This is a genomic window from Bradyrhizobium sp. KZN70725, from assembly GCF_055264925.1.
Map to the genome: position 1 here is coordinate 57,672 of NZ_JBUYWT010000021.1, position 57,671 is coordinate 115,342.

The window sequence follows — 57,671 nt, forward strand, 5'->3', positions numbered from 1 at the left end:
TCCTGGTGGCACTTCGATTTCCTCAGCCATCTGACCGGCTGCGAGCTGTTTCATCCCGACATCGGCATCCAGTTCGCGGGCGTGCAGACCCGGCACGACGCCATCAGGGTGACCGGCAAGCTGGATTTCTCCGATCACCACCCGATGCTCGATCACTTCCGCTTCCTGAAGAAGTACGCCGACCAAGCGCATGTCACGCCGAAGATGACGATCCCCTCGCCGGCGGTGCTGCATTTCCGCGGCGGCCGCAAGCTGATCTCGAAGGCGGTCTATCCGGACCTCGAGGAATTCTATCAGGACCTCGGCAAGACCTATCGCAAGGCGGTCAGGGCGTTCTACGATGCCGGTTGCCGCTATTTGCAATTCGACGACACGGTGTGGGCCTATCTGTGCTCGCAGGAGGAATTGCAGAAGTCGCGCGACCGCGGCGACAATCCCGAGGGCCTGCAGGAGATCTACGCCCGGGTCATCAACTACGCGATCGCCGACCGTCCGTCCGACATGGTGATCACGACCCATGTCTGCCGCGGCAATTTCCGTTCGACCTGGATCTCCTCCGGCGGCTACGAGCCGGTCGCCGAGACGCTGCTCGCCGGCACCAATTACGACGGCTATTTCCTCGAATATGATTCCGACCGCGCCGGCGGCTTCGAGCCGCTGCGCTTCCTGCCCAAGGGCAACAAGGTCGTGGTGGTCGGCGTCATCACCTCGAAGTTCGGCGAGCTCGAGAAGAAGGACGCCATCAAGCGGCGGCTGGAGGAAGCATCCAGATTCGCCCCGATCGAGCAGCTCGCGGTGTCGCCGCAGTGCGGCTTTGCCTCGACCGAGGAAGGCAACATCCTCTCCGAGGAAGAGCAGTGGGCCAAGCTGCGGCTCGCCGTCGAGGTCGCGAGCGAGGTCTGGGGCAAGTGACGCGTAAGCGCTGTCAGTGCTCGGCGAGATAGACCTCGCCGAGCAGCGAGGAGTTCGACCACGGCACCTGCTTGCCCTTGGTCGCAGCGACGACCTCGGCGCGGACCCGCGTCAGCATCTGTTGCACCTCGAGGCCGGGCGTGCCGACATGGCGGGACAGCGCCGCCGAGAACGGGCTATTGGCGCCTTCGCCATCGAGCGCCACCTGGCCCGGCGCGGTCGCGAACGCGATCAGCGTGCCGGCGCCGAGCGTCGAGCCTGATCCGAGCGAGGCGGGAGCGGCAAGACCGGATCCGGCCTCGATGCCGCGGCTTGGGCCCGCGGATGCCACCTGCGGCGCCATCGGATTGTTGCGGCAGGCATCGAGGATCAGGATGTTGGTGCGGATCTGATCGTCGAGACCGGCCATGATCACATCCATATCGACCATCGCGTCGGTCACGCGTCCGCCGGCCCTGAACGCGATATCGACCGGCACGAGATAGTTGCGGCCATCGACCTGCACGCCGTGGCCGGCATAGTAGACCACGGCGATCTGCGACCGCGCCGCATCGCGCAGAAAATCGTTGATCGTCTTCTGCATGGTGTTGCGATCGAGATCGAGACCCTCCGAGACGGTGAAGCCGATGTCGCGCAGGCTCTTGGCGATGGCGCGCGCATCGTTGGGCGGATTGGGCAGCGCCTTCACATGCGCATAGGCGCCGTTCCCGATCACCAGCGCGACGCGCCGGCCGGTCGCCGCCGCCTGCGCCCGTGTGGCTGGCGGGGCCGGTGCCGTGACGGAAGCCGCAGGCGGCGCGGCTGGGCTGCTCTCGGCGACAGGCGCAGCCGCAGCCTTACGCGGCGCTGCGTCGGCCTGCCTCAGCAGCGCGAGCCGCACCTTGGCGGTGGCCTGGTTAGCCTTGCTGCCGGCGTCGGAGGCCACGCCCTCGAGCACCGAGGCGTAGTCGTCCTTGGCGTGGGCGGCGTCGCCCTTGGCCTCGTAGGCGAGGCCGCGCTGAGTATAGGCCGAGATCAGTACGCTGCCCGGCGGCGTCATGATGTTGACGGGCGCTTTCGCCTTGGCGAGCCGGATCGCCTCCGACGTGTCCGCAATCGCACGCGCGATATCGCCCTGGGCGCGCCAGACTACGGCCCGGCTGATCAGCGGCTGCGGCAGCGACGGATCGATGCTGACGGCCTCGTTGATGTCGGCAAGCGCGCCGTCGAGATCGCCGAGCGCCTGCTTCGAGGAGCCGCGGTTTTGGTAGGAGAAGGCCGATTTCGGAAGGGCCTTGATCGCGGCGTCGTAGTTGGCGATCGCCTTCGCATAGTCGCCCTTGCTGCGATAGGCGTTGCCGCGATTGTGGAAGATGATGCCGCTCGGCGGCCCCATGCGCAGCGCATCGTTGAAGTCGGCGATCGCGAGGTCGTACTCGCCCTTGTCGAAATAGGCCGAGCCGCGCAGATTGTAGACGGCGGTGCTGGGTTTGAGCCGCAGCGCCTCGGTGGCGTCCGATATGACCTGTGCGTAATTGCCCTTCTTGTTCCAGCCGACCGCGCGCCAGAAATAGATGGTCGCGAGCTTCTCGCCGGGAAATACCTTCAGCGCGATGATCTTGGTGCAGGCGTCGATCATCTGGTCGGCCGGCGTGGTCTCGGTCGTGCAGAGCGGGCCGAGCTGGGAGCGCGCCTGGGCGAAGCAGGGCGCCGACCACAGCATGGCGGCAAGCACGCAGGGGATCAGGAGCACGCGGCGCATCGGTCATCCAGGGGATAGAGCCGTCACGGCGATCGGCGACGGCGCGGCGGTCCAGGCAGCGGTCATGACTGTTTGGTGATCGGGCAGCGAAGCGGGTTCAATGGGTGGGAACACGGACGTGGCAATCGATATCCGCGCCGCGCGGAAGCCTTCCGTTCCCAATGATGGGACGTTTGCGGCGGGTAAGCGCTGGAGCTACCTTACGCTGCGAACCGGCAAAATATTACCGCCTGGCTGCCGGCCACGGCTCCGCCTTCGTGACGTAGAGCCAATACGGCATCCCAAAGCCGGCATGTAGCTGGCCCCATTGTTTCACGTCGAGATGCCATACCTCAATGTCGCGACGTTCAACGACCTCCGCTGGCACGATATACAAGGGCTCGCCAATTACGTCCTTCTCCAGGCGCGGAGCAAACACGAAGCCAAAGGGTAAGGGGGGCATGATGGGGTGGATTAGATCCTGAAAGTGCTCGACCCCGCTTTGGGCGATGATGGCCGCGAAGTCCGAAAGATGAATGGACGGAATCTCGTTGCGAAGAGGTTGGCCGTCATCGACGACGAGGAAGCCAGACATCCGACGGCCGCCGAAGACAAAGGTCTCGTTCGGCAGTTGCGATAGGTTTGCGCCTTCCTGTTCGCCGGGAGCGAGGCGATAGGCTGCCCAAGGGACGCAAACGAAAAGCATTGCCGCCGCAGCCAACCCGACCAATCCGTTCCGGGGCAATCGAGAGTGCGCCGCAGGCTCGGTCAATGACCCGACCCGGCTACTCATTCCCAGCGCAAAGAACAGCGCTATCATCGGCTGACTGGCAGCGAGAGCTCGTGCACCGTCATCGAAGTAAATGAATGCGGACGATGCCACGATGCTCGCCCAGAGAAGGGCCCAGAATGTGAGTTCGACAGCTTTCGTTCGTCGTATGGCGCCGTACAATAGGCCGGCGATACATATCGCCGTCAGCACGTTCTGAGCGAGCCAATCAGGCTGGACGACCCATCCGTAGCCTCTCCAGAGCAGGCCAGGAAACGTCGTGGCGAATTCCACGACGCTCTCGCCCAGTCGTCGGAAGAGAACACCAGGGTTCGCGCGGAAATGCGTCCAGGCGGCGGAGTAAAGTTGCCGGACCATGGCTTCTTCGGTGCCCACAATAGGCTTACCTTCCGCGGCGAGCTCCTTGAGGCAACCGTCCCAGGTCGTCCCCATCGAAAGGCCACAGAGTACGTAGGCAAAATTGCCAGTCGTCATTGAACCGGGGCCGGCCGCATAGACCCGTGGTAGCACCGAATTCAATCCGAGAACGCCGAGTAGAATGCAGAATGCTGCCAGGCCAATCCTGAGCTTTGCTTTGGCGTCCCGTCCGAATTGCCAGACCAGCCAGACCACCAGAGCAGGAAGCGTGAACATGCTCCCCATTCGCGTCATCAATGCTATGGCTGTCATCGCAAATGCGACCAGCGCGGCGCTGACAGAGCGATCGTGGAAGGCCTTGAGGAAGAACGGGATCGACAGCAGCGCCCAGAACAATCCGAGCGGCTCGGTGAGCGTCGTCGGCACGAAGTACCGGCTGTAGATATAGGCCAGCGCAAAGAAGGCTATTCCAGCCCAGACGCCGCGCCACTTCATGATCGCATGGGTCGCGAAACAAATCGCACCTGCCAGCAGGCAAGCTTGCAGGATCAGCATTTGCTGCAATGAAAGGTTGCCAAAAATCAGCAGAACCGACCTGAAAGCCGCAGCCAAGGGCCGCCGAAGGGCGAACCAACTCCACGTCCCATTGGTCACCTGACCGAAGGCGGACGCCAAGTAACCGTTTGCGTCTGAAAACGGAAGCAGGCCGCCAAGGCTCGTGGTGTTGGGATCGTTTGGCCTGACGATTCCCGCCCACATGGAGCTAATACAATAAATGTAGGCACATGCCACGATCGGAAGCCCGCACCAGGTGAGTAGCCGTCGCGAGAATTGTTCGTATGACCTGATGAGCGACTGTTGCAATGCGTTCGAGCCCATCGACCATGTCGTGGCGGCTCCGAGCCCAGCCAGCATCAAGAGCGGGTACGCGAGATATGGCTCGTTGTTGGCCGCCCACCCGGCGATTGGCGACCAACGAATGAGCGCGGTCGTTGGCAGCGCGTAGCCCATCATCAAGGCATAGAGACTGGTAAGCGCGAACACCGCCGAGGCAGCCAATGCGGTGCCGCACAGCCCAGCCAAGATCCAGTAAGGGGCTCTTAAGGCAACGGCCATCGACTGTTTTCCAAACCGCTTCGCGAACGATCCGAGCGGACCGGAGTACGCGTAACAGCCTAGCAGGGCTGTCAAAATCGCAAGGGCGGCGGTCAACCAGCTTCTCGGTCGAACACTGTACCGGAGTGTCACTGTCGCGGTCGCATCGTTCTTCACGTCAGGGGGAAGCGCGAAGATCACGCGATCCCCCCAATGGCTGAAGCCGGTCGTCGTGCCCGATCGAATGATTTCGTGAAGGGTGTGCGGGGGACCCATCCTGCGGCCGTCGATGCGCAGCTCGAGGAAGGACTGAAGGGGTTTCTCGCCGCTGTCGCCGAGCAGTGGTTGGCGCCACCATGGAGCGGGCGGTTCCTGCGGAACGCCCAGGATGAGGGAGGCCTGCGGCGGATTCGTCTCCGGTCCGAATGGGCCGGAAAATTCGAACTCCTTCTGCCTAATGCCGAGCTGGAGCGCGAGCGCTGCCAGCGTCAAGAGGGCGAGTAGCCAGAATACCGATCTCGCAGCGATCGACTTCCAGCCGCTGACATGGCGGGTAGAACCTGGCTCCACCGCAGCTCCGGTCCTCCCCAGAAGGTGCTGCATCCTATACGCGCTCCACCACGACGATCATTCGGAACGCGAGGTGCCTTCGAACAGGCGCTGGCACCATCCTTTCGAACCGTAGCGTCGGGCTGACCAGAGCCGCTGGAATCAATGACCACCTCTGAAATCCGCCGCTCATGGGATAGGCAAACAGGCTGTGCCAGTCCACGCTGCGCACACGCAGCGAGGGAACGGTCTGTTCCACGCGCCGACGCGCCGGCTCCGTGGCAAACAGCAGCGTTGGAATGGCCTGATTTGCGTCGAACGGGTCGCGATTGGGATCGATCGGCACCGGAGCGAATGGATCGGCCTTCATATCCACCGGCTCTTCGTGAAAGTGGTCGTAGAACCGGCGCGCCAGCGTCGTCATCGCGGGCTCGATCATCACCAGCCGTCCGCCTGGTTTCAGCACGCGTGACGCTTCGTTGAGGAATTCGATCGGGCGCTCCAGATGATGCAAGACGTCGAGCATCACCACGCCGCCAAATACGCTGTTCTGGAATGGCAGTCGGTGAGCGTCGGCCACGACATCGATGCCGGGAAAGCGCAGGATGTCGACGGAGACGACGTCCGGGCGAGTTTGCTTGATATGAGCGGTGCCTCCGCCGATATCGAGAATTGCACCCTCCGGACAGTTCTCAAAGAGCTGCCGATGGTAGTCCTGGTACAGAAGGCGTATCGCCTCCTTTGTTTCCCACACTTCGCGGTGGACGATCTGGCGCTGGTTCAAGCCGGCTGGATTGTCTGTCACGGCTCACCGATCATACAGCTTTGAGCTTGCGATAGGCGAATACGACCATCTTCAGTAGCAGCCAGCCGTCGCGAAAGCGCGAAATCTGAGTCTGGCCGAACGTGCGGGCCTTGTAGTGAATGGGCGTTTCGATCAGCTTCAGATTTTGCTTCACCGCACCGAAGATCAGGTCGAAGTCACCGAACGGATCGAAATTGCCAAAATAGGATCGCTCGCGCGCCAGCACCTCGTAGTCCTTTCGCAGCAGGACCTTGGTACCGCACAAGGTGTCGGTCAATCGCGTGTTGGTCAGATAGCTGAAGATGTAGGCGAAGCATCGATTGGCAATCAGGTTGAGCGGCCGCATCGCTTCGTTTTCCATCGGATAGATGAGGCGGCTGCCATTGACGAATTCAGCTTTGCCGCTTTCGATCACAGCATGGTACTTTGGTAACGCCTCGGGCGGCATGGTCAGGTCCGCATCGAGAATCATCAGGACGTCCTGCTTGGCTGCCGCAAAGCCTTTTCGTACGGCGTCACCTTTGCCCTTGCCGTCCTGCTTCAGCACCGTGATGTCCCAAACGCCCCGATAGGCGTCGCGAACCCGCTCGCACTCCTCGAAGGTGCCGTCACTTGAGTTGCCCTCGACGAAGATGATCTCTTGCGCGCTGCCGAACCTGGGCATGCGCTTGATGGCGCTCTCGATGTTGCCACGTTCGTTGCGGCAAGGAATGAGGATGCTCGCCGAGAGCTTCCGGTCGGCAAACTGCCGTATGGGGCGCCCAACAAAATATGTCCGCAAGCAAAGATTGCGGATGCCCGGCAGCGGCGCGATGAACCGGTTGATGAAAGGCCCCAGCCCGAGCCACCGCCGCGGCAGCAATTGCCTTTGCTCGTGCCTGATGACCTCAAGGTCGGCAAGATCCATCAGATTAAGGAAGTCCGAGGTGGCGATATAATTGATCTTCGGCTGCCGGCTCTTCAGTCTGAGCATTTCTCCGATCTTGAGGATCGGTTCCCAGAGGGGGGAATAATAGGAAATCACCAGTCGCGTCGATGGTGAGCAGATCCTCTGGATCAGCCCTAGCGTTCCATCGATGTCGTCGAACATCCCGATCGTGTCCGCGATGACAATGTAGTCGAACGGACCTTCGATCGCGTCGAACGTTTGCGGATCTTCCACGTCGCCTTCATGAAATTGCAGATTGGGGAATCGTTCGCGCGCCCGCGTGATCGCCGCCTGGCTGAAGTCGACGCCCACTCCATAAGAAGGCTCAAGCGCGGCGAGCAGCTCGCCGCGGCCGCAACCCAGTTCAAGCACACGCTTCCCAGGAGGAATTAGAAAGCGCATGTACTGAAGGTCTTCGGCATAGTAGGCCGAATTGATCTTCCGCCAGCGCTCCTGTTCCTCAAGCGTGGCCTCGATGCGCTCCAGGAATTCGCGCTTACGGTTGCTGAGCGGCCGCGGCTCGCTGGACAAAGTCGCCGCTGTGTTCGCCTGGGATGAATAAGAAGCCAATGCAATCTCCGACAGTCACGCTATTGCACACGGGCAATTGCATTGATGCAGGCACCGTCCGAAACCATTCGGCCTAGTTCGGCGGCCGAGGAAGGCAGCGCGTTGCCGTGCTTTTCATCGAAAAAACGGTACCCGTTTGGAATGAAATACGAAAAGAGTTCTTCTAGGGAGGTCCCTCGTTCCTCGAGCACGTAGGGCGCCAGTTCCATGACGAAAATCGGCTTCACGTCCTTCATGAGCTTTGGGGCTCCGCGGAGAACGTCGCACTCGTAGCCATCCACATCCAGCTTGACGAGCTGCACCCGCAGATCCGGGAACTGGGCCAGAACATCGTCGAGTCTGCGGGCTTGCGCGGCTTCCGTGCGCATCTCACGCCCAAGGTGCTTTGCGTGCAAGCCGCTTTCATTGGTGAGCGGCCAGCTCGAATAGATGGCTGACGGAACGGGTTCGGCGTCCTTGCCGGTCAGGAAGCAGTGCAGAGGGATCACGCGCTTCTGCAGCTCGGGATTCAGTTCGAGATTGCGATTGAGCTTGCGAAAGGCGAAGTCGGTCGGTTCGAAGGCGAGAACGCGTCCTTCCGGACCAACGAGGTGAGCCAGATGGAGCGTGTGGGCTCCTACATTGGCCCCAATATCGAGGACCAGTGATCCGGGCTTCACAAGCCCGCGCAGCGTGGCCCTCGTTTGGCGCTCGTAGATATTGCCGAGATAGATCGCGAAATCGATGCCTTGCGCCAGGTCCAGATCGTAGTTGATGCCGTTTCTGACGGCGATCTGACGATCGGATCTTCCCAGCAGCGACCGTCCGGCGCGAACGGCGCGGTACATCAAGCGAGCGGCACCGATCTTGTGAGTGGTTTTCATTGGCGAATTTGGTGTCCCTAAAGCCGGCACTCTTAACGAACGTCGGCGCGGTTGTAAAACGTGCGGATTGGGTCGCTCGTCGAGCTCGCTCCTCGATGCGAAGGGCTGTGGAACTTTTGTTTGAAAATCGGTGGTTGTGACAATTCGCGCCGCAAAAGAGCGGCGAGAGAGCGCATCCGATCGTGTGGACCGGGCAATAGCGGTCAAACAGGGGGCGGTCGTGCCTCGCGGTATGGTCCTCCGATAGCGCGTAGGCCTTCCCTTGGTGGGAAGATGGTGATATCAATTCACCACGTATAGCCTCTGCCCACTCTTATCCCACTCGCCGCTGCCCACTCAAGGCGCCATGAAGAACGACGAAATCCTCAGCCAGATCACGGATTTCTGCCGTCGCTCCGACATGGCGGAGACGACGTTCGGCCGCCGCGCCGTCAATGACGGCAAGCTGGTGTACCGGCTGCGGGAGGGCAAGCGCATCACGATCGATACGCTCGACCGTATCAACGCCTTCATCGCGACCTCGACGCCGGGCGGCGTGGCGCCGCCGCGCGGCCTCGTGGTGCCGCCGGAAAAGCGCGATCCGCGGGGCAATTTCCGGTTCTTCGAGAACCGCCAGCGCTATTTGCTGTTCGTCCACACCTGCAGCGAGAAGCGGGTGATCGCCGACCGGGTTGCGCTGGAATTGGCGGCCATCCACCCGCGGCCGCCGGCGCTGCGGGTGTTCGATGCCGGGATGGGCGACGGCACGGTGCTGGCCCGGGTCCTGCGCGCCATGCATGGCCGCTTCCCACATATGCCGTTCTATGTCGCCGGCAAGGAACTGAGCCTCGAGGACGTCCGCCTCACCCTCGACAAGGTCCCCGACCGCCTGTTCGAGCATCCGGCCAGCGTCTTCGTGTTCACCAACATGTATTACGCCGAGGCGCCGTGGCTGACGCCCAAGAACTCCGCGGCGGCCGCCAGCATGATCTGGCACGAGGTAGCTCTGCGGGGAGCGTCGTCGGGTGAGTTCGAGGCCCAGATCGCCGAACTCGGTCCGTTTCTGGAGCAGAACTGGCGCGCCAATCTCAGCCCCGGCAATGCGATGCCGATCTATGAGCGGCCGGTGGCGCTGGTCCTGTACCGGGACGATCACCGGTTCCTGCTCGATTCCATCATTCCGCGGGCCGGCCGCACCGAAGCCAATTTCGATCTTGTGATCGCCTCGCAACCTTACCGTGCCAAATCCTCGGTGAACTTCCGCGCCAAGCGGATTATCGCGCCGCTGGCCCGCGCGCTGCGCGGCGGCGGGCGGCTGATAGGAATCCACTCCCACGGCGGCGATCCCGGGCTTGAAATGATTCAAGCGGTCTGGCCCGGAGAAAATCCTTTCGCCGTCAGCCGCCATGAGATACTGCGCGCGGTGAAATACGAACTGGGCTCCGCCGGCCGCGAGCTGAACTTCAACGCCTACGCCGATAACCGTTCGATCTTCCGATATGATATGGAAGCGCTGCCCAATGAGGTAACCGGCTCGATCGGAACCTCGACGGCCTTTGCTGCGTGGAATGCGGCGGTGTATGTCGCGCAGATCGAAGATGAGCGGTTGACCGAAACGACCGAAAACGGACGAGCTCTCGAGGCCACGCGCGAAGTTCTCCGCAAACACAACGGGCTGTGGTTCTACGACGAATCCTACGTCATCTCGCGGCGACGAGACTGACATGCCGGGGACATATTCACCAACCAACGTCGGACTTCGACTTAACAAGGGGTTTGCTTGATGCGCGCGTCTTACCTGTTCACCAGCGAGTCGGTCTCGGAAGGCCATCCGGACAAGGTCTGTGATCGTATTTCGGATGAGATCGTCGATCTGTTCTATCGCGAGGGACCGAAAGCGGGCATCGACCCGTGGCAGATCCGCGCGGCGTGCGAGACGCTCGCGACCACCAACAAGGTGGTGATCGCCGGCGAAACGCGCGGCCCGAGCTCGGTCACCAACGACCACATCGAGAGCGTGGTTCGCTCTGCAATCAAGGACATCGGCTACGAGCAGGACGGCTTCCACTGGAAGAACTGCGACATCGAGATCCTGCTGCATCCGCAGTCGGCCGACATCGCGCAGGGCGTCGACGCGCTGCAACCGGGCGAGGTCAAGGAAGAGGGGGCCGGCGACCAGGGCATCATGTTCGGTTACGCCACCAACGAGACGCCGGACCTGATGCCGGCGCCGATCTTCTACGCCCACAAGATCCTGCGGCTGATCTCCGAAGCGCGCCACTCCGGCCGCGAGAAGGTGCTGGGTCCGGACTCCAAGAGCCAGGTCACGGTGCAGTACGAGAACGGCAAGCCGGTCGGCGTCCGCGAGATCGTGGTCTCGCACCAGCATCTGGTCGAGGACCTGTCGTCCAAGCAGATCCGCGACATCGTCGAGCCCTACGTCCGCGAGGCGCTGCCGAAGGAGTGGATCACCGACAAGACGATCTGGCACATCAATCCGACCGGCAAGTTCTTCATCGGCGGTCCCGACGGCGACTCCGGCCTGACCGGCCGCAAGATCATCGTCGACACCTATGGCGGCGCGGCTCCGCATGGCGGCGGCGCGTTCTCCGGCAAGGATCCGACCAAGGTCGACCGCTCGGCCGCCTATGCCGCGCGCTATGTCGCCAAGAACATCGTCGCGGCCGGTCTTGCCGACCGCTGCACGCTGCAGCTCGCCTATGCCATCGGCGTGGCGCGTCCGCTGTCGATCTACATCGACACCCACGGCACCGGTAAGGTGTCGGAGGATCAGCTCGAGAAGGCGGCGGCCAAGGCGATGGATCTGACGCCGCGCGGCATCCGCAGCCATCTCGATCTCAACCGCCCGATCTACGCGCGCACCTCGGCCTACGGTCATTTCGGCCGCACGCCCGACAATGAGGGCGGCTTCTCCTGGGAGAAGACCGATCTCGTCGAGCAGCTGAAGCGCGCGCTCTGATACTTGCGTCATTCCGGGGCGCTCGCGAGAGCGAGCGAACCCGGAATCCCTAATCATCACCTCGAGATTCCGGGTTCGCCTCTTCGAGGCGCCCCGGAACGACCCGTTCAACAACAGGACGCTCAAATGAACGCCCCCACGAAGCCCGGCTTCACCGACTACATCGTCAAGGACATTGCGCTCGCCGATTTCGGCCGCAAGGAGATCTCGCTGGCCGAGACCGAGATGCCCGGCCTGATGGCCACCCGCGAGGAGTTCGGCCCCAAGCAGCCGCTGAAGGGCGCGCGCATCGCGGGCTCGCTGCACATGACGATCCAGACCGCAGTGCTGATCGAGACGTTGGCCGCGCTCGGCGCCGACATCCGCTGGGTCTCCTGCAACATCTATTCGACCCAGGATCACGCCGCAGCCGCGATCGCCGCCGCCGGCATTCCGGTGTTCGCCGTCAAGGGCGAGACGCTGACCGAGTACTGGGACTACACCGCGAAGCTGTTCGACTGGCACGGCGGCGGCACGCCGAACATGATCCTCGATGACGGCGGCGACGCCACCATGCTGGTGCATGCCGGCTACCGCGCCGAGCAGGGCGACACCGCCTTCCTCGACAAGCCGGGCTCCGAGGAAGAGGAGATCTTCTACGCGCTGGTCAAGCGCCTCTTGAAGGAGAAGCCGAAGGGCTGGTTCGCCGAGATCGCCAAGAACATCAAGGGCGTCTCGGAAGAGACCACCACGGGCGTGCATCGCCTCTACGAGATGGCCAACAAGGGCACGCTCCTGTTCCCGGCGATCAACGTCAACGACAGCGTCACCAAGTCGAAGTTCGACAATCTCTATGGCTGCCGCGAGTCGCTGGTCGACGGCATCCGCCGCGGCACCGACGTGATGCTGTCGGGCAAGGTCGCGATGGTCGCCGGCTTCGGCGACGTCGGCAAGGGCTCGGCCGCCTCGCTGCGCCAGGCCGGCTGCCGCGTCATGGTCTCCGAGGTCGATCCGATCTGCGCGCTGCAGGCGGCGATGGAAGGCTATGAGGTCGTGACCATGGAAGACGCGGCGCCGCGCGCCGACATCTTCGTCACCGCCACCGGCAACAAGGACATCATCACCATCGAGCACATGCGCGCGATGAAGGATCGCGCCATCGTCTGCAACATCGGTCACTTCGACAACGAGATTCAGATCGCGAGCCTTCGCAATCTGAAGTGGACCAACATCAAGCCGCAGGTCGACGAGATCGAATTCCCCGACAAGCACCGCATCATCATGCTGTCGGAAGGCCGCCTCGTGAACCTCGGCAATGCGATGGGCCACCCGTCCTTCGTGATGTCGGCCTCCTTCACCAACCAGACGCTGGCGCAGATCGAGCTGTTCGCCAATAACAAGGACAGCAAGTATGCCAAGAAGGTCTACGTGCTGCCCAAGACGCTCGACGAGAAGGTCGCCCGCTTGCACCTCGCCAAGATCGGCGTCAAGCTGACCGAGCTGCGCAAGGACCAGGCCGACTATATCGGCGTGAAGCAGGAAGGTCCGTACAAATCGGATCACTACCGCTACTGATCCGCGCCCGCAGCAATCGATCACGTGAAGAGCCCCGGCCTCGCCCGGGGCTTTTTGCTAGGCAGGCTCGTGCATCAAGCTGGGATGCCGCACGCAATTTGACTGGTCGCCCCCGTGCACCGGTCGAGGACCGGTCATACCAAAATGGGCCGTGCAATAAGGTCCCTTTCGGATTCGGGAAATCAGAGATGGCTTGCCAAGGCTCGGGTTGCTAGGGTCGGCTCTCTCGGGTTACAGAGCTACTTGCCCTGCGGCTCTTACCCCGCAATCGGCTAGTCAGTAGGGGAGGCAAATGCGCTGCCCCTCCAAAGTGAGGCATCATCATGGGTTTGGCGCTCAACGTTGCAGTCCTATTGCGCGGGTGGCTTTTGGCACACCATGCCAACGGGCCGGTCGCAACGCTTGGTGTGATGGACTGCGGCTTCTCAGAGAAAGCCTTTACTAAAGCCATAGAGAAGGTTTCGCTATGGGCATCCGCCGATCGCCCTATGAGCGCGGCTCGTTATTTTCAAATGTGCGGAGGGCTAAATGATCTGTCAAGCATCGACATCAGCAAATACGAGGGCGCCGATTTCGAGTTTGATCTAAACAATGAAAGTCTTCCACCTGAATTGATCGGCCGCTTCGGCGTGGTGCTTAACGGCGGGACGCTGGAGCACGTCTTTCACGTTCCGAACGCGCTCACCAACATCTCGCGCATGCTGCGTCCCGGCGGCCTTGCCGTCCATATCTTGCCGATGAGCAATTGCGTTGATCATGGCTTCTATCAATTCAGCCCTACGCTCATGCTTGACTATTATGCGGCGGTGAAATTCGATCTGCTCAACTCGATTTCGCTCCACTTCTCTCCGCAGTCGCCGCGCTGGCTCGTTAAACCAGCCCTGCTCGGCTCGTACGGCGAAGGCCTTATCGGCACCTTCGACCAAAGAATCGCCTTCCACATGCTCGTCGCCCGCAAGCGTCCCGATTCCCTCGATTGGGCAATCCCAATCCAAAGCCTGTACGGCCGGAAATTTACAGGTCAACGCCATCTATCCGACGCGATCGAGTGGTTCAGTCCCTTCGAGATTGAGAACGGTCGCCGGATCGAGTCCGGTAAACCGACCGAGTTTCGTATCGAGTCGTTTGCGAGCAACGGCGGCTTAATGTGGGGTGCGACACTGCCGGATTATCTTCCGCGGGGTGACGACAGTACGAGCCCCATAAGTTCTAGCCTCGCATTGTTCGAGGATGGTAAGCTCCTTGGACCACCCCACTCAGCTCATGACACGATCCAGAAAATTGGGCGAGGCGCATATTCGCATTGGGGTGGAGCGCTCTTCTTGTCGTCTAGCGACGGATCCGATCCAAATACGAATGGACGTCAATACCTCTGCAAGCTGTGAGCGAGTCGGCTATATATTGGTCACGCGGACGAGTTTACTGGAAGAACCTGATGAAGCACCGTCTCGAGCTGGCTGCGGACGTATCGATATTGCTTCCCGATCCGTCCTAATCTAAATAGCTTGAACAGAGCATGAGTGAACGGCAGCACAGCTCGCTTATGAACCTGGTGATGGTCGCTGATTTCATCAATCGTGTCATTTCGTCACCGGTCGGTGTCGTGTTTCGCTGTTGGATGCAGCCGCGCAGTATCCCGGGAGGTCGTGGAGGCTGGAGTGCCGCGCGCCGATTCGGAGAGTGTTGCCGCAAGTCTTAAATCTGGTTCGATGTTAGCTTGATGCGCCGATCGGACGTACTTTCTTTCGCAAAGGCGCTGCGCGCTTTGAAGACACCAGCCACTACGCGCGCTCGGGCGTCAATCGCATCTCACCGTAACATCCGTGACGATGCGCAGCCCCCCTCGATCGGGTGAGACGGACACATCATACACTGAGTTGTGCTCCGGATAAGCACCGGAGGACTTGCCATGTAGGGCAACTCAGTGGTCACTTGCGCGCGAGGAGGGAGCCGGACGAGCGTGTTTAGGTCACGGTCTTTCGGTCGCCGGCGCTGTGCCCCAGTTGCCGTGAGATCTCGCCCGCACAATCGCGCAGCGCAGTTGCAATTGCGCTGTCCCAGCTGGCGTCGAAGGTGCCCTCCGGGCCCATCGCTGTGATGACCAGCGCGACGTGGCGGGCGTGATCGAACACCGGCGCGGCGAAGGCGTTGACGCCGGGCAAGGGATCGCCGATCGCCCGCGCCAGCCCGCGGCTGCGGACCTCGGCGAGGATATCGGCCGTCTTCGCGTCCGCCGGCGGACGCTTCGGATTGTAGCCGACGCCGAGGCGATCGAGGCCACTGTCGAGCGCAGTCCTGATCGCGTTCGGCGGCATGAAGGCGGCGAAGGCGCGGCCGGTCGCGGTCTCGAGCAGCGCCACCACCGATCCGACGCGCATCGCGATATGCACCGGATGGCTCGGCTCCTCGAGCCGCACCACGGTCGCACCGTGGGTGCCCCAGACCGACAGCGACACCGCGTGATTGATGCTGTCGGCGAGCGCTGCGATCCGCGGCGTTGCGATCCGTACCGCCGACTGCCGGCGCAGGCTGATCAGGCCGAGCTCGAGCGCCAGCGCCCCGATCTCGTAACGGCCAGTGGTCTCGTCCTGCTCGATCAGGCCGATGCGGGAAAAGCTGACGAGATAGGGATGCGCCTTGGCCGGCGGCATGCCGGCTTCGCGGGCGAGATCGCGCAGCATCATCGGTTCGCCGCTGCGGGCCAGCGCGCGGAGCAATTCTCCGCCGACCTCGATCGACTGTATGCCGCGGCTCTCTCTCGTCATGTGGCCCTGCCAGCTCCGACAATGTGCTTATACGGCGAGAAACCCTCCGTCGACCGGCATGGTCACGCCGTTCACATAAGATGCCAGCTCCGATGCGAGGAACACCACCGGGCCGACCAGCTCCTCCGGCTGCCCGACGCGGCCGAGCGGTGTGCGGCCCAGAAATCCGGCGAGCCGGCCCGGGTCGTTGCGGGTCGCTTCGGTCATCGCCGTTTCGATCACGCCGGGCGCGATCGCATTGACACGAATGCCGTCGGCGGCAAGCTCGCGGGCGAGCGCCTGGGTGAGGAGCTTGACGCCCCCCTTGGACGGCGCATAGCCCAGCGTATCGGCAACGCCGAGGAAGGACGCGATCGAGCCGAGATTGATGATCGTGCCGCGCGTCTCGCGCAATGCCGACAGGAAGGCGTGGGTGACGTTGAATGTGCCGGTCAGGTTGACGTCGAGCACCCGCCGCCAATTCTCGCGTGCACGGGGCGAGCCGATGCCCTCACGGATGATGATGCCGGCATTGTTGACCAGGATCGCGATCGGCCCGACCTCGCGCGCCGCACGCTGCGCCAGCGCGGAGCACGCCTCCGCATCGGTGACATCGAGCTCGAACGGCCATGCCGCGCCGCCGTGCTGGCGAATGTCGGCCGCGGTTTGCTCGGCGCCGGCGCGATCGATGTCGGTCACTACAACGTCCGCGCCATGCGCCGCGAGGCCAAGCGCGATGGCGCGACCGTTGCCGTGCGCAGCGCCCGTCACCAGCGCGCGCTTGCCTGCGAGCAGAGTCGCCATTGCGCTCATGGCGCGCTTCCTTCCGCCGCCACGCCGGCGATGTGCCTGCCCGCGATGTAGCCGAAGGTCAGCGCAGGCCCGAGTGTGATGCCGGCGCCGGGATAGTTGCCGCCCATGATGCTCGCCATGTCGTTGCCGGCGGCATAGAGGCCGGCGATCGGCCGGCCGTCGGCGTCGAGCGCGCGGGCATTGGCATCGGTCCTTATGCCGGCATAGGTGCCGAGATCGCCGATCACCATCTTGATGGCGTAGAACGGCCCGTGCTGGATCGGCGCGATGCAGGGATTGGGCCCGTGCAGCGCATCGCCCTGGTAGCGGTTATAGGCGCGCGAGCCCTTGCCGAAGGCGGGATCGCGTCCCTCCGCCGCGGTGGTGTTGAACTCCGCGACGGTCGCCTCGAGCGCCTTGGCGTCGATGCCGGCCTGCGCGGCGAGCTCCGTCAGCGTCGCGCCGCGCTTGAGATAGCCGGTCTTCAGATGATGGCCGAGCGGCATCGGGCGCGGCGGCACGCAGCCGAGGCCGTATTTGCGCAGCGTCTCGTGATCGCAGATGAGATGCGCCGCGATCTCCTCGCCGGGCTTCGCCGCCTTGATCATCGCCTGCACGAAGTCGTGGTAGGAATTGCCTTCATTGGCAAAGCGCCTGCCATCGGCCATCACCGCGATCACGCCCGGCTTGGCGCGATCGATGAAATGCGGCATCACGCCCTTCGAGCCGTCCTTGCGCGTCGTGACCGAGACCGGCACCCAGGCCGCGGCGTTCGGCAGCGAGTCGTCGACGCGGCCGCCGGCGGATTCCGCAAGGCGCAAGCCGTCGCCGGTGTTGCCGGTCGGGCCCGGCGAATAATGCTCTTTTCCAGTGGGGGCGTGCGGAAACATCTTCTGCCGTCGCGCGACGTCATGCGGGAAGCCGCCGCAGGCGAGCACCACGCCACGCTTGGCGTTGACGCGGATCGTGCGCCCTTCACGCACGACGACCGCGCCGCGCACCGCGCCGTTCTCGACGATCAATTCGCGCACCGGCGAGTTGAGCCAAAGCGGGATCTTGAGGTCGAAGGCGGATTTCGCCAGCCGTCCGGCGAGCGCGTTGCCGTTGGTCAGCGTCATGCCGCGGCCGTTGCGCATCACGTCGATGGCGTGCTTCGACAGCCGTTTGGCGACATAGGCCGCCGAGGTCAGCGATCTCGTCGCGCGCATGAAATGCACAATCTCCTTGCCGGAGCCGAGCATCATGCCGAACACGGTGAGCTCGGGCAGGGGGCTGCCGAGATTCTTAAGGGCGTCGCCGAGCTCGTGGGCGTCGAACGGCCGCGTCACCATCGAGCGGCCGCCCTGCGCGCCGCCCGGCGCTTCCGCATGATAGTCCGGGAAGGTCAGCGGCATGTCGAAGCGCACCGCGGTGCTGGTGGTGAAGAATTCGACCGCCTTCGGCCCTTCGGTCAGGAACGCATCGACGCGCGCGGCATCAAAGCTGTTGCCGGCCTCGTGGCGCAGATAGGTTTTGGCCTGATCGGGGCTCTCCTCGATGCCCCAGGCCTTGGCCAGCGAGGTGCCGGGGATCCACAGCCAGCCGCCGGAGCGCGCGGTGGTGCCGCCGAACCGCGGCTCCTTTTCGACCACCAGGACCTTGAGGCCGTGATGGCCGGCGGTGACCGCCGCCGACAGCCCGGCGCAGCCGGAGCCGACGACCAGCGCGTCGCAATGATACGTTTCCTGGGTTTGTTCGTTGGCCACGCGATCGATCCTATTTCTTGAGCAGCGGGCACTTCGACTCGGAGATCGGACGATAGGCATCCTCGCCCTTCACTGTCTTGACGATGTCGAGATAATCCCACGGCTCCTTGGACTCCGAAGGCTTCTTCACCTTCGCCAGATACATGTCGCGGATCACGCGGCCGTCCTCGCGCAGCTTGCCGCCATGCACGAAGGTGTCCTCGATCGGCAGCTCGCGCATCTTGGCCATCGCCGCCTTCGGATCGTCGGTGCCGGCGGCCTGGATCGCCTTGAGATAATGCAGCACCGAGCCGTAGACGCCGGTCTGGATCATGGTCGGCATCACATTGGCGCGGGCGTAGAACTTCTTCGACCAGGCGCGCGTCTTCTCGTCCATGTTCCAGTATGACGCCGTCGTCATGTAGGTGCCCTGCGCGGCGTTGAGGCCGATCGCATGCACGTCGGTATCGAACATCAAGAGGCCGACCAGCTTCTGGCCGCCCTGCACGAGGCCGAACTCGCCGGACTGCTTGATCGAATTGTCGGTGTCCTGGCCGGCATTGGCGAACGCCACCACGTCGGCCTTCGAGCTCTGCGCCTGCAGCGCAAAGGAGGAGAAGTCGGCGGTGTTGGTCGGATGCTTGACGCTGCCGAGCACCTTGCCGCCCATCTCGTTGATGAAGCGCGTCGCGTCCTTCTCGAGCTGCTGGCCGAAGGCGTAATCCGCGGTGACGAAGAACCAGGACTTGCCGCCTTCCTTGATCACGGCCGAGGCCGTCACCTTGGAGAGCGCGTAGGTGTCGTAGGCGAAATGCACCGTGTTGGAGCTGCACAGTTCGTCGGTCAGCGAGCTCGCGCCGGGACCGGACAAGAGCGCGATCTTGTTGCGCTCGCGCACCATGTTGTGCACGGCGATCGCGATGCCGGAATTCGGGATGTCGACGACGGCGTCGACCTTGCCGTTGTCGAACCAGCCACGCACGATCTGCACGCCGACATCGGTCTTCATCTGGTGGTCGGCGGAGATGATCTCGATCGGCTTGCCGAGCACGGTGGGGCCGAATTCCTCGACCGCCATCCTGGCCGCCTCGACCGAGCCCGGGCCCGAATTGTCGCGTCCCCAGCTCGACAGGTCGGTCAGCACACCGATGCGCACGACGTCGTCGGAAACCTGGGCGTGAGCGGCCGTGGTGATCACCGCGACAATGGCTGCCGCCAGAAACTGTCTCATCATTCCTCCCTTTGGACGTCCGCGTTCTTCGGCGGGTCATCTCAGGATTAGGAATTGTCTAATCAGTTTGTCAATGGCGAATTAGGTGTGTGAATAGTGTCACAAGGTTGGCACCAGTGCGGCGCGATGCTTCACATTTGGTGAGCGAACGCTTACATTGGCTCGTCCGGGACGGCACCGCGGCAACGATTCCGGCTCATTTGCCAGACCGCGCCGCAGTGCCAAGTCACTATGAAACAGGGGAGTTTTCGCGGACGGCGACGCGTCTCGCCGCCCGGACTGGGCCGCCCGTGAAGGGCAAGGCTCCTGCGGGGCGGGGCATGAAGGGCGTCGGCGGGCAGCGATCATAGACGGATCATGTTGAGACAGCTCTTCGCGCCGCAGCTCGTCATTCTTTACGTGCTGGTGGCCTCTACGCTCTACGTCCACTTCCGCGGCAAGCATCGGTTGCGCTTCGCTCGCCAGCTCGGCGATCACTCGACCTACCTCGCGCCCTACAATGTGCTGATGTATGCTGGCTCCGCCGTGCCCAACACGCCGGTGATTCCGGTTGAGCAGTTTCCCGAGCTCAAGAAGCTCTCCGACAATTGGGAGACGATCCGGGACGAGGCCACGCGCCTGTTCGACGAAGGCTTCATCCGTGCCGCGGCCAAGAACAACGACTGGGGCTTCTACTCCTTCTTCAAGAGCGGCTGGAAGCGCTTCTATCTGAAATGGTACGACGACTTCCTGCCGTCGGCGCGGACGCTGTGCCCGAAGACGGTGGAGCTGCTCAACTCGATTCCGAACGTGCATGGCGCGATGTTCGCGATGCTGCCGCCGGGCGGTAAGCTCGGGGCGCACCGCGATCCCTTCGCCGGCTCGCTGCGCTATCACCTCGGCCTCGTGACGCCGAACTCGAACCAGTGCCGCATCCTCGTCGACGGCGTCGAATGCGTCTGGCGCGACGGCGAGGCCTTCATGTTCGACGAAACCTTCATCCACAGCGCCGAGAACAAGACCGACGTCAACCGCATCATCCTGTTCTGCGACGTCGAGCGCCCGATGAAGTTCGGCTTCATGACGGCGATGAACCGCTGGGTCAGCCACAACATCGTCAAGGCGTCGGCGACCCAGAACGTTGACGGCGAGCACGTCGGCGCGCTGAACAAGGTGTTCGGCAAGCTCTACGAGATCCATCTCGCCAGCCGCAAGGTGAAGGAGTGGAATCGGAACGTGTATTACACGCTCAAATATTCCGCGACCGCGCTGATCCTCGGCCTGATCGTGATGTCGGCGCTGCACTGACCGCGGCGGCGTTGCCGCGTTGGAAGCAAAAGCCCCGAAGCATGCTCCAGGGCTTTTTGTCTGGGACGAGAGCTGTGAGGCGGAACAGCGTCAGTCGCGCTCGAAAACCTTGGCGCCAGGGTAGATTCGCCTGGCATAGGCGACGACCCACTCCCTGTCCTGGGTCTCCAGGAACGGAGTTCGGATCTTGCACGACCCGACGATCAGGTGCCACAGGCCGTTCAGCTTCTGAATGTTGACGATCATCTGAGTGGTCCTCGAAACCCGCGTTCCAGTCGACACCTGCCACGCGTGACAGTCTTGCGATTGACGGCTCGGAGCAGTGATCCTGATCACGTTGGAGTAGCCGCGAGTGTAAAAATCTCTCGCCATCGCTCAACTGTACGGGCGTAAGCACGGGCCATCACAAGGAATCAGGCGGGCTATACCAAGGTATGTTGGTGTCGATCAGGAGGTGCAGCCGCAGCGTCGGGGCCGTTCAACTTTGCGCGGCGGCGCGCCTTCGCGCTCCGATCCGTTACGTGGGCGTGATAACGTCCGATCTGGCGTTTCGCATTGAGGGGACCTTGCCATGTCGGAGTCATCAGGAGCTTTTGCGACCACTGCGCTGAGCGGCTACGAGCTGCTGGCCGATCCGCAGCTGAACAAGGGCACGGCGTTCTCCGAGGCCGAGCGCGAGGCGTTCGACCTGCATGGCCTGTTGCCGCCCAATATTTTGACGCTGGACGAGCAGGTCTCGCGCCGCCTCGAGGCGCTGCGCGGTTTTGAGACCGACATCGAGCGCTATGCCTTTCTGCGCGAGCTGCAGGACACCAACGAGACGCTGTTCTACGCGCTCCTGGTCGGCAACCTGGAAGAGCTGTTGCCGATCGTCTACACGCCGACCGTCGGCGAGGGCTGCCAAAAATTCAGTCGGCTGTTCCGCAAGCCGCGCGGGCTGTTCCTCAGCATCCCACATCAGCACCGGATCGACCGCATTTTCGCCCATCCGCGCTTCGATCACGTCGAGGCGATCGTGGTGACCGACGGCGAGCGCATCCTCGGCCTCGGCGACCAGGGCGCCGGCGGCATGGGCATCCCGATCGGCAAGCTCGCGCTCTATACCGGCTGCGGCGGCCTGCATCCGGCGACGACGCTGCCGATCATGCTCGACGTCGGCACCGACAATCCCGATTGCCTCGCCGATCCGCTCTATGTCGGCTGGCGCAACGAGCGCGTCCGCGGCCAGGCCTATGACGACTTCATCGAGGCTTTCGTCGCGGCGGTGGTGAAGCGCTGGCCGCGCGTCCTGCTGCAGTGGGAGGATTTCGCCAAGAACAACGCGACGCGCATGCTCGAGCGCTATCGCGACCGGCTCCTGACCTTCAACGACGACATTCAGGGCACCGCGGCGGTGGCGACCGGCGCCTTGCTCTCCGCGATCAACGTCACCGGCGTGCCGCTCACCGAGCAGCGCGTCGCCGTGCTGGGCGCAGGCTCGGCCGGCTGCGGCATCGCCAGCCTGATCCGCGCCGCGATGGTCGATGCCGGCCTGTCGGAGAGCGAGGCGGCGAAGCGCTTCTTCATGGTCGACCGCGACGGGCTGCTGCTCCAGGGCATGGGCGGGCTCGCCCCGTTCCAGCTTCCGTTCGTGCAGGACAGGCAGGCGATCGCGAGCTGGCAGCTCAGCCATCCCGACAAGATCGCGCTGCTCGACGTCGTGCGCAACGCGAGGCCGACGGTGCTGATCGGCGTCTCCGGGCAGGCCGGCGCGTTCTCCGAACCGATCGTCCGCGCGATGGCCGAGTGCAACAAGCGGCCGGTGATCTTCCCGCTGTCCAACCCGACCTCGCGCGAGGAGGCGACGCCGGTCGATATCGAGGCGTGGACCGAGGGGCGGGCGTTGATCGGTGTCGGCAGCCCGTTCCCGCCGATCATGCGCGACGGCGCGCGCTTCAAGGTCGACCAGACCAACAACTCCTACATCTTCCCGGGGGTCGGCGTCGGCGCGCTCGCGGTCGGTGCCAGCCGGGTCAGCGACGGCATGTTCATGGCCGCCGCCAAGGCGCTGGCCAGCGTCTCGCCGGCGCGCGACAACCCGAAGCACAATCTGCTGCCGCCGGTCAGCGCGTTGCGCGACGTCTCGCAGACCGTGGCGCTTGCGGTCGCGCTGCAGGCGCACAAGGAGGGATTGGCGAGCAACGTTCCGATCGACCAGGTCGAGGCGCGGATTCACGCCAAGGTCTGGACGCCGCGCTACGTGCCGTACCGCCGCAGCGATCGGGCTTAGAGCTCGGCGCGTCGGTGCGGGGCGATCCTCCGGGCCGCGCGCGGCCCCGCATCGATTTTATGACCATCATGATCGGGTCAGGATGGGCTCGACCTCGCTTACGCCTTCTCAACGGGCTTGACCGAAGTAAGAATTTTCTTCAATCTTGGTATGCCAAATGCCAGTGGCGGTCCTTCGGGGATTTGGACGTCGCGGTGTCCGCAGCCCGTGATCGCACAACGTCGACACAACGAGGAAACGGGGAGGGAAGTCGAATGGCCAATCTTGGCATGTCGCGCAGGGAGTTGCTGGTCGGGTCCATGCTCACGGCGGTCGCCGCGGCGGCGCCGCGACCGCTCCGGGCCCTCGACAATACGGGCGCGCTGGCGCGATCGAAGACTGGCATGGTGACGAGCCCGCACGAACTTGCCACGCAGGCAGGGCTCGAGGTGCTGCGCAAGGGCGGCAATGCGATCGAGGCGGTCATCGCCATCGGTGCCACGCTGTGCGTGACCTATCCGCATTTCAGCGGCCTCGGCGGCGACAGCTTCATGGTGATCAGCGACCGCAAGGGAAATGTGCGGACGCTGTCCGGTGCAGGTCAGGCTGCGCTCAACCTGCCGAACTACAGCGGCTCGGTCCCGATCCGGGGGCCTGGGTCGGCGCTGACCGCGGCCACGACCGTCGACGTCTGGGACCAGGCGTTCGATTTCAGCCGCAAGTCCTGGGCCGGAAAGCAGAGCTGGGCGTCGCTGTTCGAGCGCCCGATCGAATACGCCGGCAAGGGCTTCCCGGTCACGCCGTCGCAGCGCTTCTGGCAGGACATGGAAGCGAAGAACTTGAAGGACTGGCCCGACATCCAGCGCATCTTCATGCCCGCCGGCCGGATGCCTGAAATCGGCGAGCCGCTGGTCCAGCCTGAACTCGCGAAATCGCTGGAGATGCTGGCGGCAAACGGCGGGCGTGATTTCTACGAAGGAAAGCTCGCCGCGCGCATTGCGGCCGGACTGAAGCAGATCGGCTCGCCGCTGACCGCCGACGATCTGGCACGCTGCCGCGCGCGCGACGAGACGCCGTTGCGCGTCGGCTATCGCGGCGGCGAGCTGCTCGGGCTGCGCCCGCCGACGCAGGGTCTCACGACACTCGAGATCATGGGTATCCTCGACCGCTTCGAGCTCGCGAAATATCCGGAAGGGAGCGCGGACTACTATCACCTGCTGGTCGAAGCGGTGAAGCAGGCCTTCATCGACCGCAGCCGCTACATCGGCGATCCGGAATTCGTCGACGTTCCGGTCAATCAGCTGCTCTCGGCGAGCTACCTCGACGCGCGCGCGAAGGCGATCAACCTCGAGAAGGCGATGCCGTGGCCGCACGTGTTCAAGAAGGGCGACACGGTTTATCTCGCCGCGACCGACCGGGACGGCAATTGCGTCAGCATGCTGCAAACCGTCTACTACGATTGGGGAAGCGGCATGGTGGCCGGCGACACCGGCATCATCTGGCACAACCGCGGTGCGTCGTTCAACCTCGACCCGGCGAACCCCAACTGCCTCAAGCCAGGCAAGCGGCCGTTCCACACGCTCAATCCGGGAATCTATCTCAAGGGCGGACGGCCGCATCTGCTGTACGGCACGCAGGGAGCCGACGGCCAGCCGCAGACGCTCGCGGCGGTGCTGACCAGGCTGATTGACTACAACATGGATCCGCTCACCGCGCTGTCGCGACCGCGCTTCCTGCTCGGCAAGACGTTCTCCGATGCGCGCGACAGCCTGAAGCTGGAGAAGGATGCCGGTGAAGAGGTCTTGAAGGCGCTCGCCGGGCGAGGCCACGAAATCAGTCCGATACCGGCCCAGAGCCCGCTCGCGGGACATCCGGGTGCGATCCGGATCGACGCCGACGGAAGCATCACCGGGGCGCATGATCCGCGCAGCGACGGGCGGGCGCTCGGGCTGTCATGAGACGAAGCGCGGCAGATTGACGAAGCCGCCCGGCGGCTGCCGAATCCGGCAGCCATCTGCGAAGCATGGTCCCCCCGGTGGGCGAGCGGTGGCGGACGACGCCCTCGACGCGTTGCGATCCGTCGCTCGCCGTGGCCGACTGAAGGCCGACTAAAGTTCAAGCCTCGACGGTCCATCCCGGTGGAACTTTCCGGCGCGCGTTATCGTTCGTGCTCAAACAAACCACAGTCAATATCCGTCGGGGGGCTGTGCGAGGGAGACACCCCCATGGCAAGATTTGGCCCAACGCTTGGTCTGACCCCCGGCCTCGACGCCAACCGGCTCACACCATCCGAGCATCAGCTGCAGATGCGCCGTGCGGTGATCGCCTCCACCGTCGGGACCGCGATCGAGTGGTATGACTTCTTTCTCTACAGCACCGTCACCGGCCTGGTTTTCGCAAAACTGTTCTTTCCGCATTCCGATCCCTGGGTCGGCACGCTCGAGGCCTTCGCCATCTATGCGGTCGGCTTCGTCGCGCGGCCGATCGGGGCTGCGATCTTCGGGCACTATGGTGACCGCATCGGCCGCAAGTCGACGCTGATCGCGACGCTGCTGTTGATGGGACTGGCGACCGCGGCGGTCGCATTGGTGCCGACCTATTCCAGCATCGGCATCTGGGGTGCGGTGATCCTGACCGTGTTGCGCTTCATCCAGGGCGTCGGCGTCGGCGGCGAATGGGGCGGCTCGGTGCTGATGTCGATGGAATGGGCGCGCAACGATCGCTCCCGCGGCCTGATCGCGTCATGGCCGCAATTCGGCGTGCCCTGCGGACTGTTCCTCGCCAATCTCGCGGTGCTGGCTTTCAGCCAGATGTCGGGCGACCAGTTCCTGTCGTGGGGCTGGCGCATTCCGTTCGCGCTCAGCATCGTCCTGGTCGGTGTCGGCCTCTACATCCGGCTCGGCATTCTGGAAACGCCTGTGTTCAGCAAGCTGCTGGCCGAGCGTCAGCTCGACCGCACGCCGATGCTGACGGTGATCCGCGATCATCCGAAGGAGATCCTGCTGTCCGCCTTCGCGCGGATGTCCGAGCAGGCGCCGTTCTACATCTTCACCGCCTTCGTGTTCTCCTACGGCGTCGGAACGCTGCACGTCTCGCGTGACTTCCTGCTGACCGCGGTGCTCGCGGCCTCGGTGCTGTCGTTCGTCTCGATCCCGCTGTGCGGGCACATCTCCGATCAGATCGGCCGCAAGAACATGTACATGATCGGCGCTGCCGTGACCGGCGTGTTCGGCTTCATCTATTTCGCGATGCTTAACACCGGATCGGAAACGATCATCTTCCTTGCGATCTTCCTGTCGCTGATTCCGCACGACATGCAGTACGGCCCGCAGGCGGCCCTGATCGCAGAGAGCTTTACTGGTCGCCTGCGCTACAGCGGCGCCTCGCTCGGCTATCAGCTTGCTTCCGTGATCGCCGGCGGTCCGGCACCGCTGATCGCGACCTGGCTGTTCGGCACGTTCCATTCGGCGACCGCGATCGCGGCCTATATCGCGGCTTGCGCAATCATCACGCTGGTCGCGACCGCGATGATGACCGACTACACGGGCAGGGACATCAATGCGCCCGAGGCGCATCAGCAGCGGGTTTGAGTAGCAAGGGAGCAATCGATGATGAAGTGGCGAAAAGAATCCGCGCTCGATCTCTATAACCTCATCGCAGCAATTTTTCTGCTCGCTGCGCCGTGGCTGTTCGTGCAGGCCAATCCGACCGCGGCGATCGATCTCAGGATCAGCGGCGCGGCGATCGCGATCATGTCGCTGGCGGCGATCGTCGCGTTCTCGATCTGGGAAGAATGGATCAACCTGGTCGTCGGCTGCTGGCTGATCGTCTCGCCCTGGCTGCTCGGCTTCGCGCATACCCGCGCGATGCATTTTGCCATCGCCGCCGGCGCGGTGGTGGCGTTCATGGCGCTGCTCGAGCTGTGGCTCGAATACGAGAAGACGCATTTCGGCCCGGCGGCGCCGCACGCCGCCGAAAGGCAGTAGGATCCGCCGCTGGCGAGACCGAGGTGTGGCTCCTTGTCTTTAAGCATGACCTGCTCGGAAAACCGCTTCGCACTTTTCCGGATCATGCTCTAGCAGCCGCGGCAAATGCCCTTGATCTTGCGGTCGACGATCGCGTCCTCCTGATCGATGACCTGCTGCGATGTCGATGTCGTCGCCGGAACATCGGCGGCGCGCGGCTGGCGATGGCCGACCGGCGCCGACCACGGCCTGCTCGCGGTTTCGTTTGACGCGTAGGCGCGGGGCTGCTGGACCGCCGCCTGTGCGAAGCAAGCGGTCGCCATTGCCGCGGACATAATCGCAGCCAAGCCAAGTCGTACGCCGGGTCGTTGAAGATCGATCATGAAAACCTCCATACCGTCGTCGCCGCGTTTTGCGCGCGGCCTTGATGACATGGAGTGCCCCGGTCGCTCCGGTATTCCCCGCTCCATCCGATGTGATCGGGCGCTCGCGACGCGGTGATCGCGCGTGATGAAATAATTTCGGGGCGCTCGCGGTCTTTGATCACAGGAGCCGAGCTAGGTCGGCTTCACCCACCGTACGGAGAAATCCCATGACCAAATTGACCTTCGCGGCGCTTGCGCTGGTTGCGGCAGCCGCCTGTTCGGCCCAGGTGTCCGCCGCCGGCAACAACGCTGCGGTGCGGCGCGCCAATGCTTCGATGACGACAACGACGGTCAGCAGCAAGACCACCGATTGTGTGCGCGCGCCGAAGGTCGGATCGTTCGCGACCGCCCCCTTCACCGAGCCGCCCTGCATGCCCGGCACGATGCGCTGACCGCGCACAGCAAAAAGCCCCGGACTCGAGGTCCGGGGCTTTGGGCCTTGCCTCGTTCCTGAGGCGGTTATTCCGGCTTGCCGATCGTTACCGCGAGCTTGCCGACGCCGTCGACACCGCATTCGAGCTTGTCGCCCACTTGCAGCTGCGAGACGCCGGCGGGCGTGCCGGTCATGATGATGTCGCCGGCGGCGAGCTTCACCTGCTGCGAGAGCTGCCAGATGATCTCAGGCACGTTCCAGATTAGCTCGGTGAGGTCGCCCTTCTGGGCTTCCTTGCCGTTGACGGCGAGCCAGATCTTGCCCGCGGTCGGGTGGCCGATCTTCGCGGCCGGCTGGATCGCCGAGCAGGGCGCGGAATAGTCGAACGACTTGCCGATCTCCCAGGGCCGCTCCTTCTTGCGCGAGGCGATCTGCAGGTCGCGGCGGGTCAGGTCGATGCCGACGGCATAGCCGTAGACATGCTCGAGCGCCTTGTCGGCGGGAATGTTCAGCCCGCCACTCTTCATCGCCACCACCAGCTCGACCTCGTGATGCAGGTCCTTGGTCAGCGGCGGATAGGGGATGGTCGCGCCGTCGGGCACCAGCATGTCGGCATGCTTGCCGAAGAAGAATGGCGGCGCGCGCTCGTCATTGCCCATCTCCCTGATATGCTCGAGATAGTTGCGGCCAACGCACCAGATGCGGCGGACCGGATAGGTGCCGGATTCACCGACGACGGGAAGCGAGGGCTGCGGGGGAAGCGGAATGACGGTGGATGCGGCGTTCATGAACGGGTCCCGGAGGGTTGAAGGAGGGAGCGCGGGCGGTATTTACGCGCTTACGCCGCTCAGGGCTAGTGGCCGCGGCTGCATCCGGCGCAGAGGTGAGGCCAGCTTTCCGCCGAGCGCGGCCGCCTTTGGTCGACAATGGCGGTGGTGTCCATGAGGAAATGGCTTTCGGTCGGCCTGGTGCTGATCGTTGTGGCCCTGATCGCCGCCGCCGTTCGGTTTTTCACGGTCGCCCCGGAGCGGATCGACCGGGCGCAGAACAGGGTCCAGCGCGTGGCGCAGGATATCACGCCCGCCGCAACGGCCTTGCAGGCGACGCTCGACGTGGCGGACATGCATGCGGACAGCCTGCTGTGGAAGCGTGACCTGATCGCGCGATCCGATCCCGGCCATATCGATCTGCCGCGCCTGATCGAGGGACACTACGCGCTGCAGGTGTTCTCGTCTGTCACCAAGTCGCCCAAGGGCCAGAACTATGATGCCAACGGCGCCGATACCGACACTATCACCAACCTCGCCATCATCGATCTGCAGCCGCCGCGGACGTGGTTCTCGTTGCTGCAGCGCTCGCTGTGGCATGCCGAGAAACTGCGGAGCTTCGCCGAACAGTCCGCCGGGCGGCTGCGCCTGATCGCAACGCCGGCCGACCTCGACCGCCTGCTCGCCGACCGCAAGAGCGGCGCGACGGTGGTTGGCGGCATGCTTTCGATCGAAGGTTTGCAGGACATCGAGGGCAACATCGCCAATCTCGACGTGCTCTATGCCGCCGGATTCAGAATGGCCGGTCTCGCGCATTTCTTCGATAATGATGTCGCAGGCTCAATGCATGGCGTCGCAAAGGGCGGACTGACGCCGCTCGGCCGGCAGGTGGTGCAGCGGATGGAGGCGATGGGCATGATCGTCGACCTCGCGCATGCCAGCCACGCGGCGGTCGCCGAGGTGCTGGCGATGGCGACGCGCCCGGTGGTCTCGAGCCATGGCGGCGTTCAGGCGACCTGCAAGGTCAACCGCAACCTCACCGACGACGAAGTCCGGGGTGTCGCGCGGACCGGCGGCGTGGTCGGCATCGGTTTCTGGCAGGGCGCGGTCTGCTCGCTCGATCCGAAGGACGTCGCGCGGGCGATCGCCCATGTCCGCGACCTGGTCGGAATCGACCATGTCGGCCTCGGCTCGGATTTCGACGGCTCGACCACCACGGGCTTCGATGCCAGCGAGATCGTCGCCGTGACCCAGGCGCTGATGTCGCGCGGGTTCTCGGAGGACGACATCCGCAAGGTCATGGGCGGCAATGTCCTGCGCGTGCTGCGCGCAGGCATGGCCCCGAAGGGGTGAGACGCCCTAGCCGGTGGCGCTGATCGGCGCCAGCGCCAGCGGCGACGGGTCGTGGTGGTGCTGCAGGCGGAAGAACGAGGCGTAGCGGCCGCCGCGGCGCAGCAGCTCCTCGTGCCGTCCGCGCTCGACGATCTCGCCGCCCTCGACCACCAGGATCGCGTCGGCATGCATGATGGTGTGCAGGCGGTGCGCGATCACGATCGTGGTGCGGCCCTGGCAGAGATGCTCGATCGCTTCCTGCACCTGCTTTTCGGACTCCGAGTCGAGCGCGGCGGTGGCCTCGTCGAGCAGGATGATCGGCGCGTTCTTGATCAGCGCGCGGGCGACCGCGATGCGCTGGCGCTGCCCGCCGGACAGCTGGGTGCCGTGCTCGCCGACCGGCGTGTCGTAGCCGAGCGGGAAGCTCATGATGAAGTCGTGCGCGCAGGCGGCCTTGGCGGCGTCGACGATCTCTTGCTCGCTGGCGCCCTGCTTGCCGAAGGCGATGTTGGCACGGATGGTATCGCGGAACAGATAGACGTCCTGTCCGACATAGGCGGTCTGCTGCCGCAGCGACTTGCGCGACACTGACGAGATCGGCTGTCCGTCGATCAGGATGTCGCCCTCGCGCGTCTCGTAGAAACGAAGCAGCAAGGCCAGCACGGTTGATTTGCCGCCGCCGGAGGGGCCGACCAGCGCGGTCACCTTGCCGGGCTCGGCCACGAAGCTCATGCGGTTCAGCACCGGCTCGCCCGGCCGATAGGCGAAGCTGACGTCGCGCAGCTCGATCCGCGCGTCGGAGAGTTTCAGGGCCGGCTTGCCGTCATCGGACTGTTCGCTCGCCGGGCTATCGACCACCTCGAGCAGCATCCGCGCGCCGACCAGCTGGCTGTTGAGATCGATGTTGAGCCGCGCCAGCCGCTTGGCCGGCTCGGTCGCCATCAGGAAGGCGGTCAGGAACGTGAAGAACTGGCCCGGGGTGGAACCGAGCGCCACCACGCTGTAGCCGCCATACATCAGGCAGCCGGCGACCGCGAAGCCGCCGAGCATCTCCATCAGCGGATTGGAGCGGTTGGCGACGCGCGCCATCTTGTTGGCATTGCTCTCGACGGTTGCGATGTGCTCGTCGATCCGCTGCTGCATGGTGCCTTCCAGCGTGAACGCCTTCACGGTGCGGATGCCCTGCAGCGATTCCTGCATCGTCTCCATGATGTCAGCGGTGCCGGTGAACTGGTTGTAGGCGAGCCCCTTGATCCGCTTCACCAGCCTGCGCAGCATCAGCATCGCCGGCGGCACCGCCACGAGCCCGATGAACGACATCAGCGGGTCCTGCCAGACCATGACGGCGACCATGCTGATCAGCATCAGGAAGTCGCGGCCGATCGCATTGACCAGCATGTTGAGTACGTCGGTGATCGACTTGGCGCCGGCGGTCAGCCGCGCCAGGAATTCCGACGAGTGCCGCTGCGAGAAGAAGCCGATGCTCTCGCTCATCAGCTTGGCGAATAGTTGCCGCTGGTTGCTGGCGAGGATGGCGTTGGAGATCTTGTTCAGGATCACCATGTGGCCGTAGGTCGCCACGCCCTTGATGAACAGCAGCACCACCGTGATCCCGGCGAACATGGCGATGCCGGGGATGTTCTTGTCGACATAGGCCTGGTTGATCACCTGGCCGAGCACGTAGGTGGCGCCGGCCGTCGAGCCGGCCGCAATGGCCATCAGGGCGAACGCCGTCAGATAGCGCCGCCAATAGGTAATCCCTTGTTCCATGACCAGGCGGCGAATCAGGATCGCCGCGCCATAGGGATCGTCGGTAATTTTCTTTGGAAACTGGGCCATCCGCGTTCCATTGACGGCGGGCAGCGCCGGCCGTCAGGGTTGCGGGACCTCCTTGCCCGCTTGGCGGGGCTTTTTCAAGTACAATAACTGCTTGATAACGGTTTGTTTTTTAGGCCGATTCCGCGTGTCGCGCGGAGCCGGCGCGCTCCCGGAACAGCTTCTCCTCCCAGGCCAGTGCGTGGCTCGCGATGGTCTCGAGATCATCGTAGCGCGGCGTCCAGTCGAGCAGAGAACGGATCCTTGTCGTGTCGGCCACCATGGTCATGATGTCGCCGGGCCGGCGCGCGGCGTGGGCGACCGCGAAATTGCGCATCGAGACCCGGCGCACCGCCTCGATCGTCTCGAGCACGGAATAGCCGCGGCCATAACCGCAATTCATCGTCACCGATTGCCCGCCGGCACGCAGATAGGACAGCGCCGAGCGGTGCGCCTCGACGAGGTCGCTGACATGGATGAAATCCCTGATGCAGCTGCCGTCCTGGGTCGGATAGTCGGTGCCGAACACGTCGATCTTGGCGCGCTGGCCGGTCGCGGCCTCGACCGCGATCTTGAGCAGATGGGTGGCGCCGATGGTGGCAAGGCCGACGCGGCCCTTCGGGTCGGCGCCTGCGACGTTGAAGTAGCGCAGCACGACGTAGCCCATGCCATGAGCGGATGCGACGTCGTGCAGCATGATCTCGGTCATCAGCTTCGACGAGCCGTAGGGCGATAGCGGACGCGTCGGTGCGATCTCCGGCACCGGCACCTGGTCCGGGTTGCCGTAGACGGCCGCGGTCGAGGAGAAGATGAAGCGGCTGACGCCGCCCTTCACCGCCGCGTTGAGCAGGCTGCGGGTCGTCATGGTGTTGTTGCGGTAGTAGCCGAGCGGATCGCGCATCGAGTCCGGCACCACGACGGAGCCCGCGAAATGGATGATGCTGTCGATGCCGTGCTGGGCGATCACGCCCTCGACGAGATTTTCGTCGCCGGCATCGCCGATGAACAGCGGCACGCCTTCGGGCAGGAACGCGGAGAAACCGGTGGAAAGGTTGTCGAGCACGACGACGCTCTCGCCGGCATCGACCAGCGCATGAACCATGTGACTTCCGATATAGCCGGCGCCGCCGGTCACGAGCACGGTCATGGATAGAGCTCTCCCGATGTTCTTTAACCGGTGATGCTAGCGGGAGTGCGGTGAAGAGGGGGCTTCGCCGCGGCCGAACTGGCCACTATGCTTAATGTTGCGTATAGGAACTGGCACGAAACGGAGACTTGAGTGCCGATCGAGAACACACCTGCCGGCGAGCTCGAGCTCATCGTGCCCAATCTGCACCGACGCTATTCGGGTGTCACCGCGACCAACCGCATGGTCGCGCCGAAGCTCGCCAAAATGCTTCGCGCAGCCTGGCTCGGCTCGCATCGGCCCGACGGCATCGACGCGATCGGATTCGCCGATCTCCTGCACCTGTGGCGGCGCGCATCGCCGCTGATCTGGCATGCGCGGCGCAACGACGAGATGATCGTCGGGCTCGCGCTGCGCGCGCTCGGCTGGCCGCTGAAACTGATCTTCACCTCGGCCGCGCAGCGCCATCACACCTGGCTGACGCGCTGGCTGATTCGCAACATGGATGCGATCATCGCCACCAGTCCGCTGTCGGCCTCCTATCTGAAGCGCGACGCGACAGTGGTGATGCACGGCGTCGACACCGACCGCTATGCGCCGCCGGCCGATCGCGCGAGCGCCTTCGCCGAGAGCGGATTGCCGGGACGCTATGCGATCGGCTGTTTCGGGCGGGTGCGCGCGCAGAAGGGCAGCGACGTCTTCGTCGAGGCGATGTGCAGGCTGCTGCCGCGCTATCCCGATTTCACCGCCGTCGTTGTCGGCGCCGTGGTGCCGGAGCAACTCGCCTTTGCCAACGAGCTGAAGCGGAAGATCGAGGCCGCCGGCCTGCAATCGCGCATCATCATCACGGGCGAACTGCCCATCGAGGACGTCATGCGCTGGTATCAGCGGCTGACGATCTACGCCTTCACCTCGCGCAATGAAGGTTTCGGCCTGACCCTGATCGAGGCGATGTCTGCGGGCGCGGCGCTGGTGGCAGCGCGCGCGGGCGCCGCCGAGTTCGTCGTCGAGGACGGCGTCACCGGCGTGCTGACGCCGCCTGGCGACGCCGATGCGCTGGTGGCCGCGCTGGAGCCCTTGATGCGCGATCCGGCTACGGCCGCGGCGATGGGGGCGCGGGCGCGGCAACGAGTTGTGGATAAGTTCAGCCTCGATGCCGAGGCGAACGCGATCGCCAAGGTCTACCGCGCGCTGACCTGAGCCAGCACGCGCTGCGCAATCTCCACGACCTCTTCGGGGGCGATGTCGCGCATGCAGCGATGATCGTTCATGGTGCAGACCGTGCGCTGGCAGGGCTGGCACGACAGCTTGCTCCTGGTCTGTAGCACCGTCGCGGCGAGGCCGTTGAGGGGCGCCCAGAGATAAGGATCGGTCGGGCCGAAGATGCCCATGGTCGGCGTGCCGATTGCGGCGGCGATGTGCATCAGGCCGGAGTCGTTGGTCACAGCGACGCTGGCCGCGGCCATCGCAACGATGCCGTTGCGCAGATCGCTGCCGGTGAGGTCGCGGACCCGCGCGCCGCCGACGGCCGCGATCTCCTGCGCCAGCGCCTTCTCGCCGGGGCCGCCGACCACCCAGACGTCGAAGCCATGTTCGGCGAACAGCCGCGCGGCCTCCGGATAATAGGTCCAGCGTTTCGAGGCGCCGACCGAGCCGGGGCCGAGCGCGATGGCGGGACCGCGGCCGAGGCCGTTAGCCTGCCGCCAGCGTTCGATTTCGTCCGCGGGAACCCGAAGCTGTGGCACGGGCCATTCCGGCGGGCGGGCGGCGCCGTCGGGCAGCGCCAGGATCGCGTTCTTGTCGATGAAGCGCGGCTGCTGCTTTTCACCCCATCGCATCGCGTTGATCAGGCCGAATCGCACCTCGCCAAAGAAGCCGACCCGTTCCGGGATGCCCGCCAGCGCCGGCGCGAGAGCGGCCTTCCAGGTTCGCGGCAGCACCAGCGCGGTGGCGTAGTTCCGTCGGCGAAGCTCGGCCGCGAGGGCCTGCTGTTGGGCCAGCGCCAGCCGGCTGCGCGGCAGGTCGGACACGATCCCGGCGCGAACATCGGGCATATAATCGACCAAAGGGGCGCAAAGCCTGGACGTCAGAAGGTCGATCGGCCGGTTCGGCCAACGCTTGCGGAGCACCCTGACCACGGTGTGGCCGCGCACGAAATCGCCGATCCAAACATAGGGCACGACGAGGATAGGTCTGGTATCCCCGGTATCCTGTGTTTCGATATCAGATATTGAATCAATATTCATTTCTAAATAGGCCAAGGCCGGTCGGGCGCGGCCAAGTCGGTAACCGGTTCGCGATGAGAGGTAAAGCCGTCGTTGCCTGCGACGCGGGAGTGGGGCAAAGCTGACGGCCGCAAAGGAATCTGGCGGGATTTCATCATGTTTCTGGTAACCGGGGGCGCCGGTTTTATCGGATCGAACGTCGTGGCCGCGTTGAACGACGCCGGGCGCAGCGACGTCGCGGTCTGCGATCTGCTTGGGCAGGACGGCAAGTGGCGGAACCTGGCCAAGCGCCAGCTTGCCGATGTCGTTCCGCCGGCCGAGCTTGGCGACTGGCTGAAGGGGCGGCGGCTCACCGCCGTGATCCATCTCGGCGCCATCTCCGAGACCACGGCAACCGACGGCGACTTGGTGATCGAGACCAATTTCCGTCTCTCGATGCGGCTGCTCGACTGGTGCACGGCAAATGCCACGCCGTTCATCTATGCCTCCTCGGCCGCGACCTATGGCGACGGCGAACAGGGGTTTGACGATGACGCATCGGTCGAGGCGCTGAAGCGGCTGCGGCCGATGAACCTGTACGGCTGGAGCAAGAACCTGTTCGACCTTGTGGTCGCCGAGCGCGCGGCGAAGGGCGCGCCTTTGCCGCCGCAATGGGCCGGGCTGAAATTCTTCAACGTGTTCGGCCCCAATGAATATCACAAGGGCCCGATGATGAGCGTGCTGGCGCGCCGCTTCGACGACATCAAGGCGGGCCGCGTCGTGCAGCTGTTCAAGTCTCATCGCGAGGGCATCGCCGACGGGGATCAGCGCCGCGACTTCATCTATGTCGACGACGTCGTGCGGGTGATGATGTGGCTGATCGCGACGCCGCGGGTCTCCGGGCTGTTCAATGTCGGTACCGGCAAGGCGCGCAGCTTCAAGGACCTGATCGTCTCGGCCTATGGCGCGCTCGGGCTGGAGCCGAACATCCAGTATGTCGACATGCCCGAGCAGATTCGCGGCAGCTACCAGTACTTCACCCAGAGCGTAGTCGATCGTCTCGGGCGCGCCGGATACAATGGCGGTTTCACCCGCCTGGAAGACGCAGTCGGGGCCTATGTGAAGGGCTTTCTCGACCGCGCGGATCGCTATCGCTAGAGCGGATGACGGTGACTGATGTTCGATTTTGAAGCGATCTCGCGTGCGATGTCCGGCCAGACCGTGCTGTGCGTCGGCGACCTCATGCTCGACGAGTTCGTCTACGGCGAGGTGTCGCGAATCTCGCCGGAGGCGCCGGCGCCGGTGATCGCGGTCAGGCGCAGCGAGACCAATATCGGCGGCGCCGGCAACGTCGCGCGCAACATCGCCGCGCTTGGCGGGCGCTGCATCTTCGTCGGCCTGATCGGCGAGGACGCCGCCGGCGCGGTGCTGGCCGAGGCGCTGGCGAAGGAGCCAGCTATCGAGACCGTGCTGGTGCGCGACGCCGCCCGTCCGACCACGCGCAAGGTGCGCTTCGTCTCCGAGCAATTCTCGACCCACATGCTGCGCTCCGACTGGGAGTTCGCCGCGCCGGCCGCGCCGGCCATCGAGCAGCAGCTGATCGATGCGATCCTGCCGCGGCTTGCGCGGGCCGACATCGTGCTGCTGTCGGATTACGCCAAGGGCGTGCTCACCGCGCGGGTGATCCGCAATGTGATCGACGCGGCGCGCCAGGCGCAAAAGCGCGTCATCGTCGACCCCAAGAGCGCCAATCTCGCGATCTATCGCGGCGCGACCGTGCTGACGCCGAACCGCAAGGAATTCGCCGAGGCGACCCGCAGCCGCGCCGACAGCCAGGACAGCATCGCGCAGGCCGCGCCCGATGCGATGTACCTCGCGGATTGCGAGGCGATGCTGGTGACGCAGGGCGAGCGCGGCATGACGCTGGTGACGCGGGGCGGCGGTTCGATCCATGTGCCGGCGCTGCCGGTCAAGGTACGCGACGTCTCCGGCGCCGGCGATACCGTTGCCGCGGCGCTGGCGCTGGCGCTGGCGGGCGGCGCCGACTGGGAAGGCGCGCTGCGGATCGCGAGCGCGGCGGCGGCGGTTGCGGTCGGCAAGACCGGTACCGCGATCGTCAAGTCCGCCGAATTGCGCCGAAGGATCCTGCCGCACGCTTCGCTGGCGGCCGAGGAGAAGATCGTCCCGGCCGGCGGCGACATCGATGCATGCCTCGAGGAGTGGCGCAGGCAGGATCTGCGCATCGGCTTCACCAATGGCTGCTTCGACATCCTGCATCCCGGCCACGTCAAGGTGCTGACCGCCGCGCGCGGCGCCTGTGATCGCCTCGTCGTCGGGCTGAACAGCGACGCCTCGGTGAAGCGGCTGAAGGGCGAGGGGCGTCCGGTGCAGAACGAGCGCGCCCGCGCCGAGGTGCTGGCGGCGCTGGAAGCCGTCGACCTCGTCGCGATCTTCGAGGAGGACACGCCGATCAATCTGATCACGCAGGTGCGGCCGAGCGTGCTGGTCAAGGGCGGCGACTATACCCGAGAGCAGGTGGTCGGCCACGAGATCGTCGAAGCCGCCGGCGGCGAGGTGATGCTGGTCGAGATCCTGCCCGGCCACAGCACGACGTCGCTGGTTGCGCGGGCCCGTGAGGGCAAGGCGTGAGCGCAAGCATGGCATCCCCGGCAGGCGCCGCGGCGTGTCCGGCCTGGCGCGATCCGGCGCGCTGGCAGACCGCGACCGATGTGGTCGCGGTCCTGATCGCGCTGTCGCTGCCGTGGTCGACCTCGCTGGTCGGCATCTTCGGCGTGGTGCTGCTGATCGCGATTGCGCCGACGGTCGATCTGAAGGCGTTCTGGGCGCTGCTGAAGCGGCCGATCTGCCTGGCGCCGGTCGCGTTGTTTTGCCTCGCGCTTGTCGGCACGCTCTGGTCGGACGCGGCCTGGGGCGCGCGATTCTACGCGGTCGGGCCGACCGCAAAGCTCCTCGTGCTGCCGGTCCTGCTCTATCATTTTCAGCGCTCGGCCCGCGGGACCTGGGTGTTCGTCGCTTTCCTGGTCTCCTGCACGCTGTTGATGCTGATGTCCTGGCTGGTGCTTGCCTATCCGCACCTCGCGCTGAGGGCGCCTGCGCCGGGTGAGCAGGGAGTTTTCGTCAAGAACTACATCGACCAGAGCCAGGAATTCACCTTGTGCGCGGTCGCGCTGGCCTATCCGGTCGTGATGCTGCTGCGGGCCAAACGCATCCTGCCGGCCATGTTGCTGATTGCGATTGCGCTCAGCCTGTTCGCCAACATGGCGATGGTGGTGGTGTCGCGGACTGCATTGGTGACGGTTCCGATTATGTTCGCGGTGTTCGCGCTGCTCCATCTGCGCTGGCGCAGCATCGTCCTGATCCTTTGCGCGGCCGCTGCGTTAGCCGTGGTGGCGTGGTATGGCTCGCCGCAATTGCGCTCGACGGCCGAGTCATTCCAGCGCGACTACAAGCTCTACATGCAGCGCAACGAGCCGACCTCGGTCGGTCTGCGGCTCGAATTCTGGCGAAAGTCGCTCGGCTTCTTCGCCGAGGCCCCGGTCATCGGCCATGGCACCGGAGCGACCCGGGGCCTATTCGAGCGCGTGGCAACGGGTGGTGTGACCCAGGCCTCCGGCGAGGTGATCGGCAACCCTCACAATCAAACGTTGAACATCGCCGTGCAGTGGGGCATTGTGGGTGTGGCGATCCTGTATGCGATGTGGCTCCTGCACCTTTTGCTGTTCCGCGGCGACGGCCTCGTCAACTGGATCGGGCTTCTCGTCGTGGTACAGAATATTACGAGTTCGTTGTTTAATTCACACATCTTCGACTTTCACGAAGGCTGGATGTATGTACTGGGCGTCGGGGTCGCGGGCGGCATGGCGTTGAAGGGGCAATTGCGGGCCGATATGGAACCCGAACCTCCTGCTCATCCATGATCGCTGGCAAGGGCGCTGCAGATGCGCTATCAGCCTGCCAAATGTCTCACCGCAAACTCCCAGTTGCCGGCAACCCGTCCGTTAGATGACGCGTCTTTCACAATTTACCCTGCGCAACTTCCTGATTTTGCTGCATGACGCGCTCGCGACGACGTTTGCGTTGCTGGCGAGCTTCTATCTGCGTTTTGAGGGCAGCCTCCTTACCGATCGACTGCCGCATCTGCTGCTGATTCTGCGCTGGTTCGTGCTGTTCAGCGTTTTCGTCAGCTATTTCTCCAATCTGACCACGGCGAAATGGCGCTTCACCTCGCTGCCGGACGCGGTGAATATCCTGCGGGTCGCAGCCGTGCTGACGCTGGCACTGGTCGTGCTGGACTACGTCTACTTCTTCACCGGAACGAATTCGCAAAGCCCGGTGTTCCTCGGCCGGGTCACGATCATCCTGTTCTTCTTCCTCGAGGTGTTCGCGCTGAGCGCGTTGCGCCTCGGCTACCGCTATTTCCGCTATTCGCGCACGCGGCTGCATGCTCGATCCGACAATGCCGCGTCGGCGCTGCTGGTCGGACGTACGGCCGATGCCGAAGTCGTGCTGCGCGGCATCGAGAATGGCGCCATCAAGCGGCTCTGGCCGGTCGGCGTGCTCTCGCCGTCGGACGCGGACCGCGGCCAGATGATCCGCAACATTCCCGTGGTCGGCGGCGTCGACGACATCGAGGCCGTGATTCGGGATTTCGAGACCCGCCAGCGGCCGATCAAGCGCGTGGTCATGACACCGTCGGCCTTCGAACCCGAAGCGCATCCGGAAAGCGTGCTGATGCGCGCCAGGCGGCTCGGCGTGATGGTCAGTCGCCTGCCGTCGCTGGAGGGCGGCGACGCGCCGCGACTGACCAACGTCGCCGTCGAGGACCTGCTGCTGCGCCCAAGCCAGAAGATCGACTACGCGCGGCTCGAGACGCTGGTGAGGGGCAAGTCCGTCATCGTCACCGGCGGCGGCGGCTCGATCGGTGCCGAAATCTGCGAACGGGTCGCGACCTTCGGCGCCGCGCGCCTCCTGGTCGTGGAGAATTCCGAGCCGGCGCTCTATGCGGTCACCGAGGCGCTGTCCGCGCGCGACTCCGGCCCCGAGATCGAGGGCCGGATCGCCGATATCCGAGATCGCGAGCGCATCACGCGGTTGATGAGCGAGTTCAAGCCCGACATCGTGTTCCATGCCGCGGCGCTCAAGCATGTGCCGATCCTGGAGCGCGACTGGAGCGAAGGGGTCAAGACCAACATCTTCGGGTCGGTGAACGTGGCCGACGCCGCGCATGCCGCGGGCGCGAGCGCGATGGTGATGATCTCGACCGACAAGGCGATCGAGCCGGTGTCGATGCTGGGCCTGACCAAGCGGTTCGCCGAGATGTATTGCCAGGCGCTGGACCATGACCTGATGACCGAGGCAAAGGGCAAGCCGCACATGCGGCTGATCTCGGTGCGGTTCGGCAATGTGCTGGCGTCCAACGGATCGGTGGTGCCGAAATTCAAGGCGCAGATCGAGGCCGGCGGACCGATCACGGTGACCCATCCGGACATGGTTCGCTACTTCATGACGATCCGCGAGGCCTGCGATCTCGTGATCACCGCGGCGACGCACGCCGTGACGCCGGCGCGGCCTGACGTCTCGGTCTATGTGCTGAACATGGGGCAACCGGTGAAGATCGTCGATCTCGCCGAGCGGATGATCCGTCTGTCGGGCCTGCAACCCGGCGTCGACGTCGAGATCGTATTCAGCGGCATCCGCCCCGGCGAGCGGCTGAACGAGATCCTGTTCGCAAGCCAGGAGCCGACGCTCGAGATCGGGGTCGCCGGCGTCATGGCGGCCAAGCCGAACCAGCCTCCGATGTCGACGCTGCGCAAGTGGCTCGCGGCGCTGGAGGATGCGATCGAGAGAGATGACCGTGTGACCATCCGCGCCGTCCTTCAGGACGCCGTGCCCGAGTTCGGATCGAATGCCGCCTGACCGCGCCGTTCTGCGGACGCCGAGACAGGACCGTTTCGAAAGCCATTGATGCGTAGTTCTCGAAAAGTCGTGGTCGTCAGCCAGCACTATCCGCCGGACCACAGCACGACCGCCGCGATCATGTCTGCGATCGCCGAACGGATCGCGCAGGAGTCGGAGGTGATGGTGGTCTCCGGGATGCCGGGCTCGGCGCGGGCGCCGGCGCCCGGGCGTCCCGCCGTCGTCGAGATCAGGAACTGGCTGCCTGGAAAGGCGGCGCTGATCAAGCGCGCGCTTGCCGAGGCGCTGTTCACCGGCCGGATCTTTTTTGCGCTGTTGTCGCGGCTGAAGCGGGGCGACGTGGCGCTGACGGTGACCGCTCCCTTCGCGCTGCCCTATGCGGTTGCCGCCGCGGCAAGGTTGAAGGGGGCGAAGTCGGCACTGATCCTGCACGACCTGTTTCCCGATGTGCTGGTGATGGCCGGGCTGCTGCGGCCGTCCTCGCTGGTCGCGCGGGCGATGCGCGCGATCAACGCGCTGATGTTCCGGGCCCTGAACGCTGTCATCGTGATCGGCCGCGACGCCGAGAAGCTGCTGCTGCGCTATGGCGGAATGACACAGGACAAGATCAGGTTCATCCCGAACTGGGCCACGCTCGCGCCCGGCAACCGTCCCGTGAGCCCCGACAATCCGTTTCGCAAGGCCATCGCCGCGCGCTTCGTCGTCGGGCTGTCCGGCAATCTCGGCTTCACCCACGATCCGGACATCGTGTTCGAGGCCGCGCGGCTGTTGCGTGACGAAGGCGAGATCCATTTTCTGCTCTCGGGGTGGGGCATCGGCTTCGCGCGGCTCAAGGAGCTGCGGGCCACCGCGCGGCTTGCCAACGTCACGCTGGTCGACCGCGTCGCGGACAGCGAGCTGGATGCGCTGCTCTCCAGCGCAGACGTCTGGCTCATTCCCTATCGCAAGGATGTCGCCGGCGTGTCGGTGCCGAGCCGGTTCTACAATCTGCTCGCTGCCGGCCGGCCCGTCATTCTCGTCTCCGAGCCAGAGGCCGAGGCTGCGCTCACCGTCAGCGAAAACCGGCTGGGCTGGGTCGTCACGCCGGGAAGGCCCGATCAACTCGCCGAAGCCATCCGCCTGGCGTCGCGATCGCAGGACGCCGCGATGGCCGAGCGCGCCGTCGCGACCGCGCGGAACTTCAGTCCCGAGCGGGCGCTCGCGAGCTACGCTGCGCTGGTCCGGGAGCTGCTATCCAATCGCGATGTGGAGCGGACGGTATGAATAATGGTCACCGGACGGTTCTGGTCACGGGCGCCAGCGGCTTTGTCGGCCGCCATGTGGTGCCCGCGCTGGCGCGCGGCGGCTGGGTGGTGCGACGCGCGGTGCGAACTCCACCGCGCGATGCAAACGACGTGATGATCGGCTCGCTCAGTCCCGCCACCGATTGGCGCGCCGCGCTCGACGGGGTGGAGGCGGTTGTGCATCTTGCGGCCCGCGTTCATCAGCAGTCCGACGAACGCGCGATAGAGCTCTATCGCAACGTCAATATCGAGGGCACGCTGCATTTGGCGCGGTCCGCGGTCGCTGCGGGCATTCGCGATTTCATTTTCGTCAGCACGATCCTGGTGCATGGGCGCAGCAATTACGGGCGTCCTCCGTTTCGCGAGGACGATGTCCTGACGCCGCGCGGCCTCTACGGAAACTCGAAGGCGGCCGCCGAGGTCGGCTTGAAGGAAATTGTGCCGGGCAGCGGCATGAGGGTGACCGTCATCAGGCCGCCGCTAATCTACGGGGCCGGTGCGAAGGGAAATTTCGCCCTGCTCAAGCGCGCGGTGCTCAATGGCTTGCCGCTACCGCTCGCTTATGTGAAGAATCGCCGCGCGTTCCTGTCGGCGGAAAACCTCGCGTCGTTCATCTTGCACCGGTTGTCGCACCCGGGAGATGATTTCGACGTGTTCCTGGTGGCTGACCGCGAGCAGGTTTCGACGCGGGAATTCGTCGAGCGTCTGGCCCGGGCGGCGGACACCTCGCCGCGTCTGTTCTGGCTGCCGCCGCTGCTGTTGAAGATGGCGCTCGGGATCAGCGGCCGCAAGGAAGCCTATGACAGCCTGTTCGCCTCGCTCGAGCTTGATCTTTCCAAGATCGCGGGCACCGGATGGCAGCAGCCGATCAGCCTCGACGAGGGGCTGCGGCGCGCGCTGCGTCAAATGGACAGCTGAGGCGATCAGAGCGGTCGGGAGAACCGCCGCAGCTGCCAGGCGACGGCGAGCGCGCCGGCCAGCAGCAGCGCGATGTCCGCGGTGAGCGAATTGAGGGCGACCGATGCGAATGCGAGCAGCGCCAGCACCGCGTTAAGCGCAAATACCTCGCCGACGACGTGCCACACCGAGAATCCGTTGTCGGTCGCGCGCTGGTAGAAGTGCGAGCGATGCGCGGCCCAGAATGGCTCGCGCCGCGCCATGCGGCGAAACAGCGTGACCGTCGCATCCGTCAAATAGTACAGTGGCAGCAGCAGCGCGGCGGCGAACTGCCGGTGCAGGGCGAGCTCGAGCAGGCACCAGCCGAGCAGCAGGCCGATCGGCAGGCTGCCGACATCGCCGAGGAATATCCTTGCGACCGGTCGGTTGAACGGCGCGAAGCCGAGCAGCGCGCCGCACAGCGCCGCCGCGACCAGCGCGGGAGCTGCGGGGAGATAGCCGAAGCTGCCGAGCAGGGCGATCGCCACGGTGATCGGCACAGCCTCGGCCGCGGTCATCAGGTCGAGCCCGTCCATGAAGTTGACGAGGTTCACGAACCAAAGGCCGGCGATCAGCAGCAGGCCGCGTTCGAGCCAGACCGGGCCGGCCGGAACCAGCCTGAGACCATCGGGCGCGGAAAACACCACGGCCGCAACGGCGGCGGCCTGCAGCAGCAGCCGCGGGACGACGGGCAGCGAGCGGATGTCGTCGGCAAAACCCACCACCGCGATGAACAGGCAGGCCGCGAAGACGATGAAGGGAATAGTCAGGTTCTGCGATCCGGCCAGGACGATGACGATTCCGCCCGCCAGCAGCGTCGCCGCCGTGACCGCGATGCCGGCACCCTGCGGCGTTGGAATACGGTGCGACGAGCGCGCATTCGGCTTCGCCAGCGCCACACGCAGCAGCAGCGGTCGCGTCGCCTGGATCAGGACAGCCGAGATCGACGCAGCCAGAACCGCCGCGATCAATGACAGGAGGATTTCGAAAGCGCTCATTCTGGTCCGGCTATTGCGATCCCGGGACTCGCGATTGCGATCCCGGGACTTCGATCGGTTCTGTGCCCTTGGCGGCCTTTTCTGGGCTCAGGATCCAGACCAGGCCGCCAAACACGCCAACCACGAACGATACCGCGCCGAATAACAGCGAGATGTTGACGCCTTCATTGGCGATCAATCCGGCGTAGCCGAAGGCCAGCGCCATCGTGGCCTCGCGTACGCCCCAGCCTGCGATCGAGATCGGCATCATCGTGATCAGCATCACCGGCGGCAACAATTGGAATATCTGGCCGAAGGTGACGGGCGCGGTGATCGATTTCACCACGCACCAGGCGATCACGACGGTCACGACGTGAATGGCGATCGAGAGAATTGCGACCCTCAATCCGCGCTTGCGGCTGAACAACACCCGGTTCGCGATGACCGCGCAGGCGTGGATGTGATGCGTCGCCCACCATTGCTTCAGCCAGACCCAAGGCAACACGCCGATCAGCAGGAAGCCAAATCCGGCCGCGAGTGCGGCGAGGTCGAGAAGCAGCAACGCCATCCAGCCGTGGGAATCAGAAATCAGCCGATAGCTCCAGGGCAGGGTGGCGGCGATGACGACGGCGAGGGCGATCAGCCCGATCGCGCGGTCGACGAAAATCGAATAGGTGGCTGCGCGCCAGCCCGCACCGGCGCGCGCGACGAGCCAAAGCCGGACCGCGTCGCCGCCGATCGAGGACGGCAGTGTCTGGTTGAAGAAGGTGCCGATCATGTTGAAGCGCATGGCCTGGCCTGTCTCCAGCGGGGCTCCGCACTCCACGCTGATCTCCCGCCAGCGCAACACCCCGAGGAAGATCTGCAGGAACGTGACCGCGATCGCGAGGCCGAGCCAGCCCAGGCTCTCGGCCTGGATACGGGAGGCAAGGTCGTACAGATTGACCTTGCGCAGCGAGAAATAGAGCAGCGCTGCCGAGATCAGGATCTTGACGGTCGAAAGCAGGATTCGGCGCATTTCCGTTCGGCTGCCAGGTTTCAGAATGTGTCAAAAACAGCGCAAAACGCTTTCGCGCGCCCAAATTCGCCGCCTTGGTATGGTTTCCGCGCCGATCTGGCAATACCCGTACTGGTCCCTATTGCGGCAGGCGCGAAGGGGTGGCTAAAGAGGCCGGAACGGGGGACGGCCGGCCACTCACCGGGGGTTTACGTTACCGGTAAAATCCGACCAGACGCGCGGGGGGCGCGTGCTACTGCTTGGATAGTGCTTCCGAGGCGACAGGGCCGCCGGCCGCGACAGCCCGGGCCGATTTGGTGTGTCGTCCGCAGGCGGATACGACAGGACTTGCACGACAGGATTTGAGGCATCGATGGATCGACGAATTATTCCCCTGATCATGTGCGGCGGCGCAGGCACGCGATTGTGGCCGGCGTCACGCGAGGTGCATCCGAAACAGTTCCTGTCGCTGTTCGGGACCCGCTCGACCTTCCAGGAGACGCTGCTGCGAGTCTCCGACGCCGGCCTGTTCGAGCGTCCGATCGTGATCACCAACGAGGCCTATCGCTTCATGGTGCTGGAGCAGCTGGCCGAGATCGGCCGCGAGGCCGACGTGCTGCTGGAGCCGATGCGCCGCGACTCGGGGCCGGCGATTGCGGCCGGTGCGGCGTTCGCGCAGAGCCGCGACAGCGAAGCGATCGTGCTGGCGCTGGCCGCCGACCATCTTGTGCGGGACACCGCGGCCTTCGTCGCCGCGTGCCGCGGCGGGTTGGTGGCTGCGGACGCCGGCCGCATCGTGACGTTCGGCGTCAAGCCGGAGCGGCCGGCCACCGAATACGGCTACATCAACCCGGGTGAGGTGGTCGCCGGCGAGGTGCGCGCGGTGGCGAAATTCGTCGAGAAGCCGGATGCCGCGACGGCGGCGGGCTATATCGATGCGGGTTATCTCTGGAACAGCGGCAACTTCATGTTCCGCGCCGGCGTGCTGCTCGACGAGTACCGCAATGTCGATGCGGACAGCGTGGCCTCGGTGGAGCAGTCGGTTGCGTCGGCGGCGCGCGATCTCGGCTTCGTCAAGCTCGATGCGCAGGCCTTCGGCGCGGCAAAGGCGATCTCGATCGATTACGCGGTCATGGAGAAGACATCGCGTGCCGCGGTGGTGCCGGTGGCGTGCGGCTGGTCCGACATCGGCTCGTGGCGCCAGGTCTGGGAGCTGTCGGACAAGGACAGCCTCGGCAACGCTGCGCGCGGCACTGCGGTGTTCGAGGACTCCCGCAATTGTAACGTCTCGACCGACCGGGCGCTGGTTGCGCTCGAAGGCGTCGACGATCTCGTCGTGGTCGCGACCCAGGACGCCGTGCTGGTGTCACGCCAGAAGGACGCCAACGGGCTGAAGCGGCTGGTCGCGAAATTGAAAGTGGCGGCGCCGGAGGTGACCGAGAACCACATCAAGGTACATCGCCCCTGGGGCTCCTATCAGTCGGTCGACAATGGCGATCGCCACCAGGTCAAGCGTATCGTCGTCAAGCCGGGCGGACGGCTGTCCCTGCAGAAGCACCATCACCGCTCCGAGCACTGGATCGTGGTGCGCGGCACCGCGCAGGTCACCGTCAACGAGCTGATCAAGACGGTGCACGAGAACGAATCGATCTACATCCCGATCGGCGCGGTGCACCGGCTGGAGAATCCGGGCAAGATCCAGCTCGAGCTGATCGAGGTGCAGACCGGCAGCTACCTCGGCGAGGACGACATCATCCGCATCGAGGATGACTATCGGCGCACCTGAGGCGAACGGGCCCGCGCTGAAGATCGAGTCGCGGGCGATGTAACTCTTTGAATCAAAACGTGTCCGGATTTCGCCGTTGGCATTCGCCACATTTGTGACGCCGTGCTATAGCGGCTGCCAACGAAGCGGGTCGTGATTTGCGCCAAAGGCGCGGATCGGGCAGAGGGGCCTTGGTGCTGATTCCCTCGGAGCCGGGATGGCTCCCTGAGAAGCCGGGACAACCGCCAGAACGTTACTTGGGGTCTACGATATGAATGCAAAAGTGTCCGCGGCCGGCGCGAAAGCCGATATCGGCCGCGCATTGCGCGTCGGCGTGATCGGCGCCGGCGTGATGGGCAGCAACCATGCCCGCGTGCTGGCCGGACTGCCCGGGGTGCTGCTGATCGGCATCGTCGATCCGCTGCCGGAACATCGCACCCGCGCCATCGACCTGGTCGGCTGCCGCGCCTTCGAAAGCCTCGATCAGCTGTTCGCCGAGGGCATCGATGCGGTGACGATCGCAGCTCCCACCCATCTGCATCACGAGATCGCGCTCGCCTGTATCGCGCGCAACATTCACATCCTGGTCGAGAAGCCGGTCGCATCCACGGTCGAGGAGGGCCGCGAGATCATCGCGGCCGCCGAGCGGGCCGGCGTCACGCTGATGGTCGGCCATGTCGAGCGTTTCAATCCGGCGGTCGCCGCGATCAAGAAGGCGATCTCGGGCGAGGACATCCTATCGATCGGCATCACCCGGGTCGGCCCGTTCCCGCCGCGAATGTCCAATGTCGGCGTCGTGATCGATCTTGCCGTGCACGACATCGACCTGATCCGCTGGTTCACCGAGTCCGACATCGTCGAGGTGCAGCCGCAGCTCTCGAGCGCCGTCGCCGAGCGCGAGGACATCGCGCTGCTGCAGTTCCGTACCGCTTCCGGCGTGCTCGCCCACATCAACACCAACTGGCTGACGCCGTTCAAGGCGCGCAACGTGACGGTCGCAACCCGCGGCAAGTATGTGATGGGCGATCTGCTCACGCGTCAGGTCACCGAATGTTTCGGCTTCAAGCCGGACGGCAGCTATTCGATGCGTCACCTGCCGGTCGGGCATGACGAGCCGCTGCGCGCCGAACTGATCGCCTTCCTCGATGCCGTACGCGGCGACAAGCTGCCGGCGGTGTCCGGCGACGAGGGCGTGGCGAGCCTCGAGATCGCGATCCGCTGCCTGGAATCGCCCGCGCGGCCCGCCGCCTCGACGATGCGCAAGGGGCCGCGCCGCATCGCCAGCTAATTGCAACTTGAAAACACGCGCGAAAGCTTCATGAACCAGCACATGCGTCCAGAGCCTGTTCCCTTCATAGACATTGCCGCGCAGCGCCAGCGGCTCGGCAAATCGGTCGATGATGCAGTCGCCCGCGTGCTCAACCATTGCCAATTCGTCAATGGCCCGGAAGTGACCGCGCTGGAGAAGGCGCTGGCGGACTATAGCGGCGCAAAGCATGTGGTGAGCTGTTCCAGCGGCACTGACGCGCTCTTGATGGTCCTGATGGCGAAGAATGTCGGGCCGGGTGACGCCGTGCTGTGCCCGTCTTTCACGTTCTGCGCGACCGGCGAAGCGGTAGCGCTCACCGGCGCGACACCCCTCTTCGTCGATGTGGACGAGACGACATTCAATATCGATATCAATTCGCTCAAGCGCGGGGTCGCCACCGCGATGTCGCGTGGCCTAAAGCCGGTTGGTGTCATTCCAGTGGATTTGTTCGGCCAGAGCGCCGATCATGACGCGGTGGCTGCGGTTGCCGAAGCCGAAGGCCTGTTCGTGCTCGACGACGCCGCCCAGGGCTTTGGCGCGAGTTACAAGGGCCGCAAGCTCGGCACCTTCGGGCTTGCGACCGCGACCAGTTTCTTCCCGGCAAAGCCGCTCGGCTGTTTCGGCGATGGCGGCGCGATCTTTACCAATGACGACGAACTTGCGAACGCGCTACGCAGCATCCGTGTGCACGGGCAAGGCTCGGACAAATATGACAATGTCCGCCTCGGCCTCACCGGGCGGCTCGATACCATGCAGGCCGCGATCCTGCTCGAGAAGCTGAAGATTTTTGACGACGAGATCGTGGCACGCAACCAAGTGGCGGAGCGCTACGCGCGCGGACTCGGCAATATCGTGACCGTGCCTCGCCTTGCGCCAGGTTGCACCTCGGTGTGGGCGCAATACACAATCCGCCTGCCGAAAGGGGCCGACCGCGATGCCTTTGCCTCGACGCTGAAGACCCAAGGCATTCCGACGGCGATCTACTACACGAAGTCGATGCACCAGCAGACCGCTTACCGTGATTTCCCGGTCGCCGACGGCGGCCTAGCGATCAGCGAAAGCCTCTCCGACGACGTCATCAGCCTGCCGATGCACGCCTATCTCGACGAGGCGGCCCAGGACCGCGTCATCGCGGCTGTGCGCAGCGCGCTTTCAGCCTGATAGGAAACTTTTTCAGACCGCAATCATGCGCTAGAAGCAGCGCATGCTTGGGCGCATCTTCACCGTCGGCGGCTATACCCTGCTATCGCGGGTCACCGGGTTCGCGCGCGACATCATGCTCGCGGCGATCCTCGGTGCCGGGCCGGTTGCCGACGCCTTCTTCGTGGCGCTGCGGCTGCCCAATCATTTCCGCGCGATCTTTGCCGAAGGCGCCTTCAACGCCGCGTTCGTGCCGGCCTATGCCCATGTCCATGGCGAGCGCGGCGAGGCGTCGGCGCGGCTGTTCGCCGACCGCATCTTCACGCTGCTGTTCGCCTCGCAGGTGATCCTGCTTGTCGTGGCGATGGCGTTCATGCCGCAGGCGATGAGCATCCTCGCGCCGGGCTTCACCGAGGACGCGGCGCAGCGCAAGCTCGCGATCGAGCTGACGCGGATCACCTTTCCCTATCTGCTGCTGATCACGCTGGTGACGCTCTATGGCGGCATGCTCAATGTGATGCATCGCTTCGCCAGCGCTGCCGCGGCGCCGATTTTCCTCAACCTCGCCATGATGATGACGCTGGCGCTCGCGGCGTTCTTCCCGAGCGCGGGCCATGCCGCGGCCTGGGGCGTCTTGATCTCGGGCTTCCTGCAATTCTTCCTGCTCGCTGGCGACCTCGCGCGCCATGGCGGCCTGCCGCGGTTCGCGCCGTTGAAGCTCGACGAGGACGTTCGCGGCTTCTTCCGCGCGCTGGGACCGGCGACGCTGGGCTCGATGGGCACCCAGGTGGCGCTGTTCGCCGACACCATCATCGCGACCTTCCTGCCCGCCGGCGCGCTGTCGGCGCTGTATTATGCCGACCGCCTCAATCAATTGCCGATCGGCGTGATCGGGATCGCGATCGGCACCGTGCTGCTGCCGGAGATGTCGCGGCGCCTGAGCGCCGACGATCACGCCGGCGCGATGGCCGCGCAGCGCCGCGCCTTCGATTTCACGCTGCTGTTCTCGGTGCCGTTCGTGGCGGCGTTCCTGACGGTCGCCGATCCGATCATGCGCGCGATGTTCGCCCGCGGCGCGTTCTCCAAGGCCGATGCGGCAAGCGCCGGGGCCACGCTCGCGGCCTATGCGGTGGGGCTCATTCCCTTCGTGATGATCCGCAGCGCGGTCGCGACCTTCTACGCTCGCAAGGACACCGCAACCCCGGTGAAAGCGGCGCTGACCGGGGTCGCGGTCAACGTCGCGCTGAAGATCGCGCTGGTCGGCACGCTGGCGCAGGTCGGCCTCGCGCTCGCGACCGCGGTCGGGGCCTGGGTCAATCTGCTGCTGGTGCTGACGTTTGCCGTGCGCCGCGGCTACCTCGCGCTCGATCGCGCGCTGATCCGCTCGTTCGGCACCTTCGCGCTGTGCGGCGTGCTGCTCGCGGTCGCACTGTGGCTGACCTCGCATTTCGCTTATGTGTGGTTCGCGCCGATGCAGATCTTTCGCGACGAACTGATCCTGCTGCTGCTGATTGCGGTCGGCGTCTTCGTCTACGCCCTCCTGATCCTCATGCTGTTCGGCCGCGGCTGGCTGTTCGCGCTCCGCCGCGTATAGTTTTACCTGTCAAATCAAATGCATAGGAGGCCGCTGTGTGATAGCGCCGCGCGCTGTGGAAAGCGGTTTGCGCTTCGACGACAACCACGCCAATATGCGCAAAACACACCAAGGCAATTGGAGAGACGATGGCAGCTCCCATCAAATTCGGCGTCGGACAAAGTGTGCGGCGCAAGGAGGACGACGCTCTGATTCGCGGCAAGGGCCGCTACACCGACGACGTTGCACCGTCTCCCGCATTGCACGCGCTGATGCTGCGCTCGCCGCACGCGCACGCGACCTACACGATCGATGCCGGCAAGGCCCGCGGCATGCCCGGCGTGGCGCTGATCCTGACCGCCGCCGACGTCGCCGAACTCGGCGGCCTGCCGTGCCTGTTCAATCTCGAAACCGATCCGTTCACCGCACCGCCTTATCCGATCCTCGCCAAGGACGAGGTGCGCCATGTCGGCGACGCGGTGGCCTTTGTGGTCGCCGACACCGTCGATCATGCCCGTGACGCGATCGAGGCGATCGACGTCAAATGGACGCCGCTGCCGGCGGCGGTCGGCCTCGTCAATGCGGTGAAGAAGGACGCGCCGCAGGTCTGGCCGGACAAGCCTGGCAATGTGCTGTTCGACGTCTCGATCGGCGACAAGAAGGCCGCCGAGGACGCGTTCGCCAAGGCGCATGCGGTGGCCGAGATCACCATCGTCAATCCGCGCGTCATCACAAATTTTATGGAGACGCGCGCCGCGGTCGCCGAATACGACGCCAAGAAGGATCATCTGACGCTGACGATCGGCAGCCAGGGCAGCCACCGCCTGCGCGAGATCCTCTGCGACATGGTCCTGAAGATGCCGAAGGAGAACATGCGGGTGATCTGCCCGGATGTCGGCGGCGGCTTCGGCACCAAGCTGTTTCCCTATCGCGAATATGCGCTGATCTCGGTGGCCGCGCGCAAGCTCAAGAAGAGCATCAAATGGACGGCCGAGCGCTCCGACCATTTCATGGGCGACGCGCAGGGCCGCGACAATCTCACCACCGCGAAGATGGCGCTCGCCGAGGACGGCAAATTCCTCGGCATGGATGTCGACCTGATGGGCGACATGGGCGCCTATCTCTCGACCTTCGCGCCTTACATCCCGCATGGCGGCGCCGGCATGCTGCCGGGCCTCTACGACATCCAGGCCTTCCACTGCCGGGTCCGCACCGTGTTCACCAACACGGTGCCGGTCGATGCCTATCGCGGCGCCGGCCGCCCGGAGGCCGCCTATGTCATCGAGCGCCTGGTCGATGCCGCCGCGCGCAAGCTCGGCATGACGCCGGACGCCATCCGGCGGAAGAATTTCATTCCGCCGAAGTCGCTGCCCTACACGACCGCGACCGGCAAGGTCTACGACTCCGGCGACTTCGTCGCGCATATGAAGCGCGCGATGGAGATTGCCAACTGGAAGGAATTTCCGAAGCGCGCCAAGGCCGCCAGGAAGGACGGCCTGGTGCGAGGCATCGGCATGGCAAGCTATGTCGAGGTCTGCGGCACGATGGGCGAGGAGACCGCCAACGTGGCGCTCGATCCCAATGGCGATATCTCGGTCCTGATCGGCACGCAGTCGAGCGGACAGGGCCACCAGACCGCCTATGCGCAGATCGTCGCCGAGCAGTTCGGCGTGCCGCCCGAGCGCGTCCATGTGCTGCAGGGCGATACCGACAAGATCGCGACCGGCCTCGGCACCGGCGGCTCGGCATCGATTCCGTCCGGCGGCGTCAGCGTGCAGCGGGCGACGCATGATCTCGGCAACAAGCTGAAGGAGCTTGCGGCGCATGCGCTGGAAGCCGGCGCCGGCGACCTAGAAATCGCCGACGGCCGCATCCGCATCGCCGGCACCGACCGCTCGATCAGCTTTGCCGATCTCGCCAAACGTCCCGGCGGCGATACGTCGAAGATGAATGCGAGCGCGACCTTCGCCAGCGCCGACGGCACCTATCCGAACGGCACCCATCTCGCCGAGGTCGAGATCGACCCCTCAACCGGCATCATCAAGATCGTCAGCTACGTCATCGTCGACGATTTCGGCGTCACGCTCAATCCGCTGATGCTGGCGGGCCAGGTTCACGGCGGCGCGATGCAGGGCATCGGGCAGGCGCTGATGGAGCAGGCGGTGTACAGCCCGACCGATGGTCAGCTCGTCACCGGCACCTTCATGGACTATGCGCTGCCGCGCGCCTCCGACGGGCCGTCCTTCGTGTTCGAGACCCATAACGTGCCTTGCACGACCAACCCAATGGGCGTGAAGGGCGCGGGCGAGGCCGGCGCGATCGGCTCGTGCCCGGCGGTCGTCAACGCGATCGTCGAGGGGCTGCATCGCGAGTACAAGATCGACCACATCGACATGCCCGCCACGCCGGAACGGGTCTGGATCGCGATCCGCGAGGCGCAGCGCCGCCATAATCTCTGATAAATTGTCGCAGGCGGAATGAAGATTCCGCCTGCGGTGTTTTGCAAACCAGGCCGGCCGCAGATCGCGGACCGGGACAGAGCGGAATTGAGGGGTTTTGCCGATGAAGCGGATTGTCGTCGTTGCTGCGGTGCTGGCGTTCGGTGCCGGTGCAGTCGTTGCACAGCAGGATCAAGTCAAGAAGACCCAGGCCATGATGAAGGACAATGGCAAGAATGCGGGTGCGCTGTCGGCGATCATCAAGGGCGAAAAGCCCTACGACCAAGCGACCGTCAATGCCGCGCTGGCCCAGTTCGAGGATACCGCCAAGCAGCTTCCGACGCTGTTCCCCGAGAGCATGAAAGGCGTCAAGCTGGAAGGCGATTACGCCCCTTCGCCGAAAATCTGGGAAGACAAGGCGGGCTTCGCGCAGCAGTCCGCGAGCTTCGCGAAGGTCGTCACCGATGCCAAGGGCAAGATCAAGGACGTCGATACGCTGAAGGCCGAGCTGGGCGTGATCGGCAAGCAGTGCGGCGGCTGCCACGAGACCTATCGCGTCAAGAAGGGCTGATCGCCATTCCATCAACGAAAAGGGCGGACGCTTTAGGGCGTCCGCCCTTTTTTGTGTCGGCCGTTTCTTGTTGGCGTTGCGTCGCGAACGATTACTTCGTCACTTGTTATTTGGTCACCTGGCCGCGGATCTCGCCGCCCGGATTGGCCGCAGTGTGAACGTTGACATAGTACTTGCCGGCGAGCAGATCGGCGGCCTGCGCGTCGGTCAGCGTGGCGCTGCCTTCGACCGGGCTCGACGTCGCGTTCGGGATCGCGACTGCGACACCGGAATTCTTGCCGGCCTCGGCGGGGCCGTGGAAATGCGCGGCGGTAGCCGGACCCGACAGGCCGGAATAGGTCAGCTTCCAGCTCAGCTTCTTGCTGGCGGCATCGTAGTCGATGTCGGCGGTGCCGGTGGCGGCGCTGGTATTCGGCGGCACTTCGCTCTTACCATCCAGCTTCGCCGTGAACTTCTCGGCAAAGGCAGGACCGGCGAAGGCGATGGCGGCGCCGAGCGTCAGCGTGGCAAGCAAGGTCTTGTTCGACATGGTTCTCTCCCCTTTGACGTCACAGGATGGTTGCAATCTTCAAACAGCAGCTTTTCGGATTTATTCCCCAAATGATCGTGGGTGCGGCAAATTTGATGCGAGCTTGTCCGACTGGTTGCCATCATACTGGTCCATGAACTGACGCGACCAATGGCGGATCGGTGAATGCTGCGACGAATTTTCCTCCTGGCGATTCTGGCCGGCGTAATCGGCTTCGGCGTGTTCTGGTGGCTGACGATCCCCGCGACCGTTGCCGCCGACGCGCTGCCTGCCTATCAGCCTGACCTGGCCAACGGCCTCACAACGTTCAATGCCGGGGGATGTTCCTCCTGCCATGCCGTGCCGAAGCAGGACGACCGCACGAAGCTCGGCGGCGGGCTCGCGATCCCCTCGCCATTCGGCACCTTCTATGCGCCGAACATCTCGTCCGACCCGAACGACGGCATCGGCCGCTGGAGCGAGGCCGATTTCGTCACCGCGGTCATGAAGGGCACCTCGCCATCGGGCGCGCACTATTTCCCGGCGTTTCCGTATCCGTCCTATCAGCACGCCAGGGTCAGCGATGTGCGCGACCTGTTCGCCTATCTGAAGACCTTGCCGCCGGTCGCCGGCAAGGTGCGCGACCACGATTTGCCGTTTCCCTTCAACATCAGGCGCAATGTCGGGGTCTGGAAATTCCTGTTCATGAACGGCAAGCCGTTCATCGCGGATGCAAGCCGCTCGGCGCATTGGTACCGCGGCGCCTATCTCGTCAACAGCTTCGGCCATTGCGCCGAGTGCCACAGCCCGCGCAATGTCCTCGGCGGCATCGTCACCGCGCAGCGCTTCGCCGGTGGTCCGAATCCGGAGGGCGAAGGCTGGGTGCCCAACATCACGCCGAGGGGGATCTCGGACTGGAGTGTGAAGGATATCGCCTATTTCCTCGAGAGCGGCCAGACGCCGGACGGCGACTCGGCCGGTGGGTCGATGGTGCGCGTGATCCGCAACACCTCGCGACTGTCGTCGTCTGACCGCGACGCGATTGCCGAGTACATCAAGTCGCTGCCGCCGGTCGAGGGACCGCCGAAGCCGGTCAAGAAGGAGAAGGAATTGTAAAGCGGGATGGGTTTGGTTGAATCGGCTCGCCGCGGTTTCGGTTCACCTCTCCCAAGGAAGAGGTGAACTTTCGACCGTTCAAGCTCGACCTGATCTCATCATGCTCTCGCGGGCGCGTCCTACTTCGCGCCGAACGCCTTGAAGGTGATGATGGTGAGGGTGTCCTGGATGCCCGGGATCACCTGAACCTTCTCGTTGATGAAATGGCCGATGTCGGTGTCGTGGTCGACGTAGAACTTGACCAGGAGGTCGTAGTTGCCCGCGGTGGAATAGATCTCGGACGCAATCTCGGCCTCCGCCAGTGCGTTGGCGACGGTGTAGGACTGGCCGAGCTTGCATTTGATCTGGACGAAGAAAGGAACCATCAAAGTCGTCTCCGGGGATTTCCGCGACTATAGGCCCAAAACGGGCGGCCAAGGCAAGGGGCGAGGCAGGGGGGCAAGGTGAGGCCAACTTGCGGTAAAGTCAGGCGAACTTGCTGCCGATCGGCGGCCGGGCTAGGACAGGCCATGGTCTTGTTCGTGATGGTCTCATTCGTATCAACCGCCGGTGCTGCAAGATGACGCCGGTCGCGCTCACCATTGCCGGCTCGGACTCCTCGGGCGGGGCGGGCATCCAGGCCGACCTCAAGAGCTTTGCCGCGCTCGGGGTCTATGGCGCCTCCGCGATCACGGCGCTGACCGCGCAGAACACCATGGGGGTCAGCGGCATCCATCCGGTGCCCGCGTCATTCGTCACCGCCCAGATCGATGCGGTGTTCTCCGACCTCGAGGTCGGCGCGGTCAAGATCGGCATGGTGGCGCAGGCCGACACGATCGCTGCGATCGCCGATGGGCTGAGGCGCTGGGCGCCGCGCCATGTCGTGCTCGATCCGGTGATGGTCGCAACCTCCGGTGATCGGCTGCTTGCCGCCGAGGCGGTCGATGCGCTGAAGGTCCTGCTGTTTCCGCTGGCCTCGCTGATCACGCCGAACCTGCCGGAAGTGGCGGCGCTCTTGAACGAGCCGGTTGCCTCAAGCGAGGCCGACGTCGAGCGACAAGGCAAGCGATTGCTGGCGATGGGATGTCGCGCGGTGCTGGTCAAGGGCGGCCATGGGCACGGCGCCGAGAGCATCGACTATCTGATCGACGCCGAGCACAGCATCGCGCTGGCTGCGCCGCGGATTGCGACCGCCAATACGCATGGCACCGGCTGCTCGCTGTCCTCGGCAATCGCAGCAGGGCTCGCGAAGGGCGAGAGCATGGAGACCTCCGTGCGCAACGCCAAGGCCTGGATCACGCAGGCGATCGCCGAAGCCGATCGCTTCGCCGTCGGCCACGGCCATGGGCCGGTGCATCACTTTCACAAATATTACTGACGCTCTTGTAGCCCGGATGGAGCGCAGCGAAATCCGGGACCAGTTCATCCGCGGATGCAGGACCCCGGATTGCGCTTCGCTCCATCCGGGCTACGCATTCGATCACTTCGCTGTCCCATCGCGCTGTGCAGGCAACACAACGCCTCTTCCCCACAGCCGGGACCGCCGATGTCGCCAGATTGTCGCACGCTGCTGTTATCCGCAGAGAAGCGGCGTACTGCTGATTCTCGTTAACTGTTTGTGGGGCCTTGGGTCGCGGGGATCGTCATCGCCTTGTCACAGGAATCTGTTAGGTGCACAGGCATGGGAAGTGACTCCTTGAGTGAAGAAAGTCCCGAGCGGCACTTTCGCACTTTGTTTATCTCCGATGTCCATCTCGGAGCCCGCGGTTCGCAAGCCGACCGCCTGCTCGACTTCCTCCGTTCTCACGATGCCGACACGATCTACCTCGTTGGTGATATCGTCGACGGCTGGGCGCTGAAGTCGAACTGGTACTGGCCGCAGACCCATAATGATTTCGTGCAGAAGATGCTGCGCAAGGCGCGCAAGGGCGCCAAGGTGATCTACGTCCCGGGCAACCACGACGAGTTCCTGCGCAAATATTACGGCACGCATTTCGGCGGCATCGA

47 protein-coding genes (2 of these 47 cut by a window edge) are annotated in these 57,671 nt (G+C 64.5%); 28 read left to right on the forward strand and 19 right to left on the reverse strand.

Annotated features, from left to right (window positions below; all coding sequences use genetic code 11):
• Nucleotides 1–912 carry the 3' portion of a cobalamin-independent methionine synthase II family protein gene (locus ACZBJS_RS21105; RefSeq protein WP_253589815.1) on the forward strand. The gene continues 207 nt to the left of window position 1, outside the view, so only the last 912 of its 1,119 coding nucleotides appear in the window; its start codon lies off the left edge, out of view; the stop codon is at nucleotides 910–912.
• Nucleotides 913–925: 13 nt separating this feature from the next.
• On the opposite strand, the gene ACZBJS_RS21110 is transcribed toward ACZBJS_RS21105, so the two are convergent.
• From ACZBJS_RS21110 to ACZBJS_RS21130, 5 genes are all read right to left on the reverse strand, one after another.
• Nucleotides 926–2,653 carry a caspase family protein gene (locus ACZBJS_RS21110; protein WP_463439096.1) on the reverse strand — a complete coding sequence of 576 codons (1,728 nt, stop codon included), beginning with the start codon at nucleotides 2,651–2,653 and terminating at the stop codon, nucleotides 926–928.
• Nucleotides 2,654–2,876: 223 nt separating this feature from the next.
• Nucleotides 2,877–5,477, reverse strand: a complete 2,601-nt coding sequence (locus ACZBJS_RS21115) for a hypothetical protein (RefSeq protein WP_463439097.1) — start codon at nucleotides 5,475–5,477, stop codon at nucleotides 2,877–2,879.
• Nucleotide 5,478: 1 nt separating this feature from the next.
• Nucleotides 5,479–6,228: a class I SAM-dependent methyltransferase gene (locus ACZBJS_RS21120; protein WP_028338321.1), complete on the reverse strand. Its 750-nt coding sequence runs from the start codon at nucleotides 6,226–6,228 to the stop codon at nucleotides 5,479–5,481.
• Between the two features lie 10 nt (nucleotides 6,229–6,238).
• Nucleotides 6,239–7,726, reverse strand: coding sequence for a glycosyltransferase (locus ACZBJS_RS21125; protein ID WP_249168185.1), 1,488 nt, complete (start codon nucleotides 7,724–7,726; stop codon nucleotides 6,239–6,241).
• Nucleotides 7,727–7,746: 20 nt separating this feature from the next.
• Complete coding sequence (locus tag ACZBJS_RS21130; protein ID WP_456792492.1) at nucleotides 7,747–8,589, reverse strand: FkbM family methyltransferase; 843 nt, start codon at nucleotides 8,587–8,589, stop codon at nucleotides 7,747–7,749.
• A gap of 346 nt (nucleotides 8,590–8,935) precedes the next feature.
• Here ACZBJS_RS21130 and ACZBJS_RS21135 point away from each other — a divergent pair, with 346 nt between their 5' ends.
• The 4 genes from ACZBJS_RS21135 (at nucleotide 8,936) to ACZBJS_RS21150 (ending at nucleotide 14,487) form a co-directional block, all read left to right on the forward strand.
• Nucleotides 8,936–10,291 carry a hypothetical protein gene (locus ACZBJS_RS21135; protein WP_016843649.1) on the forward strand — a complete coding sequence of 452 codons (1,356 nt, stop codon included), beginning with the start codon at nucleotides 8,936–8,938 and terminating at the stop codon, nucleotides 10,289–10,291.
• A 60-nt stretch (nucleotides 10,292–10,351) separates the two neighbouring features.
• Nucleotides 10,352–11,548 carry a methionine adenosyltransferase gene (gene metK / locus ACZBJS_RS21140; RefSeq protein ID WP_057016728.1) on the forward strand — a complete coding sequence of 399 codons (1,197 nt, stop codon included), beginning with the start codon at nucleotides 10,352–10,354 and terminating at the stop codon, nucleotides 11,546–11,548.
• A gap of 126 nt (nucleotides 11,549–11,674) precedes the next feature.
• Nucleotides 11,675–13,102, forward strand: coding sequence for an adenosylhomocysteinase (gene ahcY / locus ACZBJS_RS21145; RefSeq protein WP_038388536.1), 1,428 nt, complete (start codon nucleotides 11,675–11,677; stop codon nucleotides 13,100–13,102).
• Between the two features lie 323 nt (nucleotides 13,103–13,425).
• Complete coding sequence (locus ACZBJS_RS21150; protein WP_463439098.1) at nucleotides 13,426–14,487, forward strand: class I SAM-dependent methyltransferase; 1,062 nt, start codon at nucleotides 13,426–13,428, stop codon at nucleotides 14,485–14,487.
• 579 nt (nucleotides 14,488–15,066) lie between these two features.
• Here ACZBJS_RS21150 and ACZBJS_RS21155 read toward each other — a convergent pair.
• Genes ACZBJS_RS21155 through ACZBJS_RS21170 form a run of 4 tightly spaced genes read right to left on the reverse strand, consistent with a single transcriptional unit; the run spans nucleotide 15,067 to nucleotide 19,596 of the window.
• A complete protein-coding gene (locus ACZBJS_RS21155; protein ID WP_463439099.1) occupies nucleotides 15,067–15,867 on the reverse strand; it encodes an IclR family transcriptional regulator in 801 nt (266 codons plus the stop codon).
• Nucleotides 15,868–15,894: 27 nt separating this feature from the next.
• Entirely contained in the window at nucleotides 15,895–16,659 is a 765-nt protein-coding gene (locus ACZBJS_RS21160; protein WP_463439100.1) for an SDR family NAD(P)-dependent oxidoreductase, read from the reverse strand.
• A complete protein-coding gene (locus tag ACZBJS_RS21165; RefSeq protein ID WP_463439101.1) occupies nucleotides 16,656–18,383 on the reverse strand; it encodes an FAD-dependent oxidoreductase in 1,728 nt (575 codons plus the stop codon). Before ACZBJS_RS21165 ends, ACZBJS_RS21160 begins: the two co-directional genes overlap by 4 nt.
• A 10-nt stretch (nucleotides 18,384–18,393) precedes the next feature.
• Nucleotides 18,394–19,596 (reverse strand): ABC transporter substrate-binding protein, encoded by a 1,203-nt coding sequence (locus tag ACZBJS_RS21170; RefSeq protein ID WP_463439102.1) that lies wholly within the window; start codon nucleotides 19,594–19,596, stop codon nucleotides 18,394–18,396.
• Nucleotides 19,597–19,950: 354 nt separating this feature from the next.
• Here ACZBJS_RS21170 and ACZBJS_RS21175 point away from each other — a divergent pair, with 354 nt between their 5' ends.
• Entirely contained in the window at nucleotides 19,951–20,880 is a 930-nt protein-coding gene (locus tag ACZBJS_RS21175) for an aspartyl/asparaginyl beta-hydroxylase domain-containing protein (protein ID WP_141342913.1), read from the forward strand.
• Between the two features lie 90 nt (nucleotides 20,881–20,970).
• Here the strand turns inward: ACZBJS_RS21175 and ACZBJS_RS21180 are convergent, their stop codons facing one another.
• Nucleotides 20,971–21,126, reverse strand: coding sequence for a hypothetical protein (locus tag ACZBJS_RS21180; RefSeq protein ID WP_016843659.1), 156 nt, complete (start codon nucleotides 21,124–21,126; stop codon nucleotides 20,971–20,973).
• A 325-nt stretch (nucleotides 21,127–21,451) separates the two neighbouring features.
• Here ACZBJS_RS21180 and ACZBJS_RS21185 point away from each other — a divergent pair, with 325 nt between their 5' ends.
• The 4 genes from ACZBJS_RS21185 to ACZBJS_RS21200 all read left to right on the forward strand — a co-directional run bounded on the left by ACZBJS_RS21185 (nucleotide 21,452) and on the right by ACZBJS_RS21200 (nucleotide 27,114).
• A complete protein-coding gene (locus ACZBJS_RS21185) occupies nucleotides 21,452–23,149 on the forward strand; it encodes an NAD-dependent malic enzyme (RefSeq protein WP_463439103.1) in 1,698 nt (565 codons plus the stop codon).
• Between the two features lie 254 nt (nucleotides 23,150–23,403).
• Nucleotides 23,404–25,086 (forward strand): gamma-glutamyltransferase, encoded by a 1,683-nt coding sequence (gene ggt / locus ACZBJS_RS21190; protein WP_463439104.1) that lies wholly within the window; start codon nucleotides 23,404–23,406, stop codon nucleotides 25,084–25,086.
• Nucleotides 25,087–25,353: 267 nt separating this feature from the next.
• Nucleotides 25,354–26,718: an MFS transporter gene (locus tag ACZBJS_RS21195; RefSeq protein WP_283070192.1), complete on the forward strand. Its 1,365-nt coding sequence runs from the start codon at nucleotides 25,354–25,356 to the stop codon at nucleotides 26,716–26,718.
• Between the two features lie 18 nt (nucleotides 26,719–26,736).
• Nucleotides 26,737–27,114, forward strand: a complete 378-nt coding sequence (locus tag ACZBJS_RS21200; protein WP_092089518.1) for an SPW repeat protein — start codon at nucleotides 26,737–26,739, stop codon at nucleotides 27,112–27,114.
• A gap of 89 nt (nucleotides 27,115–27,203) precedes the next feature.
• On the opposite strand, the gene ACZBJS_RS21205 is transcribed toward ACZBJS_RS21200, so the two are convergent.
• Nucleotides 27,204–27,476 carry a hypothetical protein gene (locus ACZBJS_RS21205; protein WP_463439105.1) on the reverse strand — a complete coding sequence of 91 codons (273 nt, stop codon included), beginning with the start codon at nucleotides 27,474–27,476 and terminating at the stop codon, nucleotides 27,204–27,206.
• 209 nt (nucleotides 27,477–27,685) lie between these two features.
• On the opposite strand from ACZBJS_RS21205, the gene ACZBJS_RS21210 reads away from it, so the two are divergent.
• Nucleotides 27,686–27,910, forward strand: a complete 225-nt coding sequence (locus ACZBJS_RS21210; RefSeq protein WP_168855041.1) for a hypothetical protein — start codon at nucleotides 27,686–27,688, stop codon at nucleotides 27,908–27,910.
• Nucleotides 27,911–27,977: 67 nt separating this feature from the next.
• Here ACZBJS_RS21210 and ACZBJS_RS21215 read toward each other — a convergent pair whose 3' ends face one another.
• A complete protein-coding gene (locus ACZBJS_RS21215; RefSeq protein ID WP_463439106.1) occupies nucleotides 27,978–28,679 on the reverse strand; it encodes a fumarylacetoacetate hydrolase family protein in 702 nt (233 codons plus the stop codon).
• A gap of 153 nt (nucleotides 28,680–28,832) precedes the next feature.
• Here ACZBJS_RS21215 and ACZBJS_RS21220 point away from each other — a divergent pair, with 153 nt between their 5' ends.
• Nucleotides 28,833–30,011: a dipeptidase gene (locus ACZBJS_RS21220; protein ID WP_463439107.1), complete on the forward strand. Its 1,179-nt coding sequence runs from the start codon at nucleotides 28,833–28,835 to the stop codon at nucleotides 30,009–30,011.
• 6 nt (nucleotides 30,012–30,017) lie between these two features.
• Here the strand turns inward: ACZBJS_RS21220 and ACZBJS_RS21225 are convergent, their stop codons facing one another.
• Both ACZBJS_RS21225 and galE read right to left on the reverse strand, forming a co-directional pair.
• On the reverse strand, nucleotides 30,018–31,829 hold the full coding sequence (locus ACZBJS_RS21225; RefSeq protein ID WP_463439108.1) for an ABC transporter ATP-binding protein: 1,812 nt from the start codon (nucleotides 31,827–31,829) through the stop codon (nucleotides 30,018–30,020).
• Between the two features lie 109 nt (nucleotides 31,830–31,938).
• The gene (galE, locus tag ACZBJS_RS21230) at nucleotides 31,939–32,952 is read right to left on the reverse strand and encodes a UDP-glucose 4-epimerase GalE (RefSeq protein WP_463439109.1); all 1,014 of its coding nucleotides are present in this window, start codon (nucleotides 32,950–32,952) and stop codon (nucleotides 31,939–31,941) included.
• A 138-nt stretch (nucleotides 32,953–33,090) separates the two neighbouring features.
• On the opposite strand from galE, the gene ACZBJS_RS21235 reads away from it, so the two are divergent.
• The gene (locus ACZBJS_RS21235) at nucleotides 33,091–34,131 is read left to right on the forward strand and encodes a glycosyltransferase family 4 protein (RefSeq protein WP_463439120.1); all 1,041 of its coding nucleotides are present in this window, start codon (nucleotides 33,091–33,093) and stop codon (nucleotides 34,129–34,131) included.
• Here the strand turns inward: ACZBJS_RS21235 and waaF are convergent.
• Nucleotides 34,113–35,177, reverse strand: a complete 1,065-nt coding sequence (waaF, locus tag ACZBJS_RS21240) for a lipopolysaccharide heptosyltransferase II (protein WP_225644505.1) — start codon at nucleotides 35,175–35,177, stop codon at nucleotides 34,113–34,115. The two genes, ACZBJS_RS21235 and waaF, sit on opposite strands and share 19 nt — an antisense overlap.
• Before the next feature lie 135 nt (nucleotides 35,178–35,312).
• Between waaF and rfaD the strand changes: the two genes are divergently transcribed.
• From rfaD to ACZBJS_RS21270, 6 genes are all read left to right on the forward strand, one after another.
• Nucleotides 35,313–36,293 carry an ADP-glyceromanno-heptose 6-epimerase gene (gene rfaD / locus ACZBJS_RS21245; RefSeq protein WP_229159032.1) on the forward strand — a complete coding sequence of 327 codons (981 nt, stop codon included), beginning with the start codon at nucleotides 35,313–35,315 and terminating at the stop codon, nucleotides 36,291–36,293.
• An 18-nt stretch (nucleotides 36,294–36,311) separates the two neighbouring features.
• On the forward strand, nucleotides 36,312–37,784 hold the full coding sequence (gene rfaE1, locus ACZBJS_RS21250) for a D-glycero-beta-D-manno-heptose-7-phosphate kinase (protein ID WP_456855705.1): 1,473 nt from the start codon (nucleotides 36,312–36,314) through the stop codon (nucleotides 37,782–37,784).
• Between the two features lie 8 nt (nucleotides 37,785–37,792).
• Entirely contained in the window at nucleotides 37,793–39,073 is a 1,281-nt protein-coding gene (locus ACZBJS_RS21255) for an O-antigen ligase family protein (protein WP_463439110.1), read from the forward strand.
• 85 nt (nucleotides 39,074–39,158) lie between these two features.
• Nucleotides 39,159–41,072, forward strand: a complete 1,914-nt coding sequence (locus tag ACZBJS_RS21260; protein WP_463439111.1) for an SDR family NAD(P)-dependent oxidoreductase — start codon at nucleotides 39,159–39,161, stop codon at nucleotides 41,070–41,072.
• Nucleotides 41,073–41,120: 48 nt separating this feature from the next.
• Nucleotides 41,121–42,335 carry a glycosyltransferase family 4 protein gene (locus tag ACZBJS_RS21265; protein WP_141340693.1) on the forward strand — a complete coding sequence of 405 codons (1,215 nt, stop codon included), beginning with the start codon at nucleotides 41,121–41,123 and terminating at the stop codon, nucleotides 42,333–42,335.
• The gene (locus ACZBJS_RS21270; RefSeq protein ID WP_253639423.1) at nucleotides 42,332–43,273 is read left to right on the forward strand and encodes an NAD-dependent epimerase/dehydratase family protein; all 942 of its coding nucleotides are present in this window, start codon (nucleotides 42,332–42,334) and stop codon (nucleotides 43,271–43,273) included. Before ACZBJS_RS21265 ends, ACZBJS_RS21270 begins: the two co-directional genes overlap by 4 nt.
• Nucleotides 43,274–43,278: 5 nt before the next feature.
• On the opposite strand, the gene ACZBJS_RS21275 is transcribed toward ACZBJS_RS21270, so the two are convergent.
• The gene (locus tag ACZBJS_RS21275) at nucleotides 43,279–44,289 is read right to left on the reverse strand and encodes an MraY family glycosyltransferase (RefSeq protein WP_463439112.1); all 1,011 of its coding nucleotides are present in this window, start codon (nucleotides 44,287–44,289) and stop codon (nucleotides 43,279–43,281) included.
• Between the two features lie 10 nt (nucleotides 44,290–44,299).
• Entirely contained in the window at nucleotides 44,300–45,286 is a 987-nt protein-coding gene (locus tag ACZBJS_RS21280) for a lysylphosphatidylglycerol synthase transmembrane domain-containing protein (RefSeq protein WP_463439113.1), read from the reverse strand.
• Nucleotides 45,287–45,638: 352 nt separating this feature from the next.
• On the opposite strand from ACZBJS_RS21280, the gene ACZBJS_RS21285 reads away from it, so the two are divergent.
• From ACZBJS_RS21285 to ACZBJS_RS21310, 6 genes are all read left to right on the forward strand, one after another.
• Entirely contained in the window at nucleotides 45,639–47,051 is a 1,413-nt protein-coding gene (locus tag ACZBJS_RS21285; RefSeq protein WP_253589836.1) for a mannose-1-phosphate guanylyltransferase/mannose-6-phosphate isomerase, read from the forward strand.
• Nucleotides 47,052–47,301: 250 nt separating this feature from the next.
• Nucleotides 47,302–48,318, forward strand: a complete 1,017-nt coding sequence (locus ACZBJS_RS21290) for a Gfo/Idh/MocA family oxidoreductase (protein ID WP_463439114.1) — start codon at nucleotides 47,302–47,304, stop codon at nucleotides 48,316–48,318.
• Nucleotides 48,319–48,348: 30 nt separating this feature from the next.
• Entirely contained in the window at nucleotides 48,349–49,500 is a 1,152-nt protein-coding gene (locus ACZBJS_RS21295) for a DegT/DnrJ/EryC1/StrS family aminotransferase (RefSeq protein ID WP_225644525.1), read from the forward strand.
• Between the two features lie 43 nt (nucleotides 49,501–49,543).
• Nucleotides 49,544–51,073: a murein biosynthesis integral membrane protein MurJ gene (gene murJ, locus ACZBJS_RS21300; RefSeq protein ID WP_316397634.1), complete on the forward strand. Its 1,530-nt coding sequence runs from the start codon at nucleotides 49,544–49,546 to the stop codon at nucleotides 51,071–51,073.
• Between the two features lie 128 nt (nucleotides 51,074–51,201).
• Nucleotides 51,202–53,511, forward strand: a complete 2,310-nt coding sequence (locus ACZBJS_RS21305) for a xanthine dehydrogenase family protein molybdopterin-binding subunit (RefSeq protein ID WP_316397633.1) — start codon at nucleotides 51,202–51,204, stop codon at nucleotides 53,509–53,511.
• Between the two features lie 103 nt (nucleotides 53,512–53,614).
• On the forward strand, nucleotides 53,615–54,061 hold the full coding sequence (locus tag ACZBJS_RS21310) for a c-type cytochrome (RefSeq protein ID WP_141340701.1): 447 nt from the start codon (nucleotides 53,615–53,617) through the stop codon (nucleotides 54,059–54,061).
• A gap of 106 nt (nucleotides 54,062–54,167) precedes the next feature.
• On the opposite strand, the gene ACZBJS_RS21315 is transcribed toward ACZBJS_RS21310, so the two are convergent.
• A complete protein-coding gene (locus tag ACZBJS_RS21315) occupies nucleotides 54,168–54,590 on the reverse strand; it encodes a CHRD domain-containing protein (RefSeq protein ID WP_076825748.1) in 423 nt (140 codons plus the stop codon).
• A gap of 165 nt (nucleotides 54,591–54,755) precedes the next feature.
• Here ACZBJS_RS21315 and ACZBJS_RS21320 point away from each other — a divergent pair, with 165 nt between their 5' ends.
• A complete protein-coding gene (locus ACZBJS_RS21320) occupies nucleotides 54,756–55,685 on the forward strand; it encodes a c-type cytochrome (RefSeq protein WP_463439115.1) in 930 nt (309 codons plus the stop codon).
• 119 nt (nucleotides 55,686–55,804) lie between these two features.
• On the opposite strand, the gene ACZBJS_RS21325 is transcribed toward ACZBJS_RS21320, so the two are convergent.
• On the reverse strand, nucleotides 55,805–56,050 hold the full coding sequence (locus ACZBJS_RS21325; RefSeq protein ID WP_016845986.1) for an Lrp/AsnC ligand binding domain-containing protein: 246 nt from the start codon (nucleotides 56,048–56,050) through the stop codon (nucleotides 55,805–55,807).
• A 194-nt stretch (nucleotides 56,051–56,244) separates the two neighbouring features.
• Between ACZBJS_RS21325 and thiD the strand changes: the two genes are divergently transcribed.
• Nucleotides 56,245–57,042, forward strand: coding sequence for a bifunctional hydroxymethylpyrimidine kinase/phosphomethylpyrimidine kinase (thiD, locus tag ACZBJS_RS21330; protein WP_310880083.1), 798 nt, complete (start codon nucleotides 56,245–56,247; stop codon nucleotides 57,040–57,042).
• A gap of 303 nt (nucleotides 57,043–57,345) precedes the next feature.
• Nucleotides 57,346–57,671, forward strand: the beginning of a protein-coding gene (locus ACZBJS_RS21335; RefSeq protein ID WP_463439116.1) for a UDP-2,3-diacylglucosamine diphosphatase. Its footprint extends 487 nt past the window's final position; the window shows 326 of its 813 coding nt (coding positions 1–326); the start codon lies at nucleotides 57,346–57,348; its stop codon lies off the right edge, out of view.

Coding starts and splice junctions, on each gene's coding strand:
- ACZBJS_RS21110 (WP_463439096.1), bottom strand. CDS start 2,653: ATGCGCCGCGTGCTCCTGATCCCCTGCGTGCTTGCCGCCATGCTGTGG.
- ACZBJS_RS21115 (WP_463439097.1), bottom strand. CDS start 5,477: ATGCAGCACCTTCTGGGGAGGACCGGAGCTGCGGTGGAGCCAGGTTCT.
- ACZBJS_RS21130 (WP_456792492.1), bottom strand. CDS start 8,589: ATGAAAACCACTCACAAGATCGGTGCCGCTCGCTTGATGTACCGCGCC.
- ACZBJS_RS21135 (WP_016843649.1), top strand. CDS start 8,936: ATGAAGAACGACGAAATCCTCAGCCAGATCACGGATTTCTGCCGTCGC.
- metK (WP_057016728.1), top strand. CDS start 10,352: ATGCGCGCGTCTTACCTGTTCACCAGCGAGTCGGTCTCGGAAGGCCAT.
- ahcY (WP_038388536.1), top strand. CDS start 11,675: ATGAACGCCCCCACGAAGCCCGGCTTCACCGACTACATCGTCAAGGAC.
- ACZBJS_RS21150 (WP_463439098.1), top strand. CDS start 13,426: ATGGGTTTGGCGCTCAACGTTGCAGTCCTATTGCGCGGGTGGCTTTTG.
- ACZBJS_RS21155 (WP_463439099.1), bottom strand. CDS start 15,867: ATGACGAGAGAGAGCCGCGGCATACAGTCGATCGAGGTCGGCGGAGAA.
- ACZBJS_RS21160 (WP_463439100.1), bottom strand. CDS start 16,659: ATGAGCGCAATGGCGACTCTGCTCGCAGGCAAGCGCGCGCTGGTGACG.
- ACZBJS_RS21170 (WP_463439102.1), bottom strand. CDS start 19,596: ATGATGAGACAGTTTCTGGCGGCAGCCATTGTCGCGGTGATCACCACG.
- ACZBJS_RS21175 (WP_141342913.1), top strand. CDS start 19,951: ATGTTGAGACAGCTCTTCGCGCCGCAGCTCGTCATTCTTTACGTGCTG.
- ACZBJS_RS21180 (WP_016843659.1), bottom strand. CDS start 21,126: ATGATCGTCAACATTCAGAAGCTGAACGGCCTGTGGCACCTGATCGTC.
- ACZBJS_RS21185 (WP_463439103.1), top strand. CDS start 21,452: ATGTCGGAGTCATCAGGAGCTTTTGCGACCACTGCGCTGAGCGGCTAC.
- ggt (WP_463439104.1), top strand. CDS start 23,404: ATGGCCAATCTTGGCATGTCGCGCAGGGAGTTGCTGGTCGGGTCCATG.
- ACZBJS_RS21195 (WP_283070192.1), top strand. CDS start 25,354: ATGGCAAGATTTGGCCCAACGCTTGGTCTGACCCCCGGCCTCGACGCC.
- ACZBJS_RS21200 (WP_092089518.1), top strand. CDS start 26,737: ATGATGAAGTGGCGAAAAGAATCCGCGCTCGATCTCTATAACCTCATC.
- ACZBJS_RS21205 (WP_463439105.1), bottom strand. CDS start 27,476: ATGATCGATCTTCAACGACCCGGCGTACGACTTGGCTTGGCTGCGATT.
- ACZBJS_RS21210 (WP_168855041.1), top strand. CDS start 27,686: ATGACCAAATTGACCTTCGCGGCGCTTGCGCTGGTTGCGGCAGCCGCC.
- ACZBJS_RS21215 (WP_463439106.1), bottom strand. CDS start 28,679: ATGAACGCCGCATCCACCGTCATTCCGCTTCCCCCGCAGCCCTCGCTT.
- ACZBJS_RS21220 (WP_463439107.1), top strand. CDS start 28,833: ATGAGGAAATGGCTTTCGGTCGGCCTGGTGCTGATCGTTGTGGCCCTG.
- ACZBJS_RS21225 (WP_463439108.1), bottom strand. CDS start 31,829: ATGGCCCAGTTTCCAAAGAAAATTACCGACGATCCCTATGGCGCGGCG.
- galE (WP_463439109.1), bottom strand. CDS start 32,952: ATGACCGTGCTCGTGACCGGCGGCGCCGGCTATATCGGAAGTCACATG.
- waaF (WP_225644505.1), bottom strand. CDS start 35,177: ATGAATATTGATTCAATATCTGATATCGAAACACAGGATACCGGGGAT.
- rfaD (WP_229159032.1), top strand. CDS start 35,313: ATGTTTCTGGTAACCGGGGGCGCCGGTTTTATCGGATCGAACGTCGTG.
- rfaE1 (WP_456855705.1), top strand. CDS start 36,312: ATGTTCGATTTTGAAGCGATCTCGCGTGCGATGTCCGGCCAGACCGTG.
- ACZBJS_RS21255 (WP_463439110.1), top strand. CDS start 37,793: ATGGCATCCCCGGCAGGCGCCGCGGCGTGTCCGGCCTGGCGCGATCCG.
- ACZBJS_RS21260 (WP_463439111.1), top strand. CDS start 39,159: ATGACGCGTCTTTCACAATTTACCCTGCGCAACTTCCTGATTTTGCTG.
- ACZBJS_RS21265 (WP_141340693.1), top strand. CDS start 41,121: ATGCGTAGTTCTCGAAAAGTCGTGGTCGTCAGCCAGCACTATCCGCCG.
- ACZBJS_RS21270 (WP_253639423.1), top strand. CDS start 42,332: ATGAATAATGGTCACCGGACGGTTCTGGTCACGGGCGCCAGCGGCTTT.
- ACZBJS_RS21275 (WP_463439112.1), bottom strand. CDS start 44,289: ATGAGCGCTTTCGAAATCCTCCTGTCATTGATCGCGGCGGTTCTGGCT.
- ACZBJS_RS21280 (WP_463439113.1), bottom strand. CDS start 45,286: ATGCGCCGAATCCTGCTTTCGACCGTCAAGATCCTGATCTCGGCAGCG.
- ACZBJS_RS21285 (WP_253589836.1), top strand. CDS start 45,639: ATGGATCGACGAATTATTCCCCTGATCATGTGCGGCGGCGCAGGCACG.
- ACZBJS_RS21290 (WP_463439114.1), top strand. CDS start 47,302: ATGAATGCAAAAGTGTCCGCGGCCGGCGCGAAAGCCGATATCGGCCGC.
- ACZBJS_RS21295 (WP_225644525.1), top strand. CDS start 48,349: ATGAACCAGCACATGCGTCCAGAGCCTGTTCCCTTCATAGACATTGCC.
- murJ (WP_316397634.1), top strand. CDS start 49,544: ATGCTTGGGCGCATCTTCACCGTCGGCGGCTATACCCTGCTATCGCGG.
- ACZBJS_RS21305 (WP_316397633.1), top strand. CDS start 51,202: ATGGCAGCTCCCATCAAATTCGGCGTCGGACAAAGTGTGCGGCGCAAG.
- ACZBJS_RS21310 (WP_141340701.1), top strand. CDS start 53,615: ATGAAGCGGATTGTCGTCGTTGCTGCGGTGCTGGCGTTCGGTGCCGGT.
- ACZBJS_RS21315 (WP_076825748.1), bottom strand. CDS start 54,590: ATGTCGAACAAGACCTTGCTTGCCACGCTGACGCTCGGCGCCGCCATC.
- ACZBJS_RS21320 (WP_463439115.1), top strand. CDS start 54,756: ATGCTGCGACGAATTTTCCTCCTGGCGATTCTGGCCGGCGTAATCGGC.
- ACZBJS_RS21325 (WP_016845986.1), bottom strand. CDS start 56,050: ATGGTTCCTTTCTTCGTCCAGATCAAATGCAAGCTCGGCCAGTCCTAC.
- thiD (WP_310880083.1), top strand. CDS start 56,245: ATGACGCCGGTCGCGCTCACCATTGCCGGCTCGGACTCCTCGGGCGGG.